Origin of the sequence: Terrabacter sp. Soil811, assembly GCF_001429655.1 — a bacterium.
Taxonomy (GTDB): Bacteria; Actinomycetota; Actinomycetes; order Actinomycetales; family Dermatophilaceae; genus Terrabacter.
The window spans coordinates 1-55,160 of the sequence record NZ_LMSX01000010.1; the positions used below are offsets into that span (position 1 = coordinate 1).

General features: G+C 72.5%; 55 protein-coding genes and 1 pseudogene (1 of these 56 running past the window's edge). 27 read left to right on the forward strand and 29 right to left on the reverse strand.

Going from position 1 to position 55,160, the window contains the following annotated elements:
* Positions 1 to 214: pseudogene (locus ASH01_RS23700) on the forward strand (HNH endonuclease signature motif containing protein); the annotation flags it as partial.
* Between the two features lie 43 nt (positions 215 to 257).
* On the opposite strand, the gene ASH01_RS17245 reads toward ASH01_RS23700, so the two are convergent.
* Positions 258 to 605: a TfoX/Sxy family protein gene (locus ASH01_RS17245; protein WP_056778733.1), complete on the reverse strand. Its 348-nt coding sequence runs from the start codon at positions 603 to 605 to the stop codon at positions 258 to 260.
* 4 nt (positions 606 to 609) lie between these two features.
* On the reverse strand, positions 610 to 960 hold the full coding sequence (locus ASH01_RS17250; protein WP_056778736.1) for a TfoX/Sxy family protein: 351 nt from the start codon (positions 958 to 960) through the stop codon (positions 610 to 612).
* Between the two features lie 190 nt (positions 961 to 1,150).
* Between ASH01_RS17250 and ASH01_RS17255 the strand changes: the two genes are divergently transcribed.
* On the forward strand, positions 1,151 to 1,882 hold the full coding sequence (locus ASH01_RS17255) for a GAF domain-containing protein (RefSeq protein WP_056778739.1): 732 nt from the start codon (positions 1,151 to 1,153) through the stop codon (positions 1,880 to 1,882).
* Positions 1,879 to 2,589, forward strand: coding sequence for a GAF and ANTAR domain-containing protein (locus tag ASH01_RS17260; protein WP_056778742.1), 711 nt, complete (start codon positions 1,879 to 1,881; stop codon positions 2,587 to 2,589). The genes ASH01_RS17255 and ASH01_RS17260 overlap by 4 nt, the downstream gene beginning before the upstream one ends.
* Here ASH01_RS17260 and ASH01_RS17265 read toward each other — a convergent pair.
* On the reverse strand, positions 2,555 to 4,009 hold the full coding sequence (locus tag ASH01_RS17265; protein WP_056778744.1) for an MFS transporter: 1,455 nt from the start codon (positions 4,007 to 4,009) through the stop codon (positions 2,555 to 2,557). The two genes, ASH01_RS17260 and ASH01_RS17265, sit on opposite strands and share 35 nt — an antisense overlap.
* A 31-nt stretch (positions 4,010 to 4,040) precedes the next feature.
* The gene (locus ASH01_RS17270; RefSeq protein ID WP_056778747.1) at positions 4,041 to 5,366 is read right to left on the reverse strand and encodes a M20/M25/M40 family metallo-hydrolase; all 1,326 of its coding nucleotides are present in this window, start codon (positions 5,364 to 5,366) and stop codon (positions 4,041 to 4,043) included.
* 27 nt (positions 5,367 to 5,393) lie between these two features.
* Here ASH01_RS17270 and ASH01_RS17275 point away from each other — a divergent pair, with 27 nt between their 5' ends.
* Positions 5,394 to 6,989 carry an LLM class flavin-dependent oxidoreductase gene (locus ASH01_RS17275; RefSeq protein WP_056778750.1) on the forward strand — a complete coding sequence of 532 codons (1,596 nt, stop codon included), beginning with the start codon at positions 5,394 to 5,396 and terminating at the stop codon, positions 6,987 to 6,989.
* A gap of 16 nt (positions 6,990 to 7,005) precedes the next feature.
* Here the strand turns inward: ASH01_RS17275 and ASH01_RS17280 are convergent, their stop codons facing one another.
* Positions 7,006 to 7,566: a type 1 glutamine amidotransferase domain-containing protein gene (locus ASH01_RS17280; protein ID WP_056778753.1), complete on the reverse strand. Its 561-nt coding sequence runs from the start codon at positions 7,564 to 7,566 to the stop codon at positions 7,006 to 7,008.
* A gap of 124 nt (positions 7,567 to 7,690) precedes the next feature.
* On the opposite strand from ASH01_RS17280, the gene ASH01_RS17285 reads away from it, so the two are divergent.
* Positions 7,691 to 8,410: an MBL fold metallo-hydrolase gene (locus ASH01_RS17285; protein WP_056778756.1), complete on the forward strand. Its 720-nt coding sequence runs from the start codon at positions 7,691 to 7,693 to the stop codon at positions 8,408 to 8,410.
* An 86-nt stretch (positions 8,411 to 8,496) separates the two neighbouring features.
* On the forward strand, positions 8,497 to 9,483 hold the full coding sequence (locus tag ASH01_RS17290; RefSeq protein WP_056778759.1) for an LLM class F420-dependent oxidoreductase: 987 nt from the start codon (positions 8,497 to 8,499) through the stop codon (positions 9,481 to 9,483).
* Between the two features lie 60 nt (positions 9,484 to 9,543).
* Here the strand turns inward: ASH01_RS17290 and ASH01_RS17295 are convergent, their stop codons facing one another.
* Positions 9,544 to 10,080, reverse strand: coding sequence for a DUF4395 domain-containing protein (locus ASH01_RS17295; RefSeq protein WP_056778762.1), 537 nt, complete (start codon positions 10,078 to 10,080; stop codon positions 9,544 to 9,546).
* Positions 10,081 to 10,127: 47 nt separating this feature from the next.
* The gene (locus tag ASH01_RS17300; protein WP_056778765.1) at positions 10,128 to 11,651 is read right to left on the reverse strand and encodes an MFS transporter; all 1,524 of its coding nucleotides are present in this window, start codon (positions 11,649 to 11,651) and stop codon (positions 10,128 to 10,130) included.
* An 80-nt stretch (positions 11,652 to 11,731) separates the two neighbouring features.
* Between ASH01_RS17300 and ASH01_RS17305 the strand changes: the two genes are divergently transcribed.
* Positions 11,732 to 12,529 (forward strand): deoxyribonuclease IV, encoded by a 798-nt coding sequence (locus ASH01_RS17305; protein WP_056778768.1) that lies wholly within the window; start codon positions 11,732 to 11,734, stop codon positions 12,527 to 12,529.
* Between the two features lie 75 nt (positions 12,530 to 12,604).
* On the opposite strand, the gene ASH01_RS17310 is transcribed toward ASH01_RS17305, so the two are convergent.
* Positions 12,605 to 13,435 (reverse strand): DUF4118 domain-containing protein, encoded by an 831-nt coding sequence (locus ASH01_RS17310; RefSeq protein WP_056778771.1) that lies wholly within the window; start codon positions 13,433 to 13,435, stop codon positions 12,605 to 12,607.
* Between the two features lie 130 nt (positions 13,436 to 13,565).
* Between ASH01_RS17310 and ASH01_RS17315 the strand changes: the two genes are divergently transcribed.
* The gene (locus ASH01_RS17315; RefSeq protein WP_056778779.1) at positions 13,566 to 13,970 is read left to right on the forward strand and encodes a DUF6855 family protein; all 405 of its coding nucleotides are present in this window, start codon (positions 13,566 to 13,568) and stop codon (positions 13,968 to 13,970) included.
* Positions 13,964 to 14,365, forward strand: coding sequence for a DUF3224 domain-containing protein (locus ASH01_RS17320; protein WP_056778790.1), 402 nt, complete (start codon positions 13,964 to 13,966; stop codon positions 14,363 to 14,365). The genes ASH01_RS17315 and ASH01_RS17320 overlap by 7 nt, the downstream gene beginning before the upstream one ends.
* A 63-nt stretch (positions 14,366 to 14,428) precedes the next feature.
* Here ASH01_RS17320 and ASH01_RS23705 read toward each other — a convergent pair whose 3' ends face one another.
* Together ASH01_RS23705 and ASH01_RS17325 are read right to left on the reverse strand one after the other, a co-directional pair.
* A complete protein-coding gene (locus ASH01_RS23705) occupies positions 14,429 to 15,313 on the reverse strand; it encodes a hypothetical protein (protein ID WP_235509648.1) in 885 nt (294 codons plus the stop codon).
* Between the two features lie 231 nt (positions 15,314 to 15,544).
* Positions 15,545 to 19,549 carry a GH92 family glycosyl hydrolase gene (locus ASH01_RS17325; RefSeq protein ID WP_235509649.1) on the reverse strand — a complete coding sequence of 1,335 codons (4,005 nt, stop codon included), beginning with the start codon at positions 19,547 to 19,549 and terminating at the stop codon, positions 15,545 to 15,547.
* 225 nt (positions 19,550 to 19,774) lie between these two features.
* On the opposite strand from ASH01_RS17325, the gene ASH01_RS17330 reads away from it, so the two are divergent.
* Positions 19,775 to 20,806, forward strand: a complete 1,032-nt coding sequence (locus ASH01_RS17330; RefSeq protein ID WP_235509650.1) for a LacI family DNA-binding transcriptional regulator — start codon at positions 19,775 to 19,777, stop codon at positions 20,804 to 20,806.
* A gap of 23 nt (positions 20,807 to 20,829) precedes the next feature.
* A complete protein-coding gene (locus ASH01_RS17335; protein WP_082619988.1) occupies positions 20,830 to 21,867 on the forward strand; it encodes a class I mannose-6-phosphate isomerase in 1,038 nt (345 codons plus the stop codon).
* 36 nt (positions 21,868 to 21,903) lie between these two features.
* On the opposite strand, the gene ASH01_RS17340 is transcribed toward ASH01_RS17335, so the two are convergent.
* Both ASH01_RS17340 and ASH01_RS17345 read right to left on the reverse strand, forming a co-directional pair.
* Positions 21,904 to 22,758, reverse strand: a complete 855-nt coding sequence (locus tag ASH01_RS17340) for an ABC transporter permease (RefSeq protein ID WP_056778802.1) — start codon at positions 22,756 to 22,758, stop codon at positions 21,904 to 21,906.
* Positions 22,755 to 23,795: an ATP-binding cassette domain-containing protein gene (locus tag ASH01_RS17345; protein ID WP_056778804.1), complete on the reverse strand. Its 1,041-nt coding sequence runs from the start codon at positions 23,793 to 23,795 to the stop codon at positions 22,755 to 22,757. The genes ASH01_RS17340 and ASH01_RS17345 overlap by 4 nt, the downstream gene beginning before the upstream one ends.
* A gap of 220 nt (positions 23,796 to 24,015) precedes the next feature.
* Between ASH01_RS17345 and ASH01_RS23935 the strand changes: the two genes are divergently transcribed.
* On the forward strand, positions 24,016 to 24,393 hold the full coding sequence (locus ASH01_RS23935; RefSeq protein WP_056778807.1) for a helix-turn-helix domain-containing protein: 378 nt from the start codon (positions 24,016 to 24,018) through the stop codon (positions 24,391 to 24,393).
* Between the two features lie 33 nt (positions 24,394 to 24,426).
* On the opposite strand, the gene ASH01_RS17355 is transcribed toward ASH01_RS23935, so the two are convergent.
* The 6 genes from ASH01_RS17355 to ASH01_RS17380 form a co-directional block, all read right to left on the reverse strand.
* Entirely contained in the window at positions 24,427 to 25,380 is a 954-nt protein-coding gene (locus tag ASH01_RS17355) for a phage tail tip lysozyme (protein ID WP_056778811.1), read from the reverse strand.
* Positions 25,381 to 25,393: 13 nt separating this feature from the next.
* On the reverse strand, positions 25,394 to 26,488 hold the full coding sequence (locus ASH01_RS17360; RefSeq protein ID WP_235509651.1) for a peptidoglycan recognition protein family protein: 1,095 nt from the start codon (positions 26,486 to 26,488) through the stop codon (positions 25,394 to 25,396).
* Between the two features lie 2 nt (positions 26,489 to 26,490).
* Positions 26,491 to 27,240, reverse strand: coding sequence for a D-Ala-D-Ala carboxypeptidase family metallohydrolase (locus ASH01_RS23940; RefSeq protein WP_056778813.1), 750 nt, complete (start codon positions 27,238 to 27,240; stop codon positions 26,491 to 26,493).
* Positions 27,241 to 27,435: 195 nt separating this feature from the next.
* Positions 27,436 to 27,927 carry a hypothetical protein gene (locus ASH01_RS17370; RefSeq protein ID WP_056778816.1) on the reverse strand — a complete coding sequence of 164 codons (492 nt, stop codon included), beginning with the start codon at positions 27,925 to 27,927 and terminating at the stop codon, positions 27,436 to 27,438.
* 128 nt (positions 27,928 to 28,055) lie between these two features.
* Positions 28,056 to 28,667 carry a ClpP family protease gene (locus tag ASH01_RS17375; protein WP_056778818.1) on the reverse strand — a complete coding sequence of 204 codons (612 nt, stop codon included), beginning with the start codon at positions 28,665 to 28,667 and terminating at the stop codon, positions 28,056 to 28,058.
* Positions 28,664 to 29,272, reverse strand: coding sequence for an ATP-dependent Clp protease proteolytic subunit (locus tag ASH01_RS17380; protein WP_156415640.1), 609 nt, complete (start codon positions 29,270 to 29,272; stop codon positions 28,664 to 28,666). Before ASH01_RS17380 ends, ASH01_RS17375 begins: the two co-directional genes overlap by 4 nt.
* Positions 29,273 to 29,400: 128 nt before the next feature.
* Here ASH01_RS17380 and ASH01_RS17385 point away from each other — a divergent pair, with 128 nt between their 5' ends.
* Positions 29,401 to 29,949 (forward strand): DinB family protein, encoded by a 549-nt coding sequence (locus ASH01_RS17385; protein WP_056778822.1) that lies wholly within the window; start codon positions 29,401 to 29,403, stop codon positions 29,947 to 29,949.
* 25 nt (positions 29,950 to 29,974) lie between these two features.
* Positions 29,975 to 31,621 carry an FAD-binding dehydrogenase gene (locus ASH01_RS17390; RefSeq protein WP_056778824.1) on the forward strand — a complete coding sequence of 549 codons (1,647 nt, stop codon included), beginning with the start codon at positions 29,975 to 29,977 and terminating at the stop codon, positions 31,619 to 31,621.
* Here ASH01_RS17390 and ASH01_RS17395 read toward each other — a convergent pair.
* Positions 31,537 to 32,763: an MFS transporter gene (locus tag ASH01_RS17395; RefSeq protein WP_056778826.1), complete on the reverse strand. Its 1,227-nt coding sequence runs from the start codon at positions 32,761 to 32,763 to the stop codon at positions 31,537 to 31,539. The genes ASH01_RS17390 and ASH01_RS17395 overlap by 85 nt on opposite strands.
* Before the next feature lie 144 nt (positions 32,764 to 32,907).
* On the opposite strand from ASH01_RS17395, the gene ASH01_RS17400 reads away from it, so the two are divergent.
* On the forward strand, positions 32,908 to 33,390 hold the full coding sequence (locus tag ASH01_RS17400) for a MarR family winged helix-turn-helix transcriptional regulator (protein ID WP_056778843.1): 483 nt from the start codon (positions 32,908 to 32,910) through the stop codon (positions 33,388 to 33,390).
* Positions 33,391 to 33,397: 7 nt separating this feature from the next.
* Here ASH01_RS17400 and ASH01_RS17405 read toward each other — a convergent pair whose 3' ends face one another.
* The 6 genes from ASH01_RS17405 to ASH01_RS17430 all read right to left on the reverse strand — a co-directional run bounded on the left by ASH01_RS17405 (position 33,398) and on the right by ASH01_RS17430 (position 40,062).
* On the reverse strand, positions 33,398 to 34,213 hold the full coding sequence (locus tag ASH01_RS17405; protein WP_200961815.1) for a phosphatase PAP2 family protein: 816 nt from the start codon (positions 34,211 to 34,213) through the stop codon (positions 33,398 to 33,400).
* A 40-nt stretch (positions 34,214 to 34,253) separates the two neighbouring features.
* Entirely contained in the window at positions 34,254 to 35,336 is a 1,083-nt protein-coding gene (locus ASH01_RS17410) for a DNA polymerase IV (RefSeq protein WP_056778849.1), read from the reverse strand.
* A 34-nt stretch (positions 35,337 to 35,370) separates the two neighbouring features.
* Positions 35,371 to 35,775, reverse strand: a complete 405-nt coding sequence (locus tag ASH01_RS17415; RefSeq protein ID WP_056778852.1) for a hypothetical protein — start codon at positions 35,773 to 35,775, stop codon at positions 35,371 to 35,373.
* A 117-nt stretch (positions 35,776 to 35,892) separates the two neighbouring features.
* Entirely contained in the window at positions 35,893 to 37,260 is a 1,368-nt protein-coding gene (locus tag ASH01_RS17420) for a hypothetical protein (protein WP_200961816.1), read from the reverse strand.
* Positions 37,261 to 37,374: 114 nt separating this feature from the next.
* Positions 37,375 to 39,561: a penicillin acylase family protein gene (locus tag ASH01_RS17425; RefSeq protein WP_235509652.1), complete on the reverse strand. Its 2,187-nt coding sequence runs from the start codon at positions 39,559 to 39,561 to the stop codon at positions 37,375 to 37,377.
* A gap of 54 nt (positions 39,562 to 39,615) precedes the next feature.
* Entirely contained in the window at positions 39,616 to 40,062 is a 447-nt protein-coding gene (locus ASH01_RS17430) for a hypothetical protein (RefSeq protein WP_156415641.1), read from the reverse strand.
* A 40-nt stretch (positions 40,063 to 40,102) separates the two neighbouring features.
* Between ASH01_RS17430 and ASH01_RS17435 the strand changes: the two genes are divergently transcribed.
* The 5 genes from ASH01_RS17435 to ASH01_RS17455 all read left to right on the forward strand — a co-directional run bounded on the left by ASH01_RS17435 (position 40,103) and on the right by ASH01_RS17455 (position 43,587).
* Positions 40,103 to 40,498 carry a DUF2237 family protein gene (locus tag ASH01_RS17435; RefSeq protein WP_056778865.1) on the forward strand — a complete coding sequence of 132 codons (396 nt, stop codon included), beginning with the start codon at positions 40,103 to 40,105 and terminating at the stop codon, positions 40,496 to 40,498.
* A 134-nt stretch (positions 40,499 to 40,632) separates the two neighbouring features.
* Positions 40,633 to 41,589, forward strand: a complete 957-nt coding sequence (locus ASH01_RS17440; RefSeq protein WP_056778867.1) for an NADP-dependent oxidoreductase — start codon at positions 40,633 to 40,635, stop codon at positions 41,587 to 41,589.
* 10 nt (positions 41,590 to 41,599) lie between these two features.
* A complete protein-coding gene (locus tag ASH01_RS17445) occupies positions 41,600 to 42,079 on the forward strand; it encodes a hypothetical protein (protein WP_056778870.1) in 480 nt (159 codons plus the stop codon).
* A complete protein-coding gene (locus tag ASH01_RS17450; RefSeq protein WP_056778873.1) occupies positions 42,076 to 42,864 on the forward strand; it encodes a pentapeptide repeat-containing protein in 789 nt (262 codons plus the stop codon). The genes ASH01_RS17445 and ASH01_RS17450 overlap by 4 nt, the downstream gene beginning before the upstream one ends.
* An 84-nt stretch (positions 42,865 to 42,948) precedes the next feature.
* A complete protein-coding gene (locus tag ASH01_RS17455; protein ID WP_056778876.1) occupies positions 42,949 to 43,587 on the forward strand; it encodes a hypothetical protein in 639 nt (212 codons plus the stop codon).
* Here ASH01_RS17455 and ASH01_RS17460 read toward each other — a convergent pair.
* Positions 43,541 to 44,539, reverse strand: a complete 999-nt coding sequence (locus ASH01_RS17460) for a phosphotransferase (RefSeq protein ID WP_056778880.1) — start codon at positions 44,537 to 44,539, stop codon at positions 43,541 to 43,543. The genes ASH01_RS17455 and ASH01_RS17460 overlap by 47 nt on opposite strands.
* A gap of 24 nt (positions 44,540 to 44,563) precedes the next feature.
* Positions 44,564 to 45,544: a DUF389 domain-containing protein gene (locus ASH01_RS17465; RefSeq protein WP_056778884.1), complete on the reverse strand. Its 981-nt coding sequence runs from the start codon at positions 45,542 to 45,544 to the stop codon at positions 44,564 to 44,566.
* A gap of 87 nt (positions 45,545 to 45,631) precedes the next feature.
* On the opposite strand from ASH01_RS17465, the gene ASH01_RS17470 reads away from it, so the two are divergent.
* The 4 genes from ASH01_RS17470 to ASH01_RS17485 are packed head-to-tail and all read left to right on the forward strand — an operon-like array spanning position 45,632 to position 48,815.
* Positions 45,632 to 46,015, forward strand: coding sequence for an ArsR/SmtB family transcription factor (locus ASH01_RS17470; protein ID WP_020141942.1), 384 nt, complete (start codon positions 45,632 to 45,634; stop codon positions 46,013 to 46,015).
* Complete coding sequence (locus ASH01_RS17475) at positions 46,012 to 46,935, forward strand: cation diffusion facilitator family transporter (protein WP_056778886.1); 924 nt, start codon at positions 46,012 to 46,014, stop codon at positions 46,933 to 46,935. The genes ASH01_RS17470 and ASH01_RS17475 overlap by 4 nt, the downstream gene beginning before the upstream one ends.
* Positions 46,932 to 47,564 (forward strand): cation transporter, encoded by a 633-nt coding sequence (locus tag ASH01_RS17480; RefSeq protein WP_056778889.1) that lies wholly within the window; start codon positions 46,932 to 46,934, stop codon positions 47,562 to 47,564. The genes ASH01_RS17475 and ASH01_RS17480 overlap by 4 nt, the downstream gene beginning before the upstream one ends.
* Before the next feature lie 60 nt (positions 47,565 to 47,624).
* Positions 47,625 to 48,815, forward strand: a complete 1,191-nt coding sequence (locus ASH01_RS17485) for an MFS transporter (RefSeq protein ID WP_056778891.1) — start codon at positions 47,625 to 47,627, stop codon at positions 48,813 to 48,815.
* Here the strand turns inward: ASH01_RS17485 and pdxR are convergent.
* Entirely contained in the window at positions 48,778 to 50,250 is a 1,473-nt protein-coding gene (gene pdxR / locus ASH01_RS17490; protein WP_056778894.1) for a MocR-like pyridoxine biosynthesis transcription factor PdxR, read from the reverse strand. The genes ASH01_RS17485 and pdxR overlap by 38 nt on opposite strands.
* An 80-nt stretch (positions 50,251 to 50,330) precedes the next feature.
* On the opposite strand from pdxR, the gene ASH01_RS17495 reads away from it, so the two are divergent.
* On the forward strand, positions 50,331 to 51,623 hold the full coding sequence (locus ASH01_RS17495; protein ID WP_056778898.1) for an APC family permease: 1,293 nt from the start codon (positions 50,331 to 50,333) through the stop codon (positions 51,621 to 51,623).
* Positions 51,624 to 51,691: 68 nt separating this feature from the next.
* Positions 51,692 to 53,611 carry an APC family permease gene (locus ASH01_RS17500; RefSeq protein ID WP_056778901.1) on the forward strand — a complete coding sequence of 640 codons (1,920 nt, stop codon included), beginning with the start codon at positions 51,692 to 51,694 and terminating at the stop codon, positions 53,609 to 53,611.
* A gap of 18 nt (positions 53,612 to 53,629) precedes the next feature.
* Here ASH01_RS17500 and ASH01_RS17505 read toward each other — a convergent pair whose 3' ends face one another.
* Positions 53,630 to 54,163, reverse strand: a complete 534-nt coding sequence (locus ASH01_RS17505) for a GNAT family N-acetyltransferase (protein WP_056778902.1) — start codon at positions 54,161 to 54,163, stop codon at positions 53,630 to 53,632.
* Positions 54,164 to 54,509: 346 nt separating this feature from the next.
* Between ASH01_RS17505 and ASH01_RS23945 the strand changes: the two genes are divergently transcribed.
* Positions 54,510 to 55,160: the 5' end (the start) of a helix-turn-helix domain-containing protein gene (locus tag ASH01_RS23945; protein WP_082619953.1), read on the forward strand. Its footprint extends 858 nt past the window's final position; the window shows 651 of its 1,509 coding nt (coding positions 1–651); it begins with the start codon at positions 54,510 to 54,512; its stop codon lies beyond the right edge, outside the window.

Here is a 55,160-nt window from a genome sequence, read left to right on the forward strand (position 1 = left end):
CGACGGCATCTGGACCTCCACCCCGACCCCCGACGACGGCCTCACCTGGACCACCCTCACCGGCCGCACCTACACCACCCACCCCAAGAACTGGCGCGACGGCCTAGCCCCACCGGCAGGACGGGGCAGCCCCACCACGTCAACCGATCACCCACCGTCGCAGGGCGATTCAGGCCATCGCCACCTCGGCGCGCACGACCCACCACCCTTCTGAGTGGGCCGCGCCGCGTCAGGAACGCAGGGTCAGGAAGGCAGGGTCAGGAATGCAGGGTCGCGACATGGTCACGCGCCCGCGTGAGCCAGACGTGGCGTTCAGCGGACGGCATGCCTGCGGGGAGGCTGCGGTACGCCGTCATCCGCCGGCTGCCCATCGTCAGGACCTCCGAGCCGGGCAGGGTCTCGAGCTCGGCCCGAGCACCCGGGTCGAGCTTCACCCCGATGACGTCGTCCAGCGCGACGGCGAAGACGTGCCCGTCGACAAGCGCGGCAAGGGTGCCGAACATCGGGCGCAGCTCGACCCCGGAATCGTCACCGAGGAGCGCGCGCAGCTCCGAACGTATGGCCGACTCGGCATCGCCGGCGTGCCTGGAGTCGCTGGAGGCCACCCGGTTACTTCTTCGGCTTCGTGACCTTCGGCGGGAGCGTCGCGACGTGGTCGCGGGCGCGGTCGACCCACGCGGTCAGGGCAACGTCGTCGAGGCCAGGCGGCAGCGAGAGGTAGCCGCCCATGGGACGCCCGGCCGGACCGAACGGTCCGCTGCCCGGCAGCGCCCTCAGCTCCTCGAGCCCGGCCGGATCGAGCTTGACCCCGACGTCCTCGCCGAAGAGCCCGGCGAACATGTTGCCGTTGACGAAGGCCCCGAGGCTGCCGAACATCGGCTTGACCTCGACACCGGGCCCTTCGCTGACGAGACCGCGGAAGTGGGCCTTGGCCTCGTCGCCGTGCTTCGGCATGTCCATGGCTCCCATGACACCACCACCGGGGCCGCGCCGCCGCTGCTTCGGGGAGTGAGATGCGCTGACAGCGGGCGCGTAGAGTTCAGGAGTGGTCGCGGCAGGAGCCTGACCACCACCCCCTCAGAGGAGCGTCTCACCGTGCGTGACACGCCAGGGCACGCCACGGAGTCCAGCCCGGCAAGGCTGGCCTCCGATGACGGATGAGTACGTCGGTCCCGACCCCCGCCACCGCGCCGCCATGCTCGCGGCCCTGACGCGGGGCATCGCGCGCGACGTCGACCGCCTCCCCCTGCCGGCCCGCCTGTGCAACGCCTTCGTCGACGTCTTCGGCGGCGCCGGCGCCGCGATCACGCTGGGCTACCACCAGCCCGACCGCCTGACGCTCTGCGCGACCGACCCCACGGCCGCGCGGCTCGACGGACTCCAGGAGGTCCTGGGCGAGGGCCCCGGGTGGGACGCCTTCACCTCGCGCCGTGTCGTGACCGCCGACCTGCGACAGCCCACGCCGTGGGAGCACTTCTCGGCGACGGCGCGTCAGGAGCTGGGCGAGCTCTGGGTCTGTGCCGCACCGATGCGACCCGACGACCGCTCCCTCGGTGTCGTCATCGTCTACGACGAGTCGCCCGAGGCCGTGGCGGGAGACCCCGTCGTGGCCCAGTTCCTCGCCGACGCCGTGGGTGCCGCCCTGCTCGGCCACAACGCACTGCTCACCGACGACGTCGGGCCGTGGGTCGTCCGCCAGCAGGTGCACCAGGCCGTCGGGATGGTCGTCGCGCAGCTGGGGGTCACACCGGTGGACGCCATGGCGGTCATCCGGGCCCACGCCTACGCGCAGGACACGACCGTAGAGGCGATCGCAGCGCTCGTGCTCGACCGTACTCTCGACTTCACCGACACGGGCCCGACGACCAAGGACCCCGCATGAACCCGAAATCGACCAGCCAGGTCCTCGCCGAGGCCACGGCCGCCATGGTCGACAGCCACGACGTCACCGACCTGCTGACGCGCCTGCTGCGCGACGGCTCGTCCTCCCTCGGCGTCGATGCGATGGGTCTCATCGTGCAGGCGCCGGACGACTCCCTCGAGCTGCTCGTGTCGACGTCGCACGGGGTGGCCGAGCTCGAGGCCCTGCAGGTGGGTCAGGACGAGGGCCCGTGCGTCGAGTGCCATCGGTCGGCCGCTCCGGTCGTCGCCCTCGGAGGGAGCGTCATCCAGCTGCGCTGGCCGATCGCGGGTGAGGCGATCGTGCGGGCCGGCTTCGCCGCGGTGCACGCCTTCCCCCTCCTGTGGCACGGCCGCGCCCTCGGCGCCCTCAACGTCTTCACCCGCAGCGATGCCGCGCTCGACGACGCGCAGTGCGAGATGGCCCAGGCGTTCACCGACATGTCGACGATCGTCATCCTGCAGAGCCAGTCGGTCGACCAGCGCCGGATCACCGAGTCCCTGCGCGAGGCCCTCCTCGGGCGGGTCGTCATCGAGCAGGCCAAGGGGGCCCTCGCACACCTGGAGGGGATCGACATGGCGACGGCCTATGAGCTGCTCATCACCGAGGCGGAGCAGCGTGGCGCGCCCGTCACCCAGGTGGCCGGTGACGTGCTCAGCCGGGCGCAGAGACAGCGGACCGGTCGCTGACCGGTCGCACGACGGCCAGGAACACCGCTGCGACGAGGGCTGTGACACCGCAGATCGCCCACACCGTGAGGTAGCCGGAGAGTGACGCGTGGGCGGTCGCCTCTGCGTCGACCGTGCCCGTCGAGGCGAGCGCGATCGCGAAGACGCTCGAGGCGAACGCTCCGCCGATCGTCTTGGTCGTGTTCGTCATCCCCGTCGTCAGGCCGGTGTGGGTCGGTGGCGCCTGCGCGGCCGCGGCCGTGGGCAGCCCCGCGACGAGCGCTCCGGACCCGAGCCCCGCGATGACCATGTTCGTCATCGTCTGGGCGAGGGTGTCGTGGAAGGGCAGGAAGAGCAGGTAGCCGACCGCGACGAGGAGCGCCGCCACGACCATGGCCACCCGTGTCCCCGTCCGGTGCGCGAGCAGGTGGAGCAGCAGGGCCCCGACGGCGAGCGACAGGACGTAGCCGCCGATGATGATCGACACCTTGCCCGCCGAGGCACCGAGGCCGTAGCCGGTGACGGCCGGGTCGGTGCGCGCGAAGGTCGACAGCGGGATCTGCGCGCCGAGCACCGAGACGCCGAAGAGGAAGGCCGTCGCCTGGACGGGCCACTGGCCACGCGCCCCGAGGATGCGCAGGTCCACGAGCGGCTCCGGGTGGGCGAGCTCGGCCCGTGCGAACGGCACGAAGGCGGCAGCGCCGAGCAGGACGAGCACCCACGGCCACGGGCTCCCCGGCCCGAGGACGCGCAGCATGACGAGGCCACCCATGACGAGGCCGAGGGCGAGGGTGATGAGCCAGAAGCCGCGCCAGTCGACGGTGCCGTGGGCGAGCACGGGAGACTCCTCGACGCCGAACCAGATCGCGACGAGAGCCAGGGTCACGACGACGGCCGGCAGCGCGAGCAGGGCGGTCATGCCGAGCGACTCGGCGAGGGCGCCACTCGTCAGGGCGCCGGCGATGACCCCGAGCTCGAGCCCGGCCACGAGCAGTCCCGCGGCACCGCGGACGCGCCGCTCGGAGCCGCCGGTCCGGCGGTGGATGATCGCGACCTCCATCGGGAGCCACACGACGTAGAAGCCCTGGATCGCCCACGCCACGAGGAAGAGACCGAAGGTCGGCGCGAAGGCGACGCCCCACGAGGCCACCGCCGTGACGACCGTCGAGAGCAGGAGCACCTTGCGGTGCCCGATGAGGTCGCCGAGCCGCGCGAGGAGCGGCACGACGAGCGCCGACACGATGAGCTGGGCGGCCTCGAACCAGTTGACGTCGGCGTCCTTGATCGACAGGTGCCGCGCGATGTCGGTGAAGATCGGGGTGTAGTAGCCCTGCAGCACGCCGCTCGCGAGCTCGACGCAGATGAGGAAGCCGACGACCTTGGTGATCGGGCTGCGGGCCACGGCCCGGGCGGCGTCGGAGACGGCCGTGCTGTCTGACATACGGATCTCGTTCTCTCTCAAGCTGACTCGACTAGAGCTGTTCGATGAGGCGGCGGTACCACGCGATGCCGTCGTGGAGGTCCGCGACGCCGATGCGCTCGTCGACGCCGTGGATCGAGGAGCGCTGCGCGTCGGTCATCCGGAACGGCGTGAAGCGGTAGACGCGCGGCCAGACGCGGTGGAAGTGGCGTGAGTCCGTGGCCGCGAGCATGACGTACGGCACCGCCACCGTCCCGGGGAACACCTCCCCCACCGTCGACTCGAGGAGGGCGTATGCCGTGTCGTCCGTCGGCGACACCGGGCTCGGCTCGTCGCCGCTGACCAGCGTCACCTCGACGTGGGGGTCCTTGACCGTGCGGCGGATCCGCTCGAGGGCGCCGTCGACGGTCTCGCCCACCATGACCCGCATGTTGACGTGGGCCCGGGCGGTCGCGGCTATGACGTTCGCGCCCGGCGAGCCGGAGAGCTGGGTCACGGCGACGGTCGTCCGGGTCAGCGCCGCGGTCTCGTGCCCCAGCCGCGGGAGGACCCGGGAGAGCACCGGCCGCAGCAGGCGCGCCCGACCGAAGACCGCGGCATACGGCATACGCGCATGGGCGCCGGCGCGCTCGAGCATGTCGACGGTGGCGTCGGCCAGGTGGCTCGGGAAGGGCTTCCGCTCGAGGCGCAGGATCGCGCGGGCCAGCCGGCTCGTCGCGCCCATCCGACGCGGCGCGGAGGCGTGGCCCCCGTCGCCCCGCGCGATGAGATCGACGTCGACCGTGCCCTTCTCGGAGACGCCGATGACGGCCATGGGCGCGTCGACCCCCGGGAGCGCGCCCTGCACGATGGCGCCGCCCTCGTCGATGACGAACCACGGCTCGACCCCTCGCCCGCGCAGGATCGCGACGGCGTCCTTGGCGGCGCGCCCCGACACCTCCTCGTTGCAGCCGAACGAGAGCCACACGTCCCGGCCCGGGGTCACCCCTTCGGTGATGAGCTCCTCGATCGACTGACAGGTCGCGACGAGCGACCCCTTGCAGTCGAGCGCCCCACGGCCCCAGACGTGCCCGTCGGCGACCTCTGCCGCAAACGGTGGGTGCGTCCACACCGACGCGTCGTCGACGGGGACGACGTCGAGGTGCGCCATGAGCACGACCGGAGGCTCCCGCGTACGGCCCGGCCAGCGCACGAGCAGGGCGTCGCCGCAGATGCGCTCGACCTCGCACGCGGCGTGCAGCCGCGGGAAGCGCTCGCGCAGCTCGGCGAGGAGCGCCTCGAACACGGCACGGTCCTCGCGCGCCGGGTCCCAGTCGGAGACCGTCGGGATGCGGATCAGCGCCCGCAGCGCCTCGACGGCAGCGTCGTCCCCGTTCATGGCCCGGAGCGTATGCCACCCTGACCCATGGACTACCTGCACGACCTCCACTTCGGGGTGTTCGCGAGCCCCGACGCGTCCCGGGTGCACGAGACGCTCGAGCTGGCGCAGCTGGCCGACGTCGTGGGCCTCGACCTCTTCACGGTGCAGGACCACCCCTACAACGCCAAGCACCTCGACACCTCCACCCTGCTCACGGCGGTCGCGGCGCGCACGAGCTCGATCCGCGTCGCGGCCAACGTCGCCAACCTGCCGCTCCGGCCTCCGGTCGGGCTCGCCAAGCACATCGCGACCCTCGACGTCATCAGCGGCGGCCGTGCCGAGCTCGGTCTCGGCACCGGCGCCTTCTGGGACGCGATCGTCGCGGCCGGCGGCGAGCGCCGCACACCCGGGGAGGCCGTCGACGCGCTCGTCGAGGCGATCCGGATCATCCGCGGCGTCTGGGGCCAGGACCCCGACCAGCCGGGCGCGCGGTCGGTCACCCTGCCTGGCGAGCACTACTCGGTGAGGGGGATGCACGCCGGCCCCTTCCCGGTGCACCCGGTCGAGATCTGGCTCGGTGCCTACAAGCCGCGCATGCTGCGGGTCACCGCCGGCCTCGCCGACGGATGGCTGCCGAGCATGGGCTACGCCGACCCCGAGGCCCTCCCGGGGATGAACGCCGTCATCGACGAGGCCGCCGACCGGGCCGGTCGCGGCCCGCAGGCGATCCGCCGGATGTACAACGTCTTCGGCTCGTTCGGCACGGGCGGTGGTTTCCTCCGGGGCACGGCCGACGACTGGGCCGAGCAGCTGGCGGCTCTCGCCCTTGCTGACGGCATGAGCACGTTCGTCCTCGGCACAGACGACCCCGACGTCGTGCGGCGGTATGCCGTCGAGGTCGCCCCAGCCGTGCGTGACCTCGTCGACGCCGAACGTGCCCGCCGCGCCGCCGGCGCCGGCGTCGGTGGGGTCGGTGCGGCCGAGCCCTCGGCCCCGCCAGCCTCCGCGACCCCGATCGACGGCGCCCCACTCACGGTCCGCGCGACACCGGACGACGGGGTCCGGCTCAGCCCCACGTTCCCCTGGCGGGAGGACGACCGTCCCGTGACCGCCAAGCCCGAGCACGCGGCATACTCCGCCGCCGAGCAGGCCGTCCCGCAGCACCTCGTCGACGTGCACGACCACCTGCGGGGCGAGCTGGCCCAGCTGCGCGACATCGTCGGCCAGGTGCGCCGCGGCGCGATATCGACCGGGGCCGCACGGTCGGTCATCAACACGATGGCGATGCGGCAGAACAACTGGACTCTCGGCGCCTACTGCGAGACGTACTGCCGCCTCGTCACCGGACACCACACCCTCGAGGACCGGAGCATCTTCGTGCACCTGCGCGGCGCCGAGCCCGATCTCGGCCCGGTCATCGACCGGCTCGAGGAGGAGCACCACGTCATCTCGGACGTGCTCGAGCAGGTCGACGACGCCCTCGTCGGGCTCGTCGGGAGCGAGTCCTACGGCCGGGCCGGCCAGGACGCGCTGGACGAGATCCAGCGCGCCCTCGACCTGCTCACCGACACGCTCCTGTCACACCTCGCCTACGAGGAGCGCGAGCTGCTCCACCCGCTGGCCCGCCACGGGTTCGGCTGAGCCCCAGGCTGGGCCCTCAGGCGGAGGGTGCGGCCGTGGCGGCAGCCGAGCCGTGCTCGAGCACCTCGACGACGGCGCCGCAGAAGTCGGGCAGGTCGTCGGGGTTGCGGCTCGTGATGAGGTTGCCGTCGACGACGAGGGACTCGTCGGTCCACTCGCCACCGGCGTTGCGGATGTCGGTCTGCAGGCTCGGCCAGGACGTGAGACGGCGGCCCTTGACGACGTCGGCCTCGATGAGGGTCCACGGCGCGTGGCAGATCGCGGCGACGGGACGGCCGGACGCGACGAAGTCGCGCACGAGCGCCACGGCGTCGGCGTGCGTGCGCAGGTTGTCGGGGTTGGCGACCCCGCCGGGCAGCACCAGCGCGTCGAAGTCCTCGACCGTCGCGTCGGCGACCGTGACGTCGACGGCCTTGGTGTCCGCCTTGTCGAGGTGGTTGAACATCTGCACCTCACCGGCCTCGGGGCTGACGACGACGGCCTCGTGCCCGGCGTCGGTCACGGCCTTCCACGGCTCGGTCAGCTCGACCTGCTCGATGCCCTCGCTCGCGACGAGGAATGCGACTCGCTTGGCCATGTGGCCCTCCTTTGCTCTGGGTGGCGTCGACCGCCACCCTCGGCTCCTACCCGCAGAGCGGCTGCCTCTCACCCGACGTTCGACAGCCCGGGCGCGCGGCACCGGTCGCCGTTAGGGTCGGCCCATGGCCAAGGACCTCGTGGTTCCCCTCGCGCCGAACGTCTGGCGCATCCCGCTCGTGCGCGACCTCGTCAACGGTTTCATCCTGCGCGACGACGACGGCCAGGTGACGCTCGTCGACATGGGCCTGTCGAGCTCGGGGCCCAAGGTCATCGCGGCCCTGGGCGCCATCGGGGCGGCCCCCGCCGACGTCACCCGCCTGCTGCTGACCCACGCCCACCCCGACCACGCGGGCGGGGCGGCGCACGTGGCCCGCGAGACGGGACGCGGCTTCACGATCCACCACGACGACGCGGCATACGCCGTCGAGGGGTCCTCGCCGCCGCGTGACCGCACCTTCCTGCTCGGTCGCCTCTTCGACCGCTTCTCCCGGCCCGGCCGCGACTTCGAGCCGCTCACCGTCGAGCGCGAGATGACCGACGGTGAGGTGCTCCCCATCGCCGGCGGCCTCCGGGTCGTGCACACTCCCGGGCACTCCCCCGGGCACGTCTCGCTGCTCCACGAGGAGTCGCGCACGCTCATCACGGGCGACGCGATCTTCAACGTCATGGGCCTGCGCTGGCCCGTCAAGTCCTTCTGCACCGACTTCCGCCTGACCCAGCAGACCGCTCACCTGCTCGGCGAGCTCGACTACGACGTCGCTGCGTTCACGCACGGCACCGAGCTGCGCGACCGGCCCCGCGAGGCCATCCGCACCTTCCTCGGGAGGCACCGCCCGTCCTGACGCGACGGGCCACGATCCACAGAGCTGTCCACAACTGTGGACAGACCTTGTACACGCAGTGCCTCGAGAATGGGTAGGTCCCCTGCGTGACGAACTTCGGATACACCCTGATGACCGAGCAGAGCGGCCCCAAGGACCTCGTCCGCTGGGCGGTGCGCGCCGAGGAGGTCGGCTTCGACCTCGCGGTCTCGAGCGACCACTACTCCCCCTGGCTCACGGAGCAGGGGCACGCGCCGTACGCGTGGTCGGTGCTCGGCGCCGTGGCGCAGGCCACCGAGCGCCTCGAGCTCATGACCTACGTGACGTGCCCGACGATGCGCTACCACCCGGCCGTCGTCGCGCAGAAGTCGGCGACGATGCAGCTGCTCTCCGACGGCCGCTTCACGCTGGGCCTCGGCAGCGGCGAGAGCCTCAACGAGCACGTCGTCGGCGAGGGCTGGCCCGGCGTCGTGACCCGCCAGGAGATGCTCGTCGAGGCCATCGAGATCATCCGCCAGCTGCACTCCGGCGAGCTCGTGACCCACCACGGCGAGTACTTCGACGTCGACTCGGCTCGCATCTGGGACCTGCCGGACATCCTCGTCCCGGTGGCCGTGGCCGTCAGCGGCGACGCGTCGATCGAGCGGCTCGCCCCGCTCGCCGACCACATGATCGCGGTGCAGCCTGAGGCGGAGCTCGTCGAGACGTGGAACCGCACCGACGGCGCCGAGCGCATCGGCTCCGGCGCCCGCGCCATCGGCCAGATCCCGATCAGCTGGGACCACGACCGCGACGCGGCGGTGGCCCGGGCCCACGAGCAGTTCCGCTGGTTCGGCGGCGGCTGGTCGGTCAACGCCGACCTGCCCACCCCGGCCGGCTTCGCCGGTGCCACACAGTTCGTGCGCCCCGAGGACGTCGCGGCCTCGATCCCGTGCGGGCCCGACCTCGACGCGATCGTCGAGGCCGTGCGCCCCTACTGGGAGGCGGGCTTCACCGACATCGCCCTGGTCCAGATCGGCGGGGACGCCCAGGCGCGCTTCCTCGACGAGGCCGCCGGGCCGCTGCTCGAGAAGCTGCGGGCCGCCGCCGGCTGACGGTCAGGCCGCCGACTGAGGGTCAGACCGCCTGCTGAGGGTCAGGCCGCCGACTGAGGGTCAGGCCGCCTGCTGGCCCGCGCGCTCGGCGACGAGGCGCTCACGACGCTTCGTGATGTCGGCGCACTCGAGGCAGACCTCCTCGGGGATGACGCCGAGGCGCATCAGGCCCGAGAAGAGGATGCAGCCGACGCAGATGCCGAGGATCGACTCGAGCGCCGGGAAGAGCACCATGATGGCGCCGATGACGACGACGGCGACGATGACGCCCGTGGAGCCGGTGACGAGGGAGATGACCCAGAGCGCCGTCGCGGCGACCGTCATGACCGCACCGATGGCCGCCGCGAACCGCTTGGGCGGACCAGCCGTCGGTCGCTTCGGCGCGGAGACGGCGGGTCGGATCCACCGCTGCACGAGCCGGGCGATCGGGCTGACCCGGGGTCCGAGCGTGGCCCGCAGGCTGAAGTCCACGGCGAGGACGGCGTAGAGCCACCATTGCTGGGTCGCGAGGGCGACGACGCCGATGACGAGCACGACGGCGGCGATGAGCCGGACCGTGATCTCGTCGACGACGGCGGGGAAGCGCGAGGAACTCATCCCTGCATTATGCACTACATAAGGCGAGGTTATGCAACCCTGGGCGATCAGCGCGAGCGCAGCACCCGCAGGGCGATGACCGCACAGGCCACGAAGAGGGCGGCGCCCACGCCGGACACGACGGCGAGGCTGGCCGTGAACGCCTCCTGGGCCGCGGTGACGAGGCCGCGGGCGGCCTCGGCCGGCAGGGCCGTCGCCGTGCGGACGGCGCCGGCGAGGGAGTCGAGCGGGGCGGCGGCGGCGCTCCCGCCGTGCGCGGCGGCATACGGCGCCAGCTGGTCGCGGTAGACGAACGTCGCGAGGGATCCCAACCCGGCGATGCCGACGGCGATCCCGAACTCACCCGACGTCTCGGACATCGAGGCGACCGACCCGGCGCGCTCCGGCGGCGCCGACTGCATCATGACCCCCATCGTCAGGGTCGACGGGAGCATGATCCCGAAGGAGGTCAGGCACATGCCGAAGACGAGCAGGCCGAGGCCCTGGGCCGGGCCGACCTGCGTGTAGAGCGCGAGACCCGCGGCGCAGACGAGCAGGCCGGTGGCCATGGTGCGCGCCGTGCCGAGCCGGTGGGCGATCCGCGCCGACGAGGACGCACCGACGAGCAGGGCGATGTTGGCCGGGAGCATCGTGAGGCCGGCGCCCAGCGGGTCGAGGCCCGCGACGAGCTGCAGCCATTGCGAGCTGAGGAACGACACACCGGCCATGACCACGCCACCGACGAGCATCACCGCGAGCGCCGTCGAGAAGGCGCGGCTGCGGAAGAGCGTCAGGTCGACGAGCGGGTTGGCGATGCGCCGCTGACGACGGACGAACACGAGGCCGAGGGCGCACCCGACCGACATCGTCAGGAGGGCCGTCGTCGTGTCGCCGCCGCGGGCGATCTCCTTGAAGCCGTAGATGACCGGCAGGATCGCGGCGAGCGACAGGACCGAGCTGACCACGTCGACCGGGGCGCCGGCGTGCCGGTCGGACTCCGGCAGGACGCGACGGCCGACGACGACGAGCAGCAGCATGAACGGGACGCCGAGCAGGAACGCCGAGCCCCACCAGAAGTGCTGGAGCAGGACGCCGCCGACGAGCGGACCCACGGCCATGCCACCCATGAAGCACGAGTACCAGACGCCGATCGCCGTCATCATCGCCTTCTCGTCGGTGAAGATCGTCCGGATCAGGCCCATCGTCGACGGCATGAGCGTGGCGCCGGCGATGCCGAGCATCGCGCGCCAGAAGATCAGCTGACCGGGGCTCGAGGCGTAGGCGGCCGCCGCGCTCGCGACGCCGAAGGCCACCGCGCCGATGAGCAGGAGGCGCTTGCGCCCGATGCGGTCACCGAGCGCGCCCATCGTCACGAGGAAGCCGGCGAGGACGAAGGAGTAGATGTCGAGCATCCACAGCTGCTGGGTCGTCGTGGCGCCGAGGTCGGCGGACAGCTCGGGCAGCGCGAGGTAGAGGACGCTGACGTCGAGCGAGAGGAGCAGGGCCGTCAGGGCCAGGACCCCGAGGGCGACCCACTGCCGGCGGGTCGGCCGCGAGGTGGACAGGGTCTGGGGCCGCGAAGTCGTCGTCATGCCCTCACGTCGAACGGGCCCGCGCCGTCTCGACACGGCCGCGCGAAATCGGTGTCGGCCGGGCGGCATACGCTGGCGACATGGCTCTACACATCGGTGCGCACGTCGACCAGGAGGACCCGATCGCGGAGGCGAAGGCGCGCGGGGCGTCACTCTCGCAGCTCTTCCTCGGAGACCCGCAGAGCTACAAGGGCCCCGTGATCCGGTATGCCGGTGGCGCGGCAGCGCTCAAGGCCGACGCCGAGGCCGCGGGCATCGACCTCTACGTCCACGCGCCCTATCCGATCAACGTCGCCAGCCTCAACAACCGCATCCGCATCCCAGGCCGCAAGCTGCTCCAGCAGCACCTGACCGCCGCGGCCGAGATCGGCGCCAAGGGCGTCATCGTGCACGGGGGCCACCTCGGCGCCGACGAGGACGCCGCCACGGGCTTCGACAACTGGCGCAAGTGCGTCGACGGCCTCGACCTGCCGGTGCCGCTCCTCATCGAGAACACCGCGGGCGGCGACAACGCCATGGCCCGCCGGCTCGAGGCCATCGCCCGGCTCTGGGACGCCATCGGCTCGGCGTCCGGCAGCGACCAGGTCGGCTTCTGCCTCGACACCTGCCACGCCCACGCCGGCGGCAACGACCTCGGCACCGTCGTCGACGAGGTGCGCGCCATCACCGGGCGCATCGACCTCGTCCACGCCAACGACTCGCGCGACGAGTTCGACTCGGGCGCCGACCGCCACACGAACTTCGGCTCCGGGCACATCGCCGGCGAGGCTCTCGCTGGCGTCATCCGCGCGGCAGGGGCGCCCGTCGTGTGCGAAACACCGGGCGGACTCGAGGGCCAGACGGCCGATATCGCGTGGCTGAGGTCACAGGTCGACTGATTCCGTCGTTTCCCAGCCCGGTCTCAGGAATTCCTGACCGTCTCTTTACCCAACGGACTCGCGCGGGCCCCTAGGTTACTCAGGGGTTGCGAACGGGTCGCCGACGATGCCGGCTCCTCGCCTCCGCACGCTTGCGCCGCGTCCCGCCATCCCCTCCTCGGTGGCGGGCCGCGGCGCTCGTGCGTTCGCCATCCGGTCCGCTAGGAGCACGGCGACCCTCAGCTGCTCCGGGGTGGGCCGCACGACGTGGGTCGACGCGGTCACCCGGAAGTGACCGACGACGTCGGTGCCGCGACGGACGACGACCGCCGTGTAACCGTCGGTGGGCAGCCCGGTGCGCTCGACAGGGAGCCGTCGTCCTCCCGTCGTCACCTGGCCGTCAGCCCCGATGACGGCGTCGTTCCAGCGGGGGTGACCCGTGTCCCACGTGCAGCGGTCGGCACCGAGCACCGTGGTGATCGCGGTCGCGATGGCTGCGGACCGGGCCTGCTCGGTCGTGTCGGGCGGCAGGTCGAGCAGCTGGGTCAAGCCGGAGATGTAGCCGTCCCGGCGCTGGGCGGCGGCCTGCTGGCGACGCCCCCACAGCGCGATCTCGGTGACGGCCAGGCCCACGACGACGAGCGCCAGGGCGAGCTCGAGGTCGTCCCGGTGGTGGATCGAGAGCGAGTAGAACGGCTCCGTGAGGAAGAAGTCGAAGGCACCGGCGGCCGCGAGCGCCGCGGCGACACCGGCGACCCGGTCGCCCGTGGCGGCGGCCGCGACGACCGTGAGGACGAGCACCATGGCGGCGGTGCTCTGGTTCATCCCGTCGCGGAACAGGCCGAGGGCGGCACCCACGACGATCGGCAGGAGCAGGGCCGCCCCTCGCGTCGGCGCGCGGTGCTCGGCGAGCCAGTCAGTGGTCATGACTCCACGCAACACCCGCCGCTCCGGGCGAGAGGCCCGGCACCGGGCGTCCTGACGCGATCTTGACGCCATCCTGACGACGCGGGAGTACAAAGGGTGAGGACGACGACCCCGAGCCAGGAGGATCCCCGTGAGCGGGACCGGAAGCACCGACGACCCATGGGTCCTGCGCACCCCGCCGGGCACCTCGGAGTACACGATGCACCGCGCCGACGACACTGAGCCGCCGCAGCTCGTCTGCCAGGTGGGCTCGACGCGACTGACCTACGACGCTCGGGTCGTCGACGACCTCCACGCGTGGCTGAGGGAGCAGGGTGACTGGGTCCCGCTCGGGGCCGCCGACGAGCAGAAGCCGGCCAAGGAAGGCACGGTGGAGGCCTGGGCGCGGTCGGAGACCAACCCGGTCGGTGGCTGGTACGGCCTGCGCAAGGGCTACCGAGGGCGCGTCGGCATGTACCTGCCTCCCCTGCTCGAGGAACTCGGTCTCGCCGAGGTGGAGCACCAGCCGCGCAACAACCGGATGCGCGCATGCTGAGCAGCTCGACCTTCACGACGTCCGACTTCGACGTCACCGACTACGTCCCGGACGTGACGACGGCCCTGCCCACCGGGCACCTGCGGATGCGCAAGACGTATGCCGGTGACGTCGAGGGGCGCAGCGTCACGCAGTTCACGTCGGCCTTCGACCAGACCTCCGGTGTCGGCACGTACGTCGCCCTCGAGTCCTTCGAGGGCACGGTCGCCGGGCGCCACGGCGCCTTCAACTTCGTGCACGCGGCCTCGACCAGCGGCGCGGACCGCGCGAACGAGTACGGCCTCATCGTCCCCGGAAGCGGGACCGAGGAGCTCGCCGACATCGAGGGCTCGGTGCGCCTCACGGTCGACTCCGACGGCACCCACCGGATGGACTTCGACCACAACCTCGGGTGAGGACGCAGCAGAGCGGCGCGGGGAGGCGTGTTCCCCGCGCCGCTCTGCTGCGGTGCCTCCGGGCTAGCCGACCGTGACGGTGAGCGAGCTCAGCACGTCGGACCGGGAGTCCGAGACGAGGACCCGCACCGTGTAGGTGCCGGCGGCGGCCCACGTGTGGCCGCCCGTGACGGTGGCCGTGCCGTCGGCCGCCGTCGTCACCGTCGCGTCCTCGGTCACGGTGCCGTCGCCCCACTGGACCCGGGCCGTGTAGCCGGTGTCCGCGGGGACGCCGCCCGACGCAGTGCCCAGCGTGACGTCGGTGTCGGCGCCGGTCGCCGCGGTGGCGTCGGAAGCGGCCGCGACGGTGAGGGCCGAGCCGTTGTCGGCGACGGCGAACACGTGGATCCGTCCGGCCGTCGTCGGGTCGCCGGTCTGCGTCGCCAGGGTCACCGACTCGACCGTCTTGCCGGCCGGCACCGTGAGCGGCGCGGTGGCGAACAGCTTGGCGCGGCAGCCGTCGGTGCCCGTGCCGTTGAGGCGGTAGGCCATCTCGATGGCCACGGTGTTGCCGAACTGCGCGGATCCGCACCAGTCGCCGTACTGCACCGGGTAGCTCGTCGTCGAGCCGTCGGTGAAGCGCACCGTGGCGGTCGTGTCCTGGTTGCGCTGCGTGCCCGTGCCGATGAGCGACAGCTTCGTCGCCCCGGGGGCCAGCGTCACGGGCAGGGTCTGACCCGCACCCGTCGCGTTGTCCTTCTCGCCGACCGGGATGCCCGGCATCGAGAACCGGAGGTCGGTCCCCGGCACCGTGAGCAGCTTGCCGGGCACGCCACCTGCGGCAGCGAGAGCTGCACGGGACAGGCCCGCGTCCTTGCCGTCGCAGTGGACGACGTCGCCGACGTTGCCGAAGCACACGGAGTCGAACCCGGCGGCATACGCCGGCGTGGACGCCTGGTGCACGGTCACGGCGCCGAGGGCGGAGCCGCTGTCGTTCGCCGTCGCGACGGTGACCTTCGGCTGGTACGGCCCGGGCTTGGCCCACGTGTGGGTGCCACGGACGGTGTACGAGCCGAGGTCGCCGGGCTCGATGGTGCCCGCCGAGCTCGTGCCGTCACCCCACGCGATGGTCGCCGTGGCCGTGGCGGACGGGTCGGTGCCCTGGCCGACGCCACCCGAGAAGGTGGCGACGGTGCCCGATCAGGAGGTGTCCTCCGAGACCTCGAACGGCTCGACCGCCGAGACCTTGAGCCCGGTGTTCTGGGCCTTGGAGCCGTCGGTGAGCAGCTCGAGCTCGGAGAGGTTCGCTGCCGCACCACCCGCGGTCGCCGTGACGACGAGGCGGTAGGTCGTGAACGTCCCCGTGTGCGCGATCTCGAACGGACGCGTCTGCACCCGCCACGGGAAGACCTGCGCCGTCCGCGTGTCGAGCGTCTGCCAGGTCGCGCCGTCGTCCTTGCTGCCCTCGAGGCGCCACGCCGACGGGTCGCCGGCCTTGGGACCCGAGGTGACGGTGTACCAGGTGGCGCGCTGGCCGACGCCGGAGAGGGCGAAGGTCACCGACGGCGTACCCGAGGTGAAGGCCACCGACGTCCGCGACGTGTTGTCGAAGAGCGCCTTGGCGTCGGCACCCGACGCGAGGTCGGTCGCCGTCGCGGTGCCGCGGCCGGGACCGGTCGCGTCCTTGAGCGGCGTCGGCGCCTCGGTGCCCTGCGTCAGCGACGGCGGGGCGTCCTGGGCACGGGAGCCGAAGTCGGACGGCTTGGCACCCATCGCGAAGTCGACCGTGGTCGGGCCGGTGAGCTCGTCCTGGCTGATCGAGACGCTCTTGTGCTTCTTGCCGTCGACGGTGACGCCCTGCACGTAGATGTTGTGCTCGGAGTTGCCGGGCGCGTTGACGACGAGGTCGCCCTGCGTGCGCTTGACCGTCACCTGGTCGAACTTCGGAGAGCCGATGGCCCAGTTGGCCGAGCCGACCTGCAGCGGGTAGATGCCGAGCGAGGAGAGGACGTACCACGCCGACATCTCGCCGTTGTCCTCGTCGCCCGGGTAGCCCTGGCCGATCTCGCCGCCGACGTAGAGGCGGCGCATGATCTCGCGGACCTTCTCGGCCGTCTTCCACTGCTGGCCGGTCCAGTCGTACATGTAGGCGATGTGGTGGCTCACCTGGTTGCTCTGGCCGAGCTGGCCCATGCGGACGTCGCGAGCCTCGAGCATCTCGTGGATGACGCCGCCGTAGCCGCCGGGCTTCGTCGCCGTCTCGGGCGTCGCGAAGAACGTGTCGAGCTTCTTCGCGAGCGCGTCACGGCCGCCGTAGAGGTTCGCGAGGCCGTTGCCGTCGAAGGGCGCGTGGAAGGCGAAGTTCCAGGCGTTCGTCTCGGTGTAGTCGCCGCCCCAGTCCTCGGGGTCGAAGCTCGACGGGAAGGTGCCGTCGGCGCCGCGGCCCTGGAAGAAGCCGACCTTCGGGTTGAAGAGGTTGCCGTAGTGCGTCGCCCGCTCGAGGAAGTACGTCGACTCCTCGGCGAGCTGGGCGCGGCGCGACGTCGGCGTGGCCGGGTCCTTGGCGAGCTTGGCCGCCATGGTGCCGATGCCGAAGTCGTTGACGAGGCCCTCGAGACCCCACGAGACGCTCTCGCCCGTGTCGGTGCTCGTGTAGCCGAGGAAGGTGGACGTGTCGAGGCCCTTTCGACCGACCGCGCTCGACGTCGGCAGGACCGTCGCGTTCTTGACGGCGGCGTCGTAGGCCGCGAGCGGGTCGGGCAGCTTGACGCCCTTGGCGTACGCGTCGGCGAACGCCACGTCCGAGCTCGTGCCGGTCATGAGGTCGGCGTAGCCCGGCGAGCTCCACCGCGCGACCCAGCCGCCGTCGCGGTACTGCTGCACGAAGCCGTCGGCGATCTCGGCCGCCACCTCCGGGTAGAGCAGGCTGTAGGCCGGCCACACGGTGCGGTAGGTGTCCCAGAAGCCGTTGTTGACGTAGATCTTGCCGTCCTTGACGGCGGCGTTCGTCGTCGTCGCCGTGGCCGAACCGCTCTTGGCCGCAACGGGGCTCGCGTACTGGTAGCGCGGGGCCGCAGCCGTGCCGGTGTTCTCGAACTGGCTGTTGGGGTAGAGGTTGAGCCGGTAGAGGTTGGAGTAGAGCGTCGTCCGCTCGCTGTCGTTGGCGCCCTTGACGCTGACGACGCCGAGTCGGGCGTTCCAGGCCGTCTTGGCCGCGGCACGCACCGCGTCGAAGTCGCGGGCCGCGAGCTCGAGGGAGTGGTTCTGCTTCGCCTGGTCGAGCGAGATGAACGACGTCGAGAGCTTGAGGACGACCTGCTTGTTCGTGCTCGTGTCGAAGGAGGCGTAGCGGGTGCCCGCGTGACCACCCGGCGCCGTGCCCACCGCCGTGGCAGGCCGGTCGAAGGTGCCATAGACGAACATTCGGCTCCGGCCCGCGGACAGGCCGCTGCCGTTGTCGACCCAGCCCGTCATGGTGCCGGTCGCCGCGTCGACGGTGAAGGTGCCGTTGTCGTCGATGGTGTCGACGACGAGGCTGCCCTTGCTCGCCGAGGCGGGGAAGGTGAACCGGTAGACGCCGCCGTGGTCGGCCGGGGCCGTCTCGGCGGTGAGGCCGCCGGCGAGGGCCACCTTGTAGTAGTCGGGGTGGGCCACCTCGGTCGCGTGGTCGAAGGCGAGGCCACGGGCGGAGGCGCTGCCCGTCGGGGTACCCGTCGCGATGGACGGCATGACCGACATCTGGTTGCGGTCACCCATCCACGGGCTCGGCTCGTGCGAGACCGCCAGGCCCTGCAGGACAGGGAGGTTCGCCGCGTTGTTGGCCGACTGGTAGTAGTACTCCCACGACTGCGAGTTGGCGCTCGTCACCGGGGTGAAGAAGGTGAAGCCGTTGGGCACCGCGCTGATCGGCAGGTTGTTGCCGCGCGAGAACCCGCCCGACGCGTTGGTGCCGCGCCGCACGTCGACGTAGTTCGTCAGGTCCGAGCCGTCGATGGCCGCCGGGTCGGCCTGGACCGCGACGTCGTCGATCCAGCCACCGAAGCGGGTGTCCTTCGTGGCGCCTCCGACGTTGTCGTAGCCGACGAGGACGCGGTCGATCGTCTTGCCCGCGGCGACCTTGCCGACGTCGAGCGAGACGGCGTTCCACTGGTTGGCGTAGAGGATCTTGCCCTTGCCCTGGCCGCTCGGGCTGCCCGCGACACCGTGCTGGTCGTCGGCGCCGAGGTCGGACAGGTAGGTGCCGTCGGTGAAGCGGACGTCGAGCGCGGCATACGTGGACGGGTACTCGAGGTCGCCCGAGATCATGTCGGGGAAGATCTTGTAGCTCAGCTGGGTCCTCGACGTGACCGGCAGGTCTACGTCGAAGAGCCGGTTCCACGCGTAGCCGCGGCCGTCGGCGGTGTGGCCACCGGAGTAGCGCAGCGCCTTGACACCGGTCCAGCCGACGAGCGGCTTGATGTTGAAGCCCGAGATGGGGCCCGAGCCGACGATCGTCTTCATCGGCGTCGCCGGGCCCGAGCCCGTGCTGCCGTCGGAGAGGTCCCAGTCGGCGAGCTGGACCGTGCCCCCGGAGTGGATCGCCGTGACGTTGAGCCGGTAGTACGCGTACGTCCCCGCCGTCGTGACGTCGAACGTGCGCGTGGCGAAGCGTCCCGAGAAGTCGATGCCCGTGCGGCGGTCGAGGTCGGTCCACGTCGTGCCGTCGGCCGACCCCTGGAGCGTGAAGTCCTTGGGGTCCCGCTCCGGGGAGTCGTTGGCCGACGTCAGCGAGTAGCGGACGGCCTTGGCCGGCGTGCCGAGCTGGTAGCGCACCCAGCCGCTCGAGGCGAAGGCCAGCCACTTGCTGTCGGGGTTGGCGTCGGCGAGGTTGGCCGCGACCTCGCCCGGGGTGTTCTCCGCGCTCGCGGTGACGCCGACGACCGAGCCGAGGAGGCTGCCGTTGGCGCTCGCCGTGCCGGAGACGTTCTGCTGCCGCGGCCCGGCGGGACCGGACTCGACGGTCGAGAGCGCCGGTTGCGCCTGGCCGGTCTCGAACGAGGTCGAGAAGTCACCCGCGCCCGCGACGGCGGTGGGTGCTGAGAGCGGCGCCGCGGCAGGGCTGCCGACGGCGTTCGCTGAAGCAGGACCGGCGACCGCACCCGCGGTCGACGTGGCCAGGACTGCCAGGGCGATGACGCCTCTGTGGATCCCGGATCTCTTGGGCATGGGTTCCTCCGTGCTCGTCGTTGAGCCGTGCTGAATGTCAGGTCGGGGCCGGCGACCCCGAGCCGCCTCCGACCCGGCCGAGACTCGCCGTACCCGACAAAGGCCGTCAACAGCCCGAACCGATCTTGTCCGGTCAGGACATCGGATCGGACAGAACCCCACGGGCCCGGCCCTCAACCAGACCCTGGCGTTGCCATTCGAGCGCTCGCTGACCAGACTGCGGGCATGACAGCGTTGTCTGACCACCGGACAGCCACCCGCCCGACCATGGCCGACGTCGCCGCCGAGGCGCACGTCTCCGTCAAGACCGTCTCGCGCGTGGTCAACCACGAGCCGGGCGTGCGTCCTGACACGGCCGAGCGGGTGCGGGCCGTCATCGAGCGACTCGGTTTCCGGCGCCACGACGGCGCCCGCCTCATGCGCCAGGGCCGCACCTTCACCATCGCCCTCGTCGTCGAGGACCTCGCCAACCCCTTCTACTCGCAGGTCGGCGCGGCCGTCGAGCGCGAGGCGCGCATCCGCCAGCACCAGCTCATCACCGCATCGGCCGAGGGCTCGCCCTCGCGAGAGCGCGCCGTCATCGAGGCGCTCGTGAACCGCCGCGTCGACGGCATCGTCGTCGTCCCGGCCGACGAGAGCGCGTCCTCGGACGCCGTGCTCGAGGCGAGCCACACGCCGATCGTCTACATGGATCGTCCCGTCCGGGGCACCCCGCGCGACACGATCCTCAGTGACAACCACGGCGGCATCCGCAGCGCCGTCGAGCACCTCGTCGCGCACGGCCACCGCAACATCGCCTTCTACGGCGACGACCCGGCGTTCTGGACCGCCCGGCAGCGCCGCGACGCCTTCGTCACGACGCAGCAGAGCCTCGGACTGCCCACGACCCCACGCGTCTCGATGGGTCCGCACAGTCCGGCCTCCGTACACGAGTCGCTGAGCCAGTGGACGACGGGCCCGGAGCCGATCACCGCGGTCATCACCGGCAACAACCGCATCACCCTCGCCGCCCTCCTCGCCCTGCGCGAGCTGCGGCTCCCGCTGTCGCTCGTCGGCTACGACGACTTCGAGCTCGCCGCCCTCATCGACCCCCCGGTCACCGTCGTGCACCAGGACCCGGCGGCCATGGGACAGAAGGCTGCCCAGCAGCTCTTCGCCCGCCTGCTCGGCGACGAGTCGCAGGCCCAGACCGTCGTCATGCCGACGCGGCTCATCGTCCGCGCCTCGGGCGTCCGCCGAGGGACCCCCACCCGATGACCGAACCGAGGAGCACCAGCACCGTGTCACAGACCACCGTGTCCGACCCGACCCGCCTGCCGCCCAACACGCCCCACCGGTTCTACCGGGGCGGCGAGCGCATCCTCGCCTTCCGCGGCCTCGAGGTGCCGGGGGGCTTCGACGACCACCGCCCCGAGGACTGGCTCGCGTCGACGACGCGTCTCTTCGCCGAGGGCGGTGGCGGGCTCACGGTGCTCACCGACGGGACGCCCCTGCCCGACGCCCTGGCGGCCGACCCCGACCACTGGCTCGGGGCCGATCACGTGACCCGCCACGGCATCGAGCCGGGGCTGCTGACGAAGCTGCTCGACGCCGGTGAGCGCCTGCCCGTCCACTCCCACCCCGACCGCGCCTTCGCCGCGGCCCACCTCGACTGCGACCACGGCAAGACGGAGGCCTGGATCGTCCTCGACGCAGAGCCGGGTGCCTGCGTCTGGCTGGGCTTCCGCGACGAGCTGCCTCCCGACGAGCTGGCCGAGCTCGTCGAGGCCCAGGACGATCGTCTCCTCGCCGCACTCAACCGGATCGAGGTGTCGCCGGGTGACGCCCTGCTCGTGCCCGGCGGCCAGCCGCATGCGATCGGTGAGGGCGTGTTCGTCCTCGAGCTCCAGGAGCCGACCGACCTCTCGGTCATGCTCGAGCACCGGCGCTTCGGGCTCGAGGAGGCGCACGCCTTCCTCGGGCTCACGGTCCCACGGGCGCTCGAGAGCGTCGACCGCGGGCCCCTGACCACCGACGGACTCGCCTCACTGCGGCGCCGCTGGGACGACGTGACGGGTGCGGGCCACGCGCTGCCCGAGCAGGCGGCGGAGTTCTTCCGGGCCGAGGTGCTGAGCGCGACGCCGGACACCCCGGCCGGCGGCGACGCGGCGTTCGCCGTCGTCGTCGTGGTCGAGGGCCGTGGCCGCCTGACGACGGGAACGGACGCGCCCCGCACCGCCGAGGTGGCACGGGGCGACGTGCTGCTCCTGCCGTACGGGGCCGGGGCCGTGCGCCTCGAGGGCGACGTCACCGTCATCCGCTGCATGCCGGCCGTCTGAACCGACGGCGGAGCCGGCGGGAGATCGCTCCCGCCCTCAGTCGGTCGTGCGGCGGATGAAGGCACGCACCGCCAGCGGGGCGACGGCAGCGGTGATCGCGACCGACCAGATCACCGTCGTGAGGACCGGATGGTGGAGGGGCAGGGCGGCGTCGGGCAGCGCCTCGGGCCCGTTGCCCCACAGCTCACGCATCGCCTGGACGAGTGAGCTGATCGGGTTCCACTCGGCGATGGTGCGCAGCCAGCCGGCCATGCCCACGGTCGGGGCGAAGGTGTTGGCCAGGAACGTGATCGGGAAGATCGTCGTGAACATCAGGCCGTTGACGGCCTCCGGCGAGCGCATCGACGAGCCGACGAGGATGCCCACCCAGATCATGGCGAAACCGAAGAGCAGGAGCAGCGCGAAGGCGAGCAGCGCCTTGCCGACGCCGTTGTGGATGCGCCAGCCGATCGCGAGGCCCGTGAGCGACATGACGAAGATGCCGATGCTCGAGTGGATGATGCTGTAGATGCTGCGTCCGACGAGGACCGAGCCCCTCGAGATCGGGAGCGACCGGAACCGGTCGATGATGCCCTTGCCGAGGTCCATGTTGAGGCCGATCGCCACGATGAACGCCGAGAAGGCCATGGTCTGGGCCATGATCCCCGGCATCAGCCACTCCCGGTAGTTGAAGCCGGGAATGACGATCGAGCCTCCGAAGACGAAGGCGAAGAGCAGCACGAACATCACCGGCTGGATCGTGACGTCGGTGAGCATCTCGGGCTGTCGCTTGATGTGCTTGAGGCTGCGCCACACCATCGTCGTGACCTGACGGACGAAGCCCGGCGGCTGGAAGTCGTGGGGCTCGACGTGGGCCACCCGCGTGGCGTCCTTGACGGCGGAGTCGGTCATCGCTGCTCCTCGATCTGCGTGCTGGGCTCGGTGGAGGACTCGGCGCCGTCGCCCGAGGGCGGCTCGGCGCGGTGGCCGGTGAGGCTGAGGAAGACGTCGTCGAGGCTGGGCCGTTGCAGGCCCAGGTCGTCGAGGACGATCTCGCTGCGCTCGAACACCGTCGCGACGCGCGTCATGTCGGACAGCCCGTCGGCCGGGGCGGTCAGCTGGCGGGCCGCCACGTCGACGTGCACCTCGGGGACGTGGGCGGCGAGCAGCGCGCGTGCTGGCTCGAGCTGGTCGGCGTGGGACACGGTGAGGACGATGGCGGCCTTGCCCGACTGGTCCTTGAGCTCGAGCGGCGTGCCCTGGGCGATGATGCGGCCGTGGTTGATGACGATGATGCGGTCGGCCAGCTGGTCGGCCTCCTCGAGGTACTGCGTCGTGAGGAGCAGCGTCGTGCCGTCGCGCACGAGGCCACGGAGCACGTCCCACAGCTCGACGCGGCTGCGCGGGTCGAGACCCGTGGTCGGCTCGTCGAGGAAGAGGACGGGCGGCGTGGCGATGAGGCTGACCGCGAGGTCGAGCCGGCGCCGCATGCCGCCGCTGTAGTCCTTGACCACCTTGTTGCCGGCGTCGGTGAGCGAGAAGCGCTCGAGCAGCTCGGAGGACAGGCGGCGCACCTCACCCCCCGGCAGGCCGTAGAGCGAGCCCATCATCCGGAGGTTCTCGCGGCCGGTGAGCAGCTCGTCGACCGTGGCGGCCTGGCCGGTGAGACCCATGCTGCGGCGGACCAGCTCGGGGTCACGGACGACGTCGTGGCCGGCGACGCGGGCCGAGCCGCTCGTCGGGCGGCTCAGAGTCGTCATCATGCGGACGGTGGTGGTCTTGCCGGCACCGTTGGGGCCGAGCAGACCGAGGACCGTGCCCTGGGGCACGGAGAAGCTGACGTCGTCGACGGCGGTCATGTCGCCGAAGCGTTTGACGAGGTGCTCGGCCTCGATGGCCGGACCCGTGGACCGGTCGCGCACGGCGCGCGCGTCGGTGGTGATGGTCATGTGAAGGCTCCCCGGGTGAGTCGTGCCGGTGGGATGAGAGGTGTGAGTTGCGGCGTGCGACGACCTTAGGCGTCACCACCGACAAGCCTCATCGACGAAGTGAACGCCGTCAACATGTTTGGGGAGTTCGCCGACGGCGTACGCCGTCGGCCGCCACAGTCGGCACGATCCGAGTGCTCGCGTGCGACGCTGGACGGACGCACCGAGATCGGAGACCGCCATGACCCAGCTCGCCCCGCGCCCCCAGACCACCTTCCGGACGCCGCTGCTGCGCGAGGTCTACGGACGGCTCCTGCGCGGCCTGCGCACCCGTCAGGGACGCACCCTCGCCGAGGTCGCCGCGCGCGCCGGCATCTCGGTCGCCTACCTCTCCGAGGTGGAGCGGGGGCTCAAGGAGCCGTCGTCCGAGGTGCTCGAGGCGGTCTGCGTCGCCCTCGGCTCCAGCATCACCGGCCTCGTCGGCGCTGCCCACCGCGAGCTGCGCGACCTCACGTCCGAGGGCACCGGAGGTCGCGTCCTCGACCTCACCTCGCGCGTCGGGACGAGCATCGCGACCCCCTCGGACGCAGCGACGGGCCCGGTGCTGCTCGTCGCCTGAGCGGCACCGGGCCCGTCGTCGACGGGAGCCGGATCAGTCGATGAGGCTGCCCCACGTGTTGTTGCCCACGACCCCGTCGACGACCAGACCGGTCTTGGTCTGGTAGGCGCGCACCGCCGAGTACGTTCCCGGGCCGAACGACCCGTCCACGGTCAACGAGTAGCCGGCGTCGACGAGCTCAAGCTGCAGGCCCTTGACGGCCTCCCCGCTCGCGCCCTGGCGCAGCACGGGCAGCAGCGAGTACCACGTGTTGTTGCCGACGACGCCGTCGACGGACAGCCCGTGCGCGGACTGGTAGCTGCGCACGGCGGAATCCGTTGCGGGGCCGAAGGACCCGTCGGCGGTGACGCTGCGGCCCGACGCCCTGAGCATGTACTGCAGCGTGCGCACGGCCGCCCCGCTGCTGCCGCTGCGCAGCACCGGCAGGCTCGTCTCCGTGGTGCCGCCGCCCGTGCCACCGCTGCCGTACTTCGACAGCACGTCGTTGGCGTACGCGATGCGCTGGGTCGTCGCGCACGTGCCGCAGCGCTCGAACTCCTGCATGAAGACGGTCGTGGCCGTGCTGACCGACGTCGCCGCCCTGAGGTCGGCGAGACCGTAGGAGGAGAACGTCGACAGCTCGTACCACGTGAAGTCGAGCTGGGCCGCGAGCGCGTAGCGGCTGCGCCCGCTGAGGCCGGCGTACCAGACCATGTTGTCGCGGGAGTCGGTGTCCCAGCGCCCGCCCTCGCTCCACTGGGCGATGCCCATGCCGGGGCCACCCGGCTGGTTGGCGTAGGGGTTGATCGGGCTGCCCGACTCCTGGATGAGGTTGCCGACCATGCCGGCGGACTGGCGTTCGGTCAGGCCCTTGGACACGAAGTAGTCGAAGGCGATCTCGTCGTTCGAGGCGGCCAGGGCGCTCGGCGCCGCGACGACGCCGAGCACGGCGACCGCTGCCGCGGCGAGGAGCCCCGCGAGGCCCCTGCGGGTGGTGCTGGTCTTCATCTGATCCTCCGATCTACGCGAGCAGCCTGCTCCACGTGTTGGAGCCCACGACCGCATCGGCGTCGAGGGCGTGGGCGGTCTGGAAGGACTTCACGGCCGAGACGGTGCCCGGGCCGAACGCGCCGTCGACCGTGACGGCATACCCCTGCGCGGTGAGCGCGGTCTGGACCCCGCGCACCGCGTCGGAGGTCTGGTCCTGGCTGCACGTGACCGCCAGGGGCGCCTCCCACGTCGCGCGGCCGATGACGCCGTCGGCGGTCAGGCCCTCGGGCTGCTGGAAGGACACGACCACCGCCCTGGTGCCCGAGCCGAAGGCGCCGTCGACCGTGACGGCGCGGCCCGAGTGGCGCAGCAGGTACTGCGCGGTCGTGACCCGGAACCCGCTGTTGCCCTGCTGGAGCGTCGGCCACGTGCGTGTCTGCGCCGGCGGCGGGTTGCTCGTGCCGAGCCGGGCCGCCACCTCGGAGCGCAGCTGGGGGAGCTTGGCGTAGAAGGCGTCTCCCGGGCACTCGGTGTCGAGGAAGTCGCGGTGCCCGTAGATGTCCTCCGGCCCCAGGCCGTACGTCTGGCACAGGTAGGCGCAGAGCGTGACGAGCGCGTTCCACTGCGCCGTCGTCGGCAGGGCCGTCGTGTAGGTGCCCTCGTTCTCGATGCCGATCGACGTCGAGTTCTGCCCCGTGCAGTGGGCGCCGAGGGGGAAGACGGTGCTCGACCCCGACCCCAGCCCCTCGATCGACCGGTGGCGACCCTCCATGGCGTAGCCGCCGCGGCTGATCGTGAACTGCTGCCCCGAGTCGATCCAGCCCCGGGCGAAGTGCCACTGCTGGATGTTGCGGGCGAGGGAGTATGCCGCCGACTGGGAGTAGTCGGTCGTGTTCGCCGAGGCCGTGTGGTGGACGAGGATCTTCTGCGGTGGCCCGGTCATGCTCACCGTGCCCGTCGCCGGCTGGGCGCCCCACGTCGCGCACGACGCGATCGTCGGGCGGGCGACGGCCGTGACGGCCGCGTTCGAGGGAGCCGCCTTGGCGACCCCGAGGGCTCCCGCCGCGCCGACGCCGAGGGCGCCGACGAGGAGGGAGCGACGACCCAGGGCGGGAGCGGGGTTCACCGTCACCAGCCCGCGCACGCGTCGGCGTCCCAGGCGATGCTCGTCCGGATGTCGACGTGGGCGTGGTCGTCGTGCGCCGGGTAGCCCGGTCCGAAGATGCCACCGAAGCCGGCGTAGCGCGCCTGCTTGGCGATGCTGCAGATCGAGGTCGCGCTGTCGCCGGGGACGAGGTCGAGGGCGCCGCCGCTCAGGTGCACGCTGTTGCTCGCGCCGCCGACGGAGGCGTTGCACGTCGAGTCGCGGTAGCCCGATGTCACCTTGAGCGGGTGGTCGCCGAGCTGGTGGCGCAGCGCCTCGGCCCGCCACAGGGCGCGCTTCATGTTCTCCTTGTTGGCCGCTGTGCCGGTGAACCCCCGGCCGCAGTTGTCGCTCGCCTCGGCGTAGGTGAAGTGGAGCGGCGTGCAGTCCGGGTCCTGCAGGGCGTAGATCTTCGAGAAGGTCGCGGGGCCGGCGATGCCGTCCGCGGCGAGGCCGTATGCCTTCTGGAAGTTGGCGACGGCCGTCTTGGTCTGTGCACCGAAGGAGCCGTCGATGCCCATGACCTGGCCGCGCGGCACCCAGCCGGCGACGCGGATCTGCAGCTGCGTGACGTCGGCTCCCGAGGTGCCGGAGCTGAGGGTGCGGGGCCACGAGTAGCACTCGTCGGCATGGGCGGCCGGGGCCGTGGCGGTCACCGTGGCCGTCGCAACACCGAGGCCTCCGAGAGCGAGGGCGACGGCGGCGATGACATGGGTCAGTCGGTTCCTGCGCATGCGATGTCCCTTTCGTGAGTTGCCTGTTCCTGCACGTCGAGACTGGCGGAGGCGCGCGGCAGGCGCGCGCCGAGAGCATGGGGAGCACTCCCCATCGCGCCGGACCATGCCCCTCGACGTCGCCCCTCGACGTCGCCCCTCAACCTCGTCGCTGGACTCGTCGGCCTCGATCGCCCTGCGCGCGAGCGCGACGGATCAGCGAGCGCCTCGGCGACAACCGACGCGCGGGGTCGCGATGGCCGCAGTCGACCTCGGCGTCATGCTCCGCGACACCGGCGAGCTCGCCGAGGCATGCACCCATCTCGAGCGGAGCGTCGCCATCTTCCACGACATCGCCGACCGGGCCGGGCTGACCGAGGCCCCGGAGGAGCCTGGGTCGCCGCGCGGAGGCCGAGCAGCACTGGCACGCGGCGCTGCGGATCCACGTGCGGCGTGGTGAGCGGCGTCGCCGGCGCTCGCGACGTACTCGCTGGCAATCCACTCGGTGCTGCCGTCGACCGCGGCGGCGCCGTAGTCACCCCACCGGGTGCGCGGCGGGTTGCCCACCTGGGCCTTGCAGCTCGTGACCCCGTCGTCGGTGGCCTGGCCCGCCGCGGCGATGGAGATGGGCCCGGTGCCCACGAGGGCGTCGATGGCGGCATACCCGGCGCTCAGGTACGTCGTCGCGTCGGTGTAGCTGAACGCCATGACCCCATGACCGCTCGGCGTGACGCCGATGTCCGGGTAGGTCAGGTCGGCGCCGGGTCACTCGGCCTTGCACCCAGCACTCTGGCACCCACCCGCTGGGCCTGTCCACGAAGATCGCCCGGTCCACCTCATCCCCCGACGGGCACCACCTCCGTGGCCCGCTCGATGACGTGGTCGACGATGCCGAACTCCACGGCCTGCTGGGCCGTCAGCACCTTGTCCCGGTCGGTGTCGAGGCGGAGCTGGTCGACCGACCGGCCGGTGTGGTGGCTCAGCACCTCCTCGACCTGCGCGCGCACCCGCAGGAGCTCGTCGGCCTGCAGCGCGAGGTCGCTCACCGTCCCCTGTCCGCCCGCGGACGGCTGGTGCAACAGGACCCTCGAGTGACGCAGGGCGAAGCGGCGTCCCGGCTCCCCCGCCGCCAGGAGCACCGCGGCGGCGGAGGCCGCCTGCCCGAGGCAGTACGTCGCGACCGGGGCCTGGACGAGCTGCATCGTGTCGTAGACGGCCATGAGCGCCGTGAACGAGCCGCCCGGGCTGTTGACGTAGAGCGACACCTCCCGGTCGGGAGCGACGTAGGAGAGGTGGAGCAGCTGGGCCATGACGACGTTGGCGACGCCGTCGTCGATCTCGGTGCCGACGAAGATGATCCGTTCCTGGAGCAGCCGGCTGTAGATGTCGAAGCTGCGCTCCCCCGCCGGGGTGCGCTCGATGACGTACGGGATCGTGTAGCTGCTCACCGCAGTCCCACCTTCCGCTCGGCACCGCCGGGGCGGACGTCCGCGAGGGAGCTGACGACATGGTCGACGATGCCGTATGCCGCCGCCTCCTCCGCACTGAACCAGCGGTCGCGCTCGCTGTCGCGGGTGATCTGCTCGACGGTCTGTCCCGTGTGCTCGGCCTGCAGCTCGTTGACCCGGCGCTTGACCGCCTTGAGGTTGGCGGCCTGGACCTCGACGTCGGCGGCCGTCCCCTGGATGCCCGCGGACGGCTGGTGCATCATGATCCGCGCGTTGGGCAGGGCGAAGCGCTTGCCGGGCGTGCCCGCGCCGAGGATGAACTGGCCCATCGAGGCCGCGAACCCCACTGCGAGAGTGGAGACGTCGTTGGGGATGAGCCGCATCGTGTCGTAGATGGCCAGGCCCGCGGTGACGGAACCGCCGGGACTGTTGACGTAGAGGCTGATGTCGGCGCGCGGGTCGCGGGCCGAGAGCAGGAGCAGCTGGGCCGTGATCCGGTTGGCGATGGGGTCGTCGACCTCGGCCCCGAGGACGATGATCCGCTGGTGGAGCAGCTGCATCGACAGCTGGTCGTCCAGCGGCGAGGGCGTGAGTGGTTCGGTCATGCTCCCAGCGTGGCCCGGCCGCCCTCCCATGGGAGTCCCGCTCTGCCACGGGCAGATTCGCCGACAGCGTATGCCGCCCTCCCGATATCCGTTGGCGCGCGCCGTCCCCGGGCACCACGATGGGCGGCATGGCCGGAAAGACGTATCCCGACATGTGGGTCGACCCCGAGGACGACCCGCGGTCGCAGGAGTCACTCCTCGGGGACGAGCGCACGACCCTGCTCGACTACCTCGTGAACTACCGCCTCACGCTGGAGCTGAAGTGCTCCGGTCTGACGGCCGAGCAGCTCGCGACCCGTTCAGTGCCGCCGTCGACGATGTCGCTGCTCGGACTCGTGCGCCACCTCGCCCAGGTCGAGCAGACGTGGTGGCGGCGCGTCATGGCCGGGGAGGACACGCCCTACCTCTATCGCCGGGCCGACGACCGCGACGCCGACTTCACCGGTGCCGTCGGCGAGGACGCCGTCGTCGCGGAGGCCTGGGCTCGCTGGCGCGAGGAGACGGCCAACGGCGACGCCTTCGTGGCCGCCGCGGAGTCGCTCGACCTCGTCAGCCTCGACCCGACGAACCCGATCAACCTGCGCGAGGTCCTCGTCCACCTCATCGAGGAGTACGCCCGTCACTGCGGTCACGCGGACCTGCTCCGCGAGTGCGTCGACGGAGCCACCGGCCAGTGACGCGGTAGATGACATGATCTGACGCATGGATGCCGACGTCGTCGTCGTAGGAGCCGGCCTGGCCGGACTGGTCGCCACCGCCGAGCTCGCCGACCGCGGCAAGCGGGTCGTGCTCGTCGACCAGGAGGGCGAGCAGTCGCTGGGCGGTCAGGCCTTCTGGAGCTTCGGCGGGCTCTTCCTCGTCGACAGCCCCGAGCAGCGGCGGATGGGGATCAAGGACAGCCTCGAGCTCGCGACGCAGGACTGGATGGGTTCGGCCCAGTTCGACCGGGACGAGGACTTCTGGCCGCGCAAGTGGGCGGAGGCATACCTCCACTTCGCCGCCGGCGAGAAGCGCTCGTGGCTCCACGAGCAGGGCCACCGGCTCTTCCCCGTCGTCGGCTGGGCCGAGCGCGGTGACGGCCGGGCCGACGGCCACGGCAACTCCGTGCCGCGCTTCCACATCACGTGGGGCACCGGCCCGGGTCTCGTCGAGCCGTTCGAGCGACGGGTCCGGGCAGCCGTGGCGAGCGGGCGGGTCACCTTCGCCTTCCGTCACCGCGTCGACGAGCTCGTCGAGACGGCTGGCACGGTCACCGGCGTACGCGGTCGCCTCCTCGCGCCCGACGGCGTCGACCGGGGTCGGCCGAGCAGCCGCGAGGAGGTCGGCGACTTCGAGATCACGGCCCAGGCCGTCATCGTGACGAGCGGCGGCATCGGCGGCGACCACGACCTCGTGCGCCGCGCCTGGCCCGAGCGGCTCGGCTCGCCGCCGGCCCGGATGGTGGCCGGCGTCCCCGCGCACGTCGACGGCCGGATGCTCGGCATCACGCAGTCCGCCGGCGGCAACATCATCAACCCCGACCGGATGTGGCACTACACCGAGGGCCTGCGCAACTGGGACCCCGTGTGGGACAACCACGGCATCCGCATCCTGCCCGGCCCCTCGTCGCTGTGGCTCGACGCCCGCGGACGGCGCTTCCCGGCACCCTACTTCCCCGGCTTCGACACCCTCGGCACCCTGGGCCACATCATGCGCAGCGGGCACGACTACTCGTGGTTCGTGCTGACCCAGCGCATCATCGAGAAGGAGTTCGCCCTCTCCGGATCGGAGCAGAACCCCGACCTCACGGGCAAGGACGTCAAGCAGGTCCTCGGGCGAGCCCGCAAGGGTGCACCTGCCCCCGTCGAGGCGTTCAAGCGGAACGGCGAGGACTTCGTCGTGGCCGACACGCTCGACGAGCTCGTCCGAGGCATGAACGCCCTCACCGGCGACGACCTCATCGACGTCGAGTCACTGCGGCGCACGATCGTCGCGCGTGACAACGAGATGGACAACGACTTCACCAAGGACGCCCAGGTCACCGCGATCCGCGGGGCGCGGAACTACCGCGGCGACAGGCTGATCCGCGTCGCGACACCGCACAAGCTGCTCGACCCGAAGGCGGGTCCGCTCATCGCGGTGCGTCTCAACATCCTGACCCGCAAGACGCTCGGTGGACTCGAGACCGACCTCGCCGGCCGGGTGCTCCGCGCCGGCGGCGAGCCGCTGGCCGGGGTGTATGCCGCGGGCGAGGTGAGCGGCTTCGGCGGCGGGGGCATGCACGGCTACAACTCCCTCGAGGGGACCTTCCTCGGCGGCTGCCTCTTCAGCGGCCGCACCGCCGGTCGGTCGGTGGCCGCCGCACTCTGACCGAGCGGCCCGCTCGCGGCGAGGAGGACGACGAGTCCCAGCGTCGCGAAGGCCGCACCCACCCAGAGCGGGGACGTCCAGCCGAGGCCGGCACTGATGGCGAGGCCGGAGACCCAGACGCCGAGGAAGTTGCCGACGTTGAACGCGGCGATGTTGGCGGAGGACGCGAGGGTCGGCGACCCGGTCGCGTGGGTGAGGACCCGCATCTGCAGTCCCGGCACCGTCGCGAAGCCGAAGAAGCCCATCGCGAGCAGCATCGCCGCCGAGCCGAGCATGCTGCCCGACAGCAGCACGAACGCGACGAGCGACACCGCGAGGGCGAGCGTCAGCACGACCAGCGTGCGGGTCAGGGCGCGGTCGGCCCAGCGACCACCGAGCAGGTTGCCCGCGAAGAGGCCGACACCGAAGAGGACGAGCAGCCACGGCACCGCCGACTCGTCGAAGCCGGTCACCCTGGTCAGCAGCGGCTCGACGTACATGAAGGCGCCGAACATGCCGCCGAAGACGAGGACGGTCATGGCGAGCGAGAACCACACCTGGCGGTTTCGGAACGCCTCGAGCTCGGAGCGCAGTGAGGTCTGCCGTCCGTCGGACGCGCCGGTGTCCGGCACGAGCAGGGCGATGCCGCCGGCCGCGACGACCCCGACGACGGCGATGAGGGCGAAGGTCGCGCGCCAGCCCCACTGCTGCCCGACGAACGTCCCGAGCGGCACCCCGAGGACGTTGGCGAGGGTGAGCCCACCGAACATGACGGAGATGGCTCCGGCGCGACGGTCGGCCGGGACGAGCGACGCCGCGAGAACCGACCCGATGCCGAAGAAGGCGCCGTGCGCGAGCGCCGCGACGACGCGACCGGCGAGCAGCATCCCGTAGCCCGTGGCGACGGCCGAGAGGGCGTTGCCGACGACGAAGAGCACCATGAGGGCGAGCAGGGCGCGCTTGGGCCGCCAGGCACCGAGGACCGGCGTCAGGCCGAGGGCACCGACCACGACCGCGAGGGCATAGCCGCTGATGAGGTAGCCGGCGATGGGGATGCTCACCCCCATATCGGTGGCGACCGTGCTGATGAGGCCGGCGATGACGAACTCCGTCAGGCCGATGCCGAAACCTCCGAGGGCGAGGGCGATGAGACCGAGTGGCATGGGTTTCCGTGTCCTTCCGAACAGGATGCGGGCGCCGAACCGGGCCTCTCTGCCCTCGCCGGTATGCCGCGTGTGCAACTACTTGACCGCGGCGACGGTAGTTGCACACGCGGCATATTGCAAACGCGCGATATGATGGTGCGCATGGGTATCGAGGACTCCGCCGTCGAGGTGCGCGCCTCCGGGTGGCGCACCCTCGCCGCACTGCACGGCCACATCGACGGCGCCCTCGAGCGCGAGCTCGTGCGCCGGCACGAGCTGTCCGTCGTCGAGTTCACCGTGCTCGACGCCCTCTCGCGCCAGGACGGCTGGCACATGCGGATGAGCCAGCTCGCCCGCGCCGCCGCCCTGTCGTCGTCGGCGACGACCCGTCTCGTCAACCGGCTCGAGGACCGCGGCCTGCTGACCCGGGTGCTCTGCGCCGACGACCGGCGCGGCATCTACACCGAGCTCACCGAGGCCGGCTGGGCGCTCTACCGCGAGGCCGCGCCGACGCACGACGCGGTGCTCGAGGAGTCGCTCCAGAGCGCAGGCGAGCTGCCCGAGCTCGCGCCACTCGTCGAGTTCCTGCATTCGCCCTCGGGCCGGCGCGGTGGCTCACGCCGCGCCCAGCCCGCCCGGGTCTGAACCGAGCTCAGTCGGTCTGGGGCCGCTCGCGCTCTTGGTCCGCGTCGTCGCCCGCGTCGTCGTCCGCGTCGTCGTCCGCGCCGTGGTCCGGACGGTCCGTCGCGGCATACCTCGGGACGTAGCGCTGCCCGAGGAGGCGACGCCACGCCGGCGGGCCGGACGCCACCGAGCGCACGAGCAGCCGGTGAGCCAGCGGTGCCAGCGCCCACGTGCCGAACCAGACGACGAGCACCCCGACCGCGAGGCCGGCGACGACGTCGTGCCAGTAGTGCGCGCCGGTGAGGACGCGCGAGGCCCCGACCGCCAGGGCGAGCGGGACGACGAGCCGCCACCACACTGGTGCCATGACGACCACCGCGGTGGCGAGGGCGCCGGCGATCGTCGCATGGTTGCTCGGCCACGACCAGTCGCCGGCGGCGGGGCAGGACGCGACGGTCCGCACCGAGAGCGTCCGGCACGGCCGCTCCTCGTGCACGAACCCCTTGACGACCTCGCTCAGGACGTAGGCCGCCACCGTCGACACCGCGGCCACCACCGCGACCGCGAGGTGCTCGAGCCCTCGTGAGCGGGCCCGCCACGTGAGCACGACGGCGACACCGGCGAGGACGACGATCCCGAGCTCGGCGACCACCTCGAAGACACCACCGACGACCGACGGCAGGGCCACCGCCCCGGATGCCGTCGCACGGTAGGCGGCGTCGCGCACGACGAAGAGCAGTGCGACGACGACCACGACGACCGCGACCGTCGACAGGACCCCGGTGGCCGGCTCGCCGCCGAACCGCCGCCGGACGTCCATCGCGCTGTCATCTCGAGAAGGCATGCGGACGACCGTAGGCGACGAAGATGAGAGCGACCGACGCTCAGAGCCGACCGCGCACCGGGGTGCGCTCGACCGGGTCGCCACCGTCGGGCATGACCATCTCGGCCCGGACGCCGAGCAACCGCACCTCACGCCCGGGGTCGAGCGACGCGGTGAGGGCGACGGCGGCCGCGATGACGTCGGCGCGGTCGCTCGTCGGCGCCGGCAGCTTGCGGGCCTTGGTCTGCGTGAAGAACGGGGCGTAGCGCACCTTGAGCGTGACCCGGAAGACCGGGCGCCCCTCCTTGACGGTGTCGTCGAAGACCAGGGAGGCGAGGTCACGCACGGCGTCGCGCACCTCGTCGGGGGTCGTGAGGTTGCTCTGGTAGGTGGTCTCGCGGCTGTGCCCGCGGGCGATCCACGGGGAGTCGTCGACGACGGCGGACCCGATGCCGCGGCCCAGCTGGGAGTACCAGACGCCCATGCGCGGACCGAACTCGCCGACGAGGACGGCCTCGTCGGCATCGGCCAGCTCGCGGACGGTGTGGATGCCGTGACCGGACAGGCGCTTGGACACCTTTGACCCGACGCCCCACAGGTCGATCGTGGGTCGGTCGCCCATGACCTCGAACCACGTCTCGCGGGTCAGTCGGAAGACGCCGCGGGGCTTGCCGAAGCCGGTCGCGATCTTGGCGCGCACCTTGTTGTCACCGATGCCGACCGAGCAGTGGAGCGCCGTCGCGTCGAGCACGGCGGCACGCGCCCGCTCGGCGAAACCCTCCGGGTCTTCGGTCTCGACCCCGAGGAACGCCTCGTCCCACCCGAGCACCTCGACGACGACGCCGAGGCCGCGCAGGGTGTCCATGACGTGCTCGGACGCCTCGGTGTAGGCCGGGGCGTCGACGGGCAGGATCACCGCGTCGGGCACCTTGCGCGCGGCGAGCCGGAGCGGCATACCGGACCCGACGCCGAACTCACGGGCCTCGTAGCTCGCCGTGGACACGACGGCCCGCTCGGTGGGGTCGCCGCGCCCCCCGACGATGACCGGCCGCCCGGCGAGCTCGGGCCGGCGCAGCACCTCGACCGCCGCGATGAACTGGTCGAGGTCGACGTGCAGCACCCAGTGGGTGGGGCCCGTGCTCATCCCGCCATTGTGCCCGGAGGGTGTGACGGTGCGGTCAGCTGCGCGGCGAGCGGTCGCGCCGGTCCGGACGGTGGGAGCGGTCGCCCACGGGCTTGCCGCCCCGGAAGGTGTAGACCGCCGGCCCGTCTGACGAGCTCTGGTCCGGCTCGAAGGCGCCGGGCACGGCACCCGCCGACTCGCCCTGCGTGCGCCCGAGCTCGTCCTGCGGCTCGTCCACGAAGCGGGGCTCGGGTCCGGCTGCGGCGTCCTGCTCACGCGCCGCCAGCATGACACCGTGGAAGAGCATGGCGGCCGCGAGGGCGGTCAGGGCGAAGGCCGACACGGCGAGCGCCAACCCGGTGTGCGCGCCACCGATCGAGGAACGGAGCAGGTGCAGGCCGCCGGCGACCGCCCCCACGACCGCGGCGCCGACGAACCAGATGATCGTGGCCCGGGTCATTGAATTCCCCACGAGGTCACTGTGGCACAGGTCCGGGGCGCTCGAGAGCACCTCGATCGCGTCCGGGGACCGTGGCGCGAGGGCATACCCCCTGGGGCACGTCCCGACGTCGACCGGTCAGCGGACCGGGAGGGCCGCGACGCCCCGGAGCGTGGCCGTGTGGGCACGCGTCCCGGGGGTCGTCGAGAAGCCGGTGACCGACGTCGTCGCCGCACCCGACCCGCCGATGCCGGCATCGGAGAGCTTGGGCTGCGGGTTGGCGTTCGCCGTGCCGTCCGACGCCTTGCCGTTGGTGTTCTTGGCGCCGTTGTCCTTGCCGCCGTTGTTCTTCGACCCCGTGTTCTTCGACCCCGTGTTCTTCGACCCCGTGTTCTTCGACCCCGTGTTCTTCGACCCCGTGTTCTTGGCGTCCTTGGCCGTCGTGTCCTTGGAGGCCTTCGACGTCTTGGGGTCCTTCGGGCTCTTCGGGGCCTTGTCGCTCTTGACGCTCTTGCCGTCGGCGGGCGTGACCGCCGACGGGCTCAGCGCGTCGGGCTTGAGGGTGAGAGCCTCGCCACCGGTCGACGAGCCCGACGCCAGGGCCGACGCGTCGGCCCGAGGCGTGGCAGCGGGGGTGACGTCGGAGACCGGGACGACCGGCTCGTCCGACTCAGCCGACTCGGCCGGCTCAGAGGGAACGGTGGGCAACACAGGCGTCGGCCCGGCCGCAGCAGCGGCGGGCTCGGTCGAGCGGATGGCACGCGGGGTCGGCGCCGTGGACGCGACCGACGTCGCGGACGGCGTCCGGGGAACGGCGGCATCCGCCGCGTGGGTGTCGGTGACGCGGTCGGAGCTGACCGGCACGGGCGCGCTCGGCAGGACCTCGACACCGGGGCGACGGTCGTGCGTCGCGACCGAACCCAGGATGAGGGCGGTGACGGCCGCTCCGAGGAGCAGCCCGGCGCCACGCTGGCCACCGACCCGCGACAGCGAGAGGTGGCCACGAACGAGCGCCGCGCTCGCCGCGAGCAGGGTCGAGACGCCGATGACGATGAGGCCGCCGGTCAGGCCGCCGACGAGGCAGCTGAAGAGGACGAGGGCACCGAGGACCGCGAAGCCCGCGACCGCGCCCTCCGGGACCCGTCGCGCCGGACGGTCGGCTAGCAGGTCGACCCGCTCGTGGTCGACGAGGGCGCTCGGGCGGGTCGGCAGCGTGAACGAGGCATCCTCGAGAACCGCCAAATAGGGCATTTCGGACTTCACGTCCACAGTGTCGTCGATCCGGAGCCTCGTGTGCGAGTTCGACTCGTCATCGATCGGTCCGGAGTCGACAGTTCCGGCGCGTCCCGGACGTGCGGTCGAGCCGGCGGCGGCCCAGAGCTGCCACCCGCGGGGCGGCACGGGCCAGGACGGGTCGGGGAGCCAGCGCTCGTGGTCGCCGTCGGAGAGCGGCCGCGTGCCGTGGCGCAACGGATCGCCGTGCGTGGGCGTCATGCTCGTCGTCACCAGACTCACTACTCCTGCGATTCGCGGGGCCCGTTCGGGGGGCCTACGCGAGAACAGTACGTCGTAAAGTCACGTTTTGTACCGCAAATAGTAAAAGACGGGCAAAGTTCTCCTTTACCCAGTGCCGCCAGTGCCCCCAGTGCCCGTCGCCGGCCGAACCGGATGCAGCGCGCCGGCGAGCCACGCCGGCGTCTGGTCGGCGAAGTGCGGGTCGCGGGCGTCTCCGCTCGCGCCGAAGGGCACGACCCAGCGGCTCGCCTCGCGGTCGGCGAGGTCCCAGACGTAGCGCGCCACCGGTCCGCCGTAGCAGTGGTCCGTCACCCCGGGCGCGCTCGCCGCCGCGAGGACGCAGCCCTTGTCGCCACCGACGGGGTCGCGCGGGACGTGGGGCGCACGCCCGGTCGCGTCGAGCGCGTGGACCGGGTCGAGCCAGTGTCGCTCGCCCCACGTCGTCAGCGAGTCACGGTGCGCCGCGACGTGTTCGAGCGCCACGCGTACGCCCTCGCCCACCTCGATGCCGTGGGCCGGACCGAGGTGCGCCATCGAGTGCCAGCCCACCCCGATCTGCGTCACGACGTCGGTCCACGCGGCGAAGATGCGGGAGTGGCCGCTCGGCTCGTGCAGCGCGGAGAGGACCGGGTGCTCGGAGAACCACCGCACGAGCGCCGTGCGCCAGGCGGCGAAGAGCGCGGCACCGCGGCTACCGGTGTCGCTGTGCCCGTCCCAGGCGAGCAGCTCGGACCGCACGGCGGCGGCGGCCCCCGTGACCTCGGCCGCCGCGACGAGCTCGCGCATGAGGTCGGCCTGTCCGTTGCGGGTGTCGACGTGGATCGCCGCGCAGTCGTCGACGGTCAGCTGCTCCCCCGACTCGACGAGCTCGCGGATGCGACCGGCCCGGAAGGGCGTGGCGTACTCCACCCCGAGCCCGCCGCCGCTGGCCCGGTCGTTGGCGCTGACCATGACGTCGTCGACGTCGCTGCCGGGCCCCCGCCGGTAGCCGTGCCAGACGTGCCGGGGGTCCCACGCCGGGACGGGCAGCACCGCCCCGATCTCGTCGCGCTCGGGCACGCGACCGACGACGAGGTGACGGACGCGACCCGTGTCGTCGGCGACGAGCGCGCTGTTGACCGGCTCGACCCAGCGCGACAGGGCCTCCTCGACGTCGGCGACCGTCCGCGCCCGAAGAAGGGGCAGGAGGGCGCCGAAGCCGAGGTCCTCCTCGACGTGGGTCGGCGTGCGCAGGCTGTGGGGGGCCGGGTGGGCCCGGCGCGGCTGGACGCTCTCGTCGGTCCACTGCGGCGGCGCCTCGGCCTCGGCGACGAGCCGCTCGATCTCGGCCTCGAGGCCGGTGACGACCGGCCCGCGCGAGGTGACGACGACGGGCACGGTCACGTCAGCCTCGCCGCGCACCCTCAGCGTCTCGGTCGAGGCGCGCACCGGCTCCCACCCGTCGATGCCGCGCGCCTTGAGCAGCGGCGATCCGTCGGGCCCGTGGCCGACGTGAGCGAGGGACTCGAGCGTCAGGTCCTGGTAGTCGGCCATGGCGTTCGTGATGCCCCACGCGACGGTGCCCGTGTGGGCGAAGTGCTGCACGCCGGGCACCCCCGGGAAGGTGAAGCCGACGACGTCGAACTCGGGGCAGGCCAGGCCGACCTGCTGGTAGCAGCCGGGCAGCTCGATCGTGCGGTGCGGGTCACCCGCGACGAGGGGCAGCCCGCTCGCCGTGCGCTCCCCGCCGATGACCCACGCGTTGCTCCCCGAGGCCTCGGCCCGCTCGACCCCCTCGGCGTGGAACAGGGCGAGGGCCTCGGCGCCGAGGCGGTCGGCGACGTGCGCGTTGAAGAGCTTGGCCGGGAAGGTCCCGAAGAGCAGGTGGATGCCCCAGAAGATGCCGAGCGGCGTCCACGGCTCCCACGGACGCGGCGCGGCGGCATACGACTGGAGCCCGAGCAGCGCGACCTCGGGCGTGCCCGCGAGCCCCTCGGCGAGGGTCTCGTTGACGCCGTCCACGTAGGCCGTCAGCCACGTCCGCGTCTCGCGGTCGAGCCGCTCGAAGCAGCGGCGCACCGTCGGCTCGAGCAGCACCTGCCGGGCGAACCGGTCCCAGGGCAGCCCGTGGGCGCCGACGTACTCGGCCGTCCGTCCTTCCATCCGCCAGCGGTGGTGCTCGATCTGCCACGCGCGGTCGAGGGCGGTGATGCGCCCCTGCAGGCGGGCCAGCTCCATCACGTCGCCGGCGCGCAGGTGCGGGACACCCACGGCGTCACGTCGCACCTCGGCGGACATCGGAGCGCGGGGCACGGCGGATCTCCTTCGATCTGCGGGCATGTCGGACGGGAGGGCGGTGGGTCCCGGTCAGTCGTCGCGCGAGAACTTGTTCTCGATCTCGCGGAGGAAGGCGTCGGAGATCCGGCGGTACTTCTGGAGGGTCAGCGTGATGGGGGCACCGACCTCCAGGCCGAGGACGCTGCGCGCCGGGTCGAGCCGGATCTGCGGATCGGCCATCACGGTGCCGCCGTTCTCCATGAGCGAGCGCACGAGCACCCGCACCTCGTTGAGCGCGTTGCCGTCCTCGCCCTCGACGCCGCGCAGGCGGTGGACGAAGTAGCCGTCGAGGACGATGAGCATGTTGTTGAAGTACTCGTACTCGAGCGACTCGAGCGCGCCCTCGAGGTGGGAGACGTCGGCGTCGCCGTGGTCGCGTGCGGCCTGCGCCACCTCGTGGAACATCACGACCTGAGTCTCGACCCGCGACCGGCAGGCGTCGATGTAGTCCTGCTCGTAGTCCTTCACTCCCAGCATGGGGCCAGCCTAGCGAGCAGCGCGCCACTAGGTTTGGGTCATGGCAGCGCGGGAACGGAACGTGCTCGGCGGCGAGCTCGAGGCCTGCGGCACCGACCCGGTGACCGGCTTCTACCGCGACGGCTACTGCACGACCGGGCCCGAGGACCGGGGCAGCCACACCGTCTGCGTCGTCGTCACGACCGAGTTCCTCGAGCACCAGCGCAGCGTCGGCAACGACCTCGTGACCCCCCGTCCTGAGTGGCGCTTCCCCGGGCTGACGCCGGGCGACCGGTGGTGCGTCGTCGCGAGCCGCTGGCTCGAGGCCCACCAGGACGGGGCCGCCGCGCCGGTCTTCCTCGCCGCCACGCACGAGCGCGCGCTCGAGATCGTGCCGCTCCAGCTGCTCCAGTCGTATGCCGCCGACATCCCGGACGACCCCAGCTCGCTGCTCTGACGGCGCGTTTCACCGATCCGCGAACACGGGTTCGCGCCCGGCGTAGCATCGAGGTGGCTCGACTCGAGCACGGCGGGGGATGCCCGGCCGAGGCCGCACCCTCCACTGCCGTCGCGTCCGCCAGGAGACCCGCCATGCGCGCCATCGTCCTCCACGAGTTCCACGCCACCCCGACCGTCGAGGAGATCGACGTTCCCGATCCCGGCGAGGGTGAGGTGAGGGTGCGGGTGCGGGCGGCCGCGGTCAACGGCTTCGACCTCGGTGAGGTCCACGGCTTCTTCACGGGCTACTTCGAGCACCGCTTCCCGCTCGTCCTCGGCAAGGACTTCGCCGGCACCGTCGACGCGGTCGGTCCCGGTGTCGAGGGCTACGCCACCGGCGACCGGGTCTTCGGCGTCGTGACGAAGGACTTCCTCGGCGACGGCTCGTTCGCCGAGTACGTCACGGTGCCGACGGCGGTCGGCGTCGCGCCCCTGCCCGACGGCGTCGACTTCGTCCACGGAGCGGCGCTGGGGCTCGCCGGCGCCGCGGCCCTCGCGTGCATCGAGGCGGCCCACCCGGCGCCGGGCCGCACGATCCTCGTCGCCGGCGCGACGGGCGGCGTCGGCAACCAGGTCGTCCAGCTCGCCTCGCAGGCCGGCGCCCACGTCATCGCGACGGGGTCCACGGAGGCGGAGCAGCAGGTCGTCCGGCGGCTCGGGGCGAGCGAGGTCATCGACTACCGCGAGGACGTCACGGCGGGTCTGCGGGCCACGCACCCCGAGGGCGTCGACGTCGTCATCCACCTCGCCGGGGACGCGTCCGCCCTCGTGCCCACGCTCCGTCAGGGCGGCACCCTCGTGTCGACCCTCGTCTTCTCGACGGAGGGCTTCCCCGAGGTGCCCGACGTCTTCGTCCCCATCGCCGCGAACCCGACGCCGGAGCTGCTCGGCCGGCTCGCCGCGAACCAGGTCGACGGCCTGACGTCGGTGACGATCCAGCGCGCCTACTCGCTCACGGACACGCCCTCCGCCCTGGCCGACTTCGCGAACGGCACGCTCGGCAAGCTCGTCGTCGACCTCGACGGTGACGGGGTGCCCGACGGCCCGTGATACTGGCGGGATGAGCGATCCCCACGTGCTCGAACCGGGTACCGCGCCGACGCCGTTCACCGCCGACGAGATCCGCGCGGGGCGTCCCGACGGACGCACGATCACCCTCCTCGTGGAGCCCGCCGAGGGACCGTCGTGGCAGCGCGTCAACCGGTTCGTCGCCCCGGACGAGGACGGAGCGACCGTGCAGCGCTGGCGGATCGGGACCGACGGCCGGCGCGACGGGGAGATCGAGGAGGGGCGCACGACGTGGCTCCAGCTCCAGGGCCACGCGTCCTTCCCCGTGTCCGCGGTGACGGTCACGCCCGACACGGTGGAGCTCCCGCTCGGCACCGTCGACGCGCTGCGCTACGCCGTCGACGACGACGCCGGCGGCGTCGCGACCTTCTGGTTCGCGCCGGGGTTTCCCGGGATGCCGGTGCGCTACGAGACCCCGGCCGAGGGCGGCGGGACGGACCGCACGACGATGGTCAGCGACGAGCTGCCGTGAGCACCCCTTCCCACCGGGCGCCGGCGCTCGAGGCCGACTGCTCGCGGTGCTTCGGCCTGTGCTGCGTCGCCCTCCCCTTCGCCCGGTCGGCCGACTTCCCCGTCGACAAGGCCGGCGGTGAGCCCTGCCGCAACCTCCTCGCCGACCACCGGTGCGGCATCCACGACCGGCTCCTGGAGGGCGGGTGGCGCGGGTGCGTGACGTTCGACTGCTTCGGCGCAGGCCAGCAGGTCTCGCAGGTGACCTTCGGCGGCGTCTCGTGGCGCGAGGCCCCCGAGACCGCCCCGACGATGTATGCCGTCCTGCCCGTCATGCGACAGCTGCACGAGATGCTCGCCCACCTCGGTGACGCCCTCGCGCTCGAGCCGGACGAGGCGACGCGGACCGGCCTCGCCGCGTCCGCCGAGGAGGTCAGGACCTCGACGGCCGCCTCTCCGGACGAGCTGCTCGCGGTGGACCTCGTCGCCGTGCGGTCCCGGGTCGGTGGCCTGCTGCGGGCCGCCAGCGCGACGGCACGCGCACGGCGGAGGCGGCGTGACGGCATACGCCCTCCTCCCCGGCGGATGCGGGCCGGGGCCGACCTCGTCGCCGCCGACCTCCGCGGCCGTGACCTGCGCACGGCCGACCTCCGGGGCGCGCTGCTCATCGCGGCGGACCTGCGCGACGCCGACCTGCGGTGGGCCGACCTGCTCGGTGCGGACCTGCGCGACGCCGACCTGCGCGGGGCACGGCTCGACGGCGCGCTCTTCCTCACGCGCCCGCAGCTCGCGGCGGCGCGCACCTGACGGACGATTCGCGCATTCGGTCCCACGGCGGCGGCCCAACGATGACAATCGACCCACTGTCCACGTCGAGCACAGGAGCCGGTCGTGCGCCGAGCCAAGGTCGCCGCAGCCCTGGCGCTGTCGGCTGCCCTCGCCCTCGCCGGGTGCTCGTCCGGCAAGCCCGAGATCGACCTCAGCCAGGTGGCCGGCTCCACGGGCACGCCGGTGCCGACCGAGACGGTGACGGTGACGGAGATCGACACCAGGACCGTGACCGCGACGACGACGGTCGTGACGACGGCGACGGTGGTGGCCACCCCGACGGTCACCGTCACGGCGCTCCCGCGACCGAGCCTGACGACGAGCACCGTCTTCAACCGGCCCGCTGCGCTGGCTGACTACTCGAACCTCGTCGTCGACGTGCGGCTGCTCGACCGGATGTCGCTGTCCGGCAACGCCGCCGCGCTCCAGCTCGACCTCATGGCCCAGCACCTCGAGCGGCTCGGCGCGAACGGACCGCCGCCGGGGCTGGACGCACCCAGCTACTACGGCCGACTGGCGTCGCTCGGACTCTTCGCCCGGGCCGCGTCCGACGAGGCGACGGCGGGCTCGCCGGTGGCCCAGAGCCGATACGCCGTCATCCGTCAGGAGACCGGCATCCTGCTCTCGCTCGTCAACGGTGCGCTGGCGACGACCTTCACCCTGCCGACGCCCGCGCCCCGACCGACGACAACGACTCCGTGAAGCCGCCCCAGGCGATCTCCCCGTCGGCGTCGTCCGCGTGGGGCCGACCGAACCAGGCGGCATAGAGCGCGACCTCGGTGAGGTCCCACCGCAGCGCCTGAGCGCGGAGGTCGTCGGTCGTGACGGTCCGACCGGTCAGCGCGGCGTAGTCGGCGAGCACCGCGTCGGCGAGGACGCCCTCGGCGCCCGCGACGTGCCAGAGGTCGCGGGCCGCGGGCGCGAGCAGGGCGGTGTCCCAGTCGACGACGTGGAGACCGTCGGCGTCGGAGAGGACGTTGCGCCAGTGTGGCTCTCCGTGGGTGATGACCCAGGAGTCGCGCTCGGCGTGGTCCCGGACGGCCCGCTCGTCCCAGACGACGAGGGCCCGCCGCACCGCCTCCGCGTGCTCGGCCAGGGCGTCCCGGGCGCGGGCTCCGTAGGGGCCGGCGCCCGGAGGCAGGTCGGCCGCGAGAGCCCGGTCGAGGGGCGCTCGACCGGGCAGCGTCAGGTCGTCGGTGCCGGCGACGCCGACGGCACGAGGAGTGGCCGCGTGCAGCCGCGCGAGCACGTCGGTCACGGCGTGCCGGTCGGCCGTCGTCTGCTCGGACGGCGACGGCAGGCGCGGCGCATCGAGCCACGGGGTCATCGACACCCACCGGTGCCGGCCGAGCTCGAAGGGGACCGCCCCGTCGCGCGCCGGGACGGGAGCGACGACGAAGTCCAGCCCGGAGTCGGCGAGGGCCCGGGCGGTCCGGAACGCCGAGCTGAGGGCGGCGCCGCGCTCGACGTCGGCCCGGGCGCCGGAGTAGTCGTCGAGCGTCACGAACCAGCGGCCGTCCTCGTGCGCGTCGACCCGCCAGTGGTGGCTGCCGAAACCGACTGGCACATAGGTGATCTCACGGACTTCGAGGACCCACATCTCGCGCAGGGCCGCGGCGAGCAGGTCGGTCGAGAAGTCCGCGGGCGGCGTCATCACGGCGTCATCACGGGCTCGACGCTAGCGGGGCGGTCGCGGCTCCGCATGGATCCGGCGGCTCAGCCTCGAGTGCGACCGCGGTGCCGGCACCCGCGACCACACGGCTTTCTGGAGCGCGAGGGTGAGCCAGCCGGCGAGCGCCATCCCGACGATGTTGACGACGAGCTGGAGGCCGCTGCCGCGCACCTCGCCCCACGCCCCGAAGGCGAGCCCGAGCGCGACGTTGCCGGCGGCCGGGATCGTCGTCACCGAGATGAACACGCCACTGAGGCCACCGAGCTTGGCCGACGTCAGCGACAGCACGCCGGCCGCAGCCGCGAGGACCGCGACGATGAACGACCACTTGTCGGGCGAGTAGATGAAGTCGGTGGCCGGTCGGTCGCCGGAGATGTCGTCGAGGGTGATCCACCCGAGGGCCCGGCCGGCGAGACCGGCGAGGCACGTGACGGCGATGGCCACGACGAAGCCGACGACGAGCGCGCGGGCCGCGACCGCGAGCAGGAGCGGGCGTCGCCGCACGAGCGCGACGCCGAGGGCTGCGATCGCCCCGAACTCGGGACCGAGCACCATCGCCCCGATGACGAGGATCTGCGAGTCGAGGACGATCGCGATGCCGGCGATGAGGGTGGCGAGCGACATGAAGGACAGGAAGGTCCAGTTCAGCTCGCTGTCGTCGTAGGAACGCTGGGCGACCTGGGCCCAGACGACGGCGTCGGCGCTGCTCCCGGGCGTCTCCTCGTCGGCCTCGAAGCCGGCGCGCGAGACCCACGTCGTGACCGGCTCGATCTGGAGGGTCCCTCCCTCGTGGACCCCGAGGTCCCGGAGCCGGTCGACGAGGACGTTGGCCCCCTCCCGGGCGACGTCGGCGTGCACGACGTCGCCCACCGGGCGCACCGCCGCGCCGCGCAGGACGGACAGCGTGCTCACGGCGCTCGAGTCGGCGAGCACGGCGGTGACCTGCTCGGTCAGCTCGCTCGGGACGGTGACCGTCAGTCTCAACATGTCGGACAGTCTGCCGCCAGGTTGACGCCGGAGGGCAGATGCCACGACAGTGACATCTGATCATCCATTCAGATGAGAGGGACGACCATGAGCACCGTCACCGGACTCGACGGCTGCGCCGCCCCGTGCGTGCACCCCGAGAAGGTCGCCCTGGCCACCGACAACGCCCCGGGCGTCGAGGAGCTCGCGCGCGTCACGAGCGTCTTCAAGCTGCTCGGCGACCCGACCCGGGCCCGGATGCTCTACGCCCTCCTCGAGGCCGGCGAGCTCTGCGTCTGCGACCTCGCGGCCGCGACCGGCACCGCCGAGACCACGGTCTCGCAGGCCCTCCGGCTGCTCCGCGCCTCGGCCGTCGTCACCGGTCGGCGCGAGGGTCGCAACATCTACTACCGGCTCTCCGACGCCCACGTCCGCCTGCTCCTCGACGTGACGCGCGAGCACGCCCTCCACGACGGCGAGCGCCACCGGTGAGCCACGGGCACGGTCACGGGCCGGCCCAGGGCGCCGCCGCGGTCCACGCCGGGGGGCGCCACCGGTGGCGACTCGCCGTCGCCTTCGGCCTCGTCGCGGCCTTCTTCTGCGTCGAGCTCGCGGCCGGTCTCGCGTCCGGCTCCCTCGCCCTCCTCTCCGACGCCGGCCACATGGCCGCCGACGTCGTGACCCTTGGCGCCGCGCTCGTCGCCACGCGCATCGCGACGCGCGCCGACACGACCGGTCGACGCACCTTCGGCTCCTACCGTGCCGAGGTGTTCGCGTCGGGGCTCGCCGTGCTGCTCATGCTCGGGGTCTCCGTCTACATCGCCGTCGAGGCGCTCGGGCGCATCGGCTCGAGCCCCGAGATCGCCTCGGGCACCATGCTCGTCGTCGGTGCGATCGGCCTCCTCGTCAACGTCGTCGCCCTCCTCCTGCTGCACGGGGGCGCCGGGGAGAGCCTCAACGTCCGGGGCGCCTACCTCGAGGTCGTCGCCGACACCGTCGGCTCGGTCGGCGTCATCGCGGCTGCGATCCTCGTCGGGGCGACCGGGAGCGCGTGGTGGGACACCGCCGTCGCGCTCGCCATCGCCGTCTTCGTGGCGGTGCGTGCCGTCGGGCTCGGCCGCGAGGTCGTGGCCGTGCTCGGCCAGCACGCCCCGACGGGCCTCGAGCCCACCGACCTGCTGGCCGCGCTCGGCGAGGTGCCGGGCGTCACCGAGGTCCACGACCTCCACGTCTGGACGCTGACCTCCGGCATGGACGTCGCGACCGCGCACCTCGTGACGACCCGTGCCGATGCGGCGCCCGAGGTGCTCGAGGCCGCCAGCGCCATGCTGCGCGACCGCTTCCACGTCGCCCACGCGACGCTCCAGGTCGAGACGACCGACCGGTCCGAGTGCCGAGGGGCCGACTGGTGAGCACCCCGTCCCGGCCCGTCTTCTCGCTCCTGCCGCCGTCACGGCGGGCCGCGCTCGTGCGCCGGGCCCGGCTGCTGGCCGCGGCCTCGGTCGCCTACAACGTCGCCGAGGCGGTCGTCGCCATCACCTCCGGGCGCGTGGCCGACTCGACCGCGCTCGTCGGCTTCGGGCTCGACTCGACGGTCGAGGTGATGAGCGGGCTCGTCATCCTCTGGCAGTTCGGACACCCCGTGCCGGAGGAGCGCGAGCACCTGGCCCGCCGCCTCATCGCCGCCTCCTTCTTCGCCCTGGCCGCCTACGTCACCGTCGAGTCGGTGCGCGCCGTCGTGGCCCGCGAGCAGCCCGACACCTCGGTCGTCGGCATCGCGCTCGCCGCCCTGTCGCTCGCGGTCATGCCGCTGCTCTCGCGGTGGCAGCGACGCACGGGCCGCGAGCTCGGGTCCGGAGCGGTCGTCGCCGACGGCACCCAGACGCTGCTCTGCACCTACCTCTCGGGCGTGCTCCTCGTCGGCCTCCTCGCCAACGCCCTCCTCGGCTGGTGGTGGCTCGACCCCGTCGCGGCGCTCGTCATCGCGGCCGTGGCGGTCCGCGAGGGTCGCTCGAACTGGCGAGGCGACGCCTGCTGCTGACTCGAGGAACCACGGCATGAGTCTTGACGGCGGGTCTGGCGACCGACAGTGTGACCCACCGTGACACTTCGGGCCGAGTCCTCCTCCCTGCTGCGGGCACGCCTCGCCGCCGGCACCGCCTTCTTCGTCCAGGGCCTGCTCTTCATCTCGCTCACCACGCGCCTGCCGCAGGTCCAGGAGAAGTGGTCGCTCGACGAGCTCGCCGTCAGCGGCCTGCTCCTCATGGTCGTGCTCCTCGCGGGCGTCGGCTCGGTCGTCGCCGAGCTCGTCGCCGCACGCTCGTCGAGCGCCATGGTCGTCCGCGTGGGGCTCGTCGTGGCCACGGCCGGCTTCGCGGTGCTGCTCGTCGCACCGGCCTTCGGGGTCTTCGTCGTCGGGCTCGCGACCTACGGGCTCGCGCTCGGCCTCGTCGACGCGTCGTCGAACATGCAGGCCGTCACCGTCGAGCACCTCTACCGCCGACCGATCCTGCCCTCCTTCCACGCCTTCTGGACCGCCGGCGGCATCCTCGGCACGCTCGTCACGCTGGCGACGTCGGGCGTCGACCTCGGCCCGGCCCTGCTCCCGCTGCTCGTCTTCCCCGTCGCGGCGCTGGCCGCGCCGTACGTCCGTCGCGACCGCCTCGCCGAGACCGACGCCACCGTCGACGTGCCGTGGCGGCGGATCGCCCTCCTCGGCGTCGCGATGGTCCTCTTCTACATGGTCGACACGGCCGCGACGACGTGGGGACCGGTCTACCTCGACGGCACGCTCGACGCCCCGACGGGGCTCACCGCGCTCGCCACGCTCCCCTACCTCGTCGCGACGCTCCTGGCCCGCACCGTCGGCGACCGTCTCGTCGACCGCCACGGCGCCGTGTGGCTGCTCCGGATCAGCGGCGTCGTCGCCGCCCTGGCGCTCGCCGTCATCGTCTTCGCGCCGACGTGGGTGGTCGCCGTCGTCGGCTTCACGATCCTCGGCGGCGCCGTCGCGACCATCGCGCCCCTCAGCTTCTCGGCGGCGGGTGCCATTGCCGCCGGCGACGCCGACTCCGCCGGCGAGCGCATCGACAAGACCGACCAGGTCGTCGCCCGCTTCAACCAGTTCAACTACGTCGGAGCGCTGCTCGGTGCCGTGCTGACCGGAGCCGTCGGCTCGGACAACCTGCGCCTCGGCTTCGCCGTGCCGATGGTCCTGATCCTCGGGATCATCCCGCTCGCGACGCAGTTCGCGATCATCCGCCGACGGGGCGTCCCGGCCGGCTCGAGCTGAGGACACCACGCAGCGCGGTGAGCGCCGGGCCGATGCCCGTCAGGGGTATGCCGCCGACCCCGAAGGCGAACCCGTGGCGGGCCGGCTGCTCGAGGTGCCGCACCGACAGCGGCTCGACGAACACCCCCACGGCCAGGGCGGCCTCGGCGATCGCCACGTCGTCGAGGTCCGGGTCGCGCAGCAGGGCGCACAGGTGCAGGCCCGCCGCCGACGGGACGACCTCGAGCCAGTCGCCGAGGCCGTCGGGGCTCGTGAGCACCTCGAGCAGCGCCTCCCGCCGGGCGCGGTAGACCTTCGTCGCGCGCTTGACGTGGGCAGCGTGGTGCCCCTCGGCGAGGAAGTCCGCGAGCGCCCCCTGGGTCACGACGTCGCCGTCCCAGACGGTGACGCGCTTGGCCTCGCGCAGGGCGGGCGTCAGCGTCGCCGGGGCGATCGCGTAGCCGACGCGGAGCCCCGGGAGCAGCGACTTGGAGAACGACCCGACGTAGACGACCCGCCCGTCGCGGTCGAGGCTCTGCAGCGGCTCGAGGGGCCGGTCGGCGAAGCGGAACTCGCTGTCGTAGTCGTCCTCGACGATGACCGCTCCGTGCCGGACGGCCCACTCCAGCAGGGCGATCCGCCGGGCACGTGACATCGCGACCCCGGTCGGGTGCTGGTGCGACGGCGTGACGTAGACGAGTCGGGCCGCGTCCGGAAGGGCGTCGACGACGATCCCCTCACCGTCGACCGGGACGCCTCGGACGACGGCGCGGTGGGTCGCGAAGAGGCGGGCCGCGGCGCTGTAGCCCGGGTCCTCGACGGCCACGACGTCGCCGGGCTCGACGAGCACCCGCGCGACGAGGTCGAGCGCCTGCTGCGCCCCCGCAGTGGTCACCACGTCGGCACCGGACGCGACGACCGACCGGGACACGCCGGCATACCTCGCGATCTCGGCCTCGAGACGGCTCCCGCCACGGTTTGCGCCGGGGTCGTCGTAGGTGCCGGCGGACAGGCGGCCCCGGCGCAGCGTGCCGCTGACGAGACGTCGCCACGTCGCGAGGGGGAAGAGCGAGTCGTCGGGCACCCCGACGGAGAAGTCGTGGAGCGCGCCCCGCGGACCGGACGCAGGCCGCACGTCCGGCTCGGTCGCCCAGAGCGACGTGGCGGTGACGGCTCCCGCCCGGGCCCGTCGCCCGGTCATCCGAGCGGGCGGCACGCACCCGGTCGCGACGAAGGTCCCGGCCCCGCGACGGCTCTCGAGCAGCTCCTCGGCGAGGAGCCGGTCGTAGGCCGCCGTCACCGTGCCCCGCGAGACGCTGAGGCTCGCCGCGAGGTCACGGGAGGCCGGCACCCGGTCGCCCCCGCTGAGGCGGCCGTCGAGGACCGCGGCGCGCAGCTGGGCGTAGATCTGGGCGGTGAGGTCGCCCGACCCGGTGAGGCTGAGGTGCAGGTCCATGCCACCAGTCTGGATTGGCCCAAACAGTCTGGCAAGAAGTGGCGCTTCTGACCGGTCCACTTGGGCGGGAGTCTGGAGCCATGGCGACGACCGCACGCATCCCCGGGGCCACCTCGACCCCCGGCCACTCCACGACCGGGGGCACGCTCACCGTCGCACAGGGGGCTGCCCTGTCGGTGGGCGCCGTGCTCGGCACCGGCGTCATCACGCTGCCCGCCCTCGCCGCCGAGGTCGCCGGCCCCGCCTCGCTGCTCGCGTGGGCGGCGCTCGTGCTCCTCTCGGTGCCGCTCGCGAGCACGTTCGCCGCACTGGGCGCCCGGCACCCGGACGGCGGTGGCGTGTCGACGTACGTCCGTCGGGCCTTCGGGGACCGCGCGGCGGGCGCGGTCGGCTGGTGCTTCTACTTCGCCGTGCCCGTCGGGGCCCCACCCGCCTCGATGATGGCCGGCGGCTACGTCGCCGACGTCGTGGGCGGCGGACGCACGACGACCGTCGTCGTCGCGGCGGCCCTCATCCTCGGCACCGGACTGATGAACCTCGCCGGCCTGCGCTTCTCGGGCCGCGTGCAGCTCGGCCTGGCGACCGTGCTCGCCCTGCTCATGACCGCGACGATGGCCGTCGCCCTGCCGCACGGGAGCACGGCGTCGCTGACCCCCTTCGCCCCGAACGGGTGGGCCGCCGTCGCCACCGCGGCTGCCGTGCTCGTCTGGGGCTTCGCGGGGTGGGAGGCCGTCGCCTCGCTCGCCGGGGACTACCGCGACCCGCGCCGCGACGTGCCGCGCGCGACGGGGATCGCCGTCGCGGTCGTCGGGGTGCTCTACCTCGGGCTCGCGACGACGAGCGTCCTCGTGCTGGGACCGGCGACGGGCCACAGCCAGGCGCCGCTCTCGGACCTCATGGCCATCGCCCTCGGCGAGCAGGCCCGCGTCGTGACCGCCGTCGTGGCGGTGCTGCTGACGGTCGGGGCGATGAACGCCTACTACGCCGGCGGCTCGCGGCTGGGCGCGGCGCTGGCCCGCGACGGGGCGCTGCCGCGATGGGTGGCGCGGGGCGGCGAGGCCGGACAGGTCCCACGCCGCAGCATCGCCCTCGTCACGGCCGGCTCGATGCTCTCGCTCGTCCTCGCGGTCGCGCTCGACCTCGGCCTCACCCCGCTCATGCTGCTCGCGACGGGCTGCTTCACGCTCGTCTACGTGCTCGGCACGGCCTCCGCCCTGCGCCTGCTGCCCCGCGGCACCCGCGGCTGGTGGACCGCGCTCGTCGCGCACGTGTCCGTCGTCGTCCTGCTCGTCGTCAACGGCGTCCATGCGTTGTGGGCCCTCGGGCTCGTCGTCCTCTCCCTCTCCTACCAGTCCCGGTCGCGCCGCCGGTAGGGCGCTCCCAGCGCCGACCCCTAGACTTCGCCGCCGTGATCACACAGCGCGCGGAGCGCACACCCCTGATGCGGTGGTTCCTCGACGCCGAGGAGGCCGACCCGGGCGGCTACTACGAGCGCGAGCGCGAGGCGACCGAGCAGCAGCACGTGCAGCCGTGGTGGCGCGTCATGTGCCTGACGGGTGTCGACTACTTCTCGACGCTGGGCTACCAGCCCGGCATCGCGGCCCTCGCGGCCGGCGCGCTGTCGCCCGTCGCGACGCTCGTCCTCGTGCTCATCACGCTCTTCGGTGCCCTCCCGATGTACCGCCGCGTCGCGGCCGAGAGCCCGCACGGCGACGGCAGTCTCTCGATGCTCGAGCGGCTGCTGTCCTACTGGCCGAGCAAGATCCTCGTGCTGTGCCTCATCGGCTTCGTCGCGACCGGCTTCATCATCACGATCACCCTGTCGGCGGCGGACGCGAGCGCCCACCTCATCGAGAACCCGTACCTCAAGAGCACCCTGACCGGCCACCAGGTCGGTGTGACGCTGACGCTGCTCGTCTTCCTCGCCGGCATCTTCCTCAAGGGCTTCAAGGAGGCCATCGGGATCGCCGTCGTCCTCGTCGTGGCCTACCTCGGCCTCAGCTTCGTCGTGCTCGTGCGCGGCGTCGTCGAGATCGGCGACCACCCGACGGCGTTCAGCGACTGGATCACGGCGATGACCTCGGCCCACTCGGCCCCGTTCGGGATCATCGGCGCGTCCCTGCTCGTCTTCCCGGCCCTGGCGCTCGGGCTCTCCGGCTTCGAGACGGGCGTCGTCGTCATGCCCCTCGTCAAGGGCGACCCGACCGACACGCCGGAGAAGCCGGAGGGCCGCATCCGCAACGCGCGCAAGCTGCTGACGACAGCCGCGCTCATCATGAGCGTCCTGCTCATCGGCTCCTCGCTCGTCACGACCCTGCTCATCCCGGCCGAGGCGTTCCAGCCGGGAGGGCCTGCCAACGGCCGCGCCCTCGCCTACCTGGCCCACGACCTGCTCGGCGAGGGCTTCGGCACGATCTACGACATCTCGACGATCGGCATCCTGTGGTTCGCCGGCGCCTCAGCCATGGCGGGCCTGCTCAACATCGTCCCGCGCTACCTGCCGCGCTACGGCATGGCGCCGGACTGGGCCCGCTCGACGCGGCCGCTCGTGCTCGTCCTGTCGTTCATCGCCGCCGTCGTGACGCTGGCCTTCGGGGCCAACGTCGACGAGCAGGCGGGGGCGTATGCCACCGGCGTGCTCGCGCTCATGACGTCAGCCGCGATCGCCGTGTTCCTCACCGAGCTGCGGCGCGGCCACCGCGCGGCAGCCGCCTTCTTCGCCGTCGTCAGCGCGATCTTCGTCTACACGATCACGATCACGATCGAGCAGCGCCCCGAGGGTCTCGTCATCGCCCTGATCTTCATCGCCCTCATCGTCGTCATCAGCGTCTGGTCGCGCATCGTGCGCTCGACCGAGCTGCGCGTGCAGCGGGTCGTCTACGACGACAGCGCGCGGGCGATCCTCGACGACGCCGCGCTCGGCCCCCAGCCGCTGCGTTTCATCGCCAACAAGATCAACGCCGGGGACCGCGACGAGTACCGCGCGAAGTCCCTCGACGTCCGCATGCACAACCACCTCAACGCCCGGCAGGGCGCGATCTTCCTCGAGGTGGAGATCAGCGACGCGAGCGACTTCGCGACCACCGTGCACGTCGGGTCCGCCGTCGTCGGCGGCCACTACATCCTGCGCGCGACCGGCCCGTCGGTGCCCAACGTCCTCGCTGCGGTCCTGCTCGACGTCCGCGACCGCGTCAGCAAGCCGCCCCACATCTACTTCGAGTGGAGCGAGAAGGCGCCGGGGCAGAACGTGCTGCGCTTCCTGCTCGCCGGCGAGGGCGACATCCCGCCCCTGACGCACGAGATCATCCGGCGGGCCGAGCCCGACGCCGACCGTCGTCCGCAGGTGCACGTCGGCGGCTGAACCGGCCGGACGGCATACTCAGGCGCGGTTGGCCCAGCGCTCCGGGGTGGTGCGGTAGACGCGCGACTCGTCCGCGTACCACTTCTCCATGATCCCGAGGTCGTCGAGGCCGAGGCGGCGGCACACGGCCTGCGAGGGCTCGTTCGTCGTGTGGGTCAGGGCATAGACCTCGGGCAAGCCGCCGTCGAAACCGTGTTGGATCACCGCAGTCGCCGCCTCCGTCGCGTAGCCGTGGCCCCACGAGTCGGGGTGCAGGTGCCAGCCCACCTCGACCTCGCCGTCGTCGGCGTCCGGCAGGGTCAGCAGGATGACGGAACCGGCGACGACCTCGGTCTCACGGACCTCGACGGCCCAGAAGCCGAGCGGCGGCGCCTCGCTGCGCTCGAGGTAGCGGTCGATGCGGGCGTGCGCCTCGTCGAGGTCCTTCATGAGGACCGGCTCGCCGTCGCCGAGCCACTTCACGACCTCGATGCGGCTCTGGATGTCGAGCAGCCGCTCGGCCTCGTCGTGCGACCAGGGACGGATGGTGAGGCGGGCGGTCTCGAGGTGCATGGGCGACACGCTCGCACCTGCCCGCCCCGCCCGTCCACGCCATTCCCCCGCCCGGTCCGAGTCGACGCTTCCACGGCCACCGTGGGTGCCCCCTGTGCATTGGGTCATCACGTGACTCAGACGGCCGCGCCGGGCGGTTGAGTCACCGGGCAACCCAACGCACAGCGCGCGCGAGATCCCCGCCGGCGGCTGAGTCACCGGGCAACCCAAGGCACAGCGTCCGTGACGGCACTGCGGCCCGGTGGCCCCGTGGCGGTCGTCCACACCCTCCGGGCCGGGCGACCGCTCGTCCACAGTGCCGAGCTCAGCGCCGACGGCGCGGGTGCGGAGCGGGGACCGTGGACCGATGACCGTCCCCCTCGGCCACGGCCCCGATGCGTTCGGCAACGCGCTGCGGCACGTGCGCCGGACCTACCTGCTGAGCCAGCGCGCCCTCGCGGAGCGGCTCGACGTCCCGCACAGCCGCATCTCCCGGCTCGAGAGCGGCCACCACAGCATCACGCTCGAGTCCGCGATCTCGCTCTACCGCGCACTCGGCTTCGGCGTCGGCCTGACTCACCTGTTCCCGTGTCCGCAGAGTGACGACGTGAGGCCGCGATGCCACGACTGGGAGGACGACGGCGCGGTCGGGCTCGTCGACGCGGCCAGGCGCGCGTTCCCGGCACATGGGGCCGTGTGGACGCAGGCGCCGACGTGGTGGGGTGTGCGGCACGGGTGGGGCGCCTCGGAGCGCGAGGACCTCTGGTGGTTCCACGACTACCGGTCGCCGCCGGTCCTGCGAGCACGGCAGGATGGCGGCATGTCCGACAGCGATGGAGCAGGCGCGACCGACGGGGCGAGCACCCCGCCCACCGAGCCCGTCGAGCCCCCAGAGACCAGCGAGGTGGCGCAGGCGTACGCCGCGGTCCGCCCCGAGGTCGAGGCCGCGACGGCGCTCTTCGTCGAGATGGTCACCGGCCTCCTCGACGAGGCGGGCATCAACTACCTCAGCGTGAGC

What these genes read in the sequence shown, in the direction of transcription:
- ASH01_RS17250 (WP_056778736.1), bottom strand. Translation starts at nt 960, where the DNA reads ATGGACATGCCGAAGCACGGCGACGAGGCCAAGGCCCACTTCCGCGGT.
- ASH01_RS17255 (WP_056778739.1), top strand. Translation starts at nt 1,151, where the DNA reads ATGACGGATGAGTACGTCGGTCCCGACCCCCGCCACCGCGCCGCCATG.
- ASH01_RS17260 (WP_056778742.1), top strand. Translation starts at nt 1,879, where the DNA reads ATGAACCCGAAATCGACCAGCCAGGTCCTCGCCGAGGCCACGGCCGCC.
- ASH01_RS17265 (WP_056778744.1), bottom strand. Translation starts at nt 4,009, where the DNA reads ATGTCAGACAGCACGGCCGTCTCCGACGCCGCCCGGGCCGTGGCCCGC.
- ASH01_RS17270 (WP_056778747.1), bottom strand. Translation starts at nt 5,366, where the DNA reads ATGAACGGGGACGACGCTGCCGTCGAGGCGCTGCGGGCGCTGATCCGC.
- ASH01_RS17275 (WP_056778750.1), top strand. Translation starts at nt 5,394, where the DNA reads ATGGACTACCTGCACGACCTCCACTTCGGGGTGTTCGCGAGCCCCGAC.
- ASH01_RS17280 (WP_056778753.1), bottom strand. Translation starts at nt 7,566, where the DNA reads ATGGCCAAGCGAGTCGCATTCCTCGTCGCGAGCGAGGGCATCGAGCAG.
- ASH01_RS17285 (WP_056778756.1), top strand. Translation starts at nt 7,691, where the DNA reads ATGGCCAAGGACCTCGTGGTTCCCCTCGCGCCGAACGTCTGGCGCATC.
- ASH01_RS17295 (WP_056778762.1), bottom strand. Translation starts at nt 10,080, where the DNA reads ATGAGTTCCTCGCGCTTCCCCGCCGTCGTCGACGAGATCACGGTCCGG.
- ASH01_RS17300 (WP_056778765.1), bottom strand. Translation starts at nt 11,651, where the DNA reads ATGACGACGACTTCGCGGCCCCAGACCCTGTCCACCTCGCGGCCGACC.
- ASH01_RS17305 (WP_056778768.1), top strand. Translation starts at nt 11,732, where the DNA reads ATGGCTCTACACATCGGTGCGCACGTCGACCAGGAGGACCCGATCGCG.
- ASH01_RS17310 (WP_056778771.1), bottom strand. Translation starts at nt 13,435, where the DNA reads ATGACCACTGACTGGCTCGCCGAGCACCGCGCGCCGACGCGAGGGGCG.
- ASH01_RS17320 (WP_056778790.1), top strand. Translation starts at nt 13,964, where the DNA reads ATGCTGAGCAGCTCGACCTTCACGACGTCCGACTTCGACGTCACCGAC.
- ASH01_RS17325 (WP_235509649.1), bottom strand. Translation starts at nt 19,549, where the DNA reads ATGCCCAAGAGATCCGGGATCCACAGAGGCGTCATCGCCCTGGCAGTC.
- ASH01_RS17330 (WP_235509650.1), top strand. Translation starts at nt 19,775, where the DNA reads ATGACAGCGTTGTCTGACCACCGGACAGCCACCCGCCCGACCATGGCC.
- ASH01_RS17340 (WP_056778802.1), bottom strand. Translation starts at nt 22,758, where the DNA reads ATGACCGACTCCGCCGTCAAGGACGCCACGCGGGTGGCCCACGTCGAG.
- ASH01_RS17345 (WP_056778804.1), bottom strand. Translation starts at nt 23,795, where the DNA reads ATGACCATCACCACCGACGCGCGCGCCGTGCGCGACCGGTCCACGGGT.
- ASH01_RS23935 (WP_056778807.1), top strand. Translation starts at nt 24,016, where the DNA reads ATGACCCAGCTCGCCCCGCGCCCCCAGACCACCTTCCGGACGCCGCTG.
- ASH01_RS17355 (WP_056778811.1), bottom strand. Translation starts at nt 25,380, where the DNA reads ATGAAGACCAGCACCACCCGCAGGGGCCTCGCGGGGCTCCTCGCCGCG.
- ASH01_RS23940 (WP_056778813.1), bottom strand. Translation starts at nt 27,240, where the DNA reads ATGCGCAGGAACCGACTGACCCATGTCATCGCCGCCGTCGCCCTCGCT.
- ASH01_RS17370 (WP_056778816.1), bottom strand. Translation starts at nt 27,927, where the DNA reads ATGGCGTTCAGCTACACCGACGCGACGACGTACCTGAGCGCCGGGTAT.
- ASH01_RS17380 (WP_156415640.1), bottom strand. Translation starts at nt 29,272, where the DNA reads ATGACCGAACCACTCACGCCCTCGCCGCTGGACGACCAGCTGTCGATG.
- ASH01_RS17385 (WP_056778822.1), top strand. Translation starts at nt 29,401, where the DNA reads ATGGCCGGAAAGACGTATCCCGACATGTGGGTCGACCCCGAGGACGAC.
- ASH01_RS17390 (WP_056778824.1), top strand. Translation starts at nt 29,975, where the DNA reads ATGGATGCCGACGTCGTCGTCGTAGGAGCCGGCCTGGCCGGACTGGTC.
- ASH01_RS17395 (WP_056778826.1), bottom strand. Translation starts at nt 32,763, where the DNA reads ATGCCACTCGGTCTCATCGCCCTCGCCCTCGGAGGTTTCGGCATCGGC.
- ASH01_RS17400 (WP_056778843.1), top strand. Translation starts at nt 32,908, where the DNA reads ATGGGTATCGAGGACTCCGCCGTCGAGGTGCGCGCCTCCGGGTGGCGC.
- ASH01_RS17405 (WP_200961815.1), bottom strand. Translation starts at nt 34,213, where the DNA reads ATGCCTTCTCGAGATGACAGCGCGATGGACGTCCGGCGGCGGTTCGGC.
- ASH01_RS17410 (WP_056778849.1), bottom strand. Translation starts at nt 35,336, where the DNA reads ATGAGCACGGGCCCCACCCACTGGGTGCTGCACGTCGACCTCGACCAG.
- ASH01_RS17415 (WP_056778852.1), bottom strand. Translation starts at nt 35,775, where the DNA reads ATGACCCGGGCCACGATCATCTGGTTCGTCGGCGCCGCGGTCGTGGGG.
- ASH01_RS17430 (WP_156415641.1), bottom strand. Translation starts at nt 40,062, where the DNA reads ATGCTGGGAGTGAAGGACTACGAGCAGGACTACATCGACGCCTGCCGG.
- ASH01_RS17435 (WP_056778865.1), top strand. Translation starts at nt 40,103, where the DNA reads ATGGCAGCGCGGGAACGGAACGTGCTCGGCGGCGAGCTCGAGGCCTGC.
- ASH01_RS17440 (WP_056778867.1), top strand. Translation starts at nt 40,633, where the DNA reads ATGCGCGCCATCGTCCTCCACGAGTTCCACGCCACCCCGACCGTCGAG.
- ASH01_RS17445 (WP_056778870.1), top strand. Translation starts at nt 41,600, where the DNA reads ATGAGCGATCCCCACGTGCTCGAACCGGGTACCGCGCCGACGCCGTTC.
- ASH01_RS17460 (WP_056778880.1), bottom strand. Translation starts at nt 44,539, where the DNA reads ATGACGCCGCCCGCGGACTTCTCGACCGACCTGCTCGCCGCGGCCCTG.
- ASH01_RS17465 (WP_056778884.1), bottom strand. Translation starts at nt 45,544, where the DNA reads ATGTTGAGACTGACGGTCACCGTCCCGAGCGAGCTGACCGAGCAGGTC.
- ASH01_RS17470 (WP_020141942.1), top strand. Translation starts at nt 45,632, where the DNA reads ATGAGCACCGTCACCGGACTCGACGGCTGCGCCGCCCCGTGCGTGCAC.
- pdxR (WP_056778894.1), bottom strand. Translation starts at nt 50,250, where the DNA reads ATGGACCTGCACCTCAGCCTCACCGGGTCGGGCGACCTCACCGCCCAG.
- ASH01_RS17495 (WP_056778898.1), top strand. Translation starts at nt 50,331, where the DNA reads ATGGCGACGACCGCACGCATCCCCGGGGCCACCTCGACCCCCGGCCAC.
- ASH01_RS17500 (WP_056778901.1), top strand. Translation starts at nt 51,692, where the DNA reads ATGCGGTGGTTCCTCGACGCCGAGGAGGCCGACCCGGGCGGCTACTAC.
- ASH01_RS17505 (WP_056778902.1), bottom strand. Translation starts at nt 54,163, where the DNA reads ATGCACCTCGAGACCGCCCGCCTCACCATCCGTCCCTGGTCGCACGAC.